The 53,463-nt window shown below is 68.5% G+C and carries 48 protein-coding genes and 7 pseudogenes; 37 read left to right on the top strand and 18 right to left on the bottom strand.

Going from position 1 to position 53,463, the window contains the following annotated elements; translation table 11 throughout:
• Nucleotides 1-35 precede the first annotated feature (35 nt).
• Genes HET64_RS05320 through HET64_RS05300 form a run of 5 tightly spaced genes read left to right on the top strand, consistent with a single transcriptional unit; the run spans nucleotide 36 to nucleotide 5,767 of the window.
• Complete coding sequence (locus tag HET64_RS05320) at nucleotides 36-887, top strand: bifunctional 2-polyprenyl-6-hydroxyphenol methylase/3-demethylubiquinol 3-O-methyltransferase UbiG (protein ID WP_215102830.1); 852 nt, start codon at nucleotides 36-38, stop codon at nucleotides 885-887.
• Nucleotides 884-2,485: an ABC transporter substrate-binding protein gene (locus HET64_RS05315; protein WP_215102828.1), complete on the top strand. Its 1,602-nt coding sequence runs from the start codon at nucleotides 884-886 to the stop codon at nucleotides 2,483-2,485. The genes HET64_RS05320 and HET64_RS05315 overlap by 4 nt, the downstream gene beginning before the upstream one ends.
• A complete protein-coding gene (locus tag HET64_RS05310; protein ID WP_215102826.1) occupies nucleotides 2,482-3,435 on the top strand; it encodes an ABC transporter permease in 954 nt (317 codons plus the stop codon). Before HET64_RS05315 ends, HET64_RS05310 begins: the two co-directional genes overlap by 4 nt.
• Nucleotides 3,432-4,217, top strand: a complete 786-nt coding sequence (locus tag HET64_RS05305) for an ABC transporter permease (RefSeq protein WP_215102824.1) — start codon at nucleotides 3,432-3,434, stop codon at nucleotides 4,215-4,217. Before HET64_RS05310 ends, HET64_RS05305 begins: the two co-directional genes overlap by 4 nt.
• The gene (locus tag HET64_RS05300) at nucleotides 4,214-5,767 is read left to right on the top strand and encodes an ATP-binding cassette domain-containing protein (RefSeq protein WP_308369818.1); all 1,554 of its coding nucleotides are present in this window, start codon (nucleotides 4,214-4,216) and stop codon (nucleotides 5,765-5,767) included. Before HET64_RS05305 ends, HET64_RS05300 begins: the two co-directional genes overlap by 4 nt.
• Before the next feature lie 160 nt (nucleotides 5,768-5,927).
• Here HET64_RS05300 and HET64_RS05295 read toward each other — a convergent pair whose 3' ends face one another.
• Nucleotides 5,928-7,133, bottom strand: coding sequence for a S1 family peptidase (locus HET64_RS05295; RefSeq protein WP_215102822.1), 1,206 nt, complete (start codon nucleotides 7,131-7,133; stop codon nucleotides 5,928-5,930).
• Nucleotides 7,134-8,009: 876 nt separating this feature from the next.
• Here HET64_RS05295 and HET64_RS39795 point away from each other — a divergent pair.
• Both HET64_RS39795 and HET64_RS05285 read left to right on the top strand, forming a co-directional pair.
• Entirely contained in the window at nucleotides 8,010-8,483 is a 474-nt protein-coding gene (locus tag HET64_RS39795; protein ID WP_308369817.1) for a chorismate-binding protein, read from the top strand.
• A gap of 201 nt (nucleotides 8,484-8,684) precedes the next feature.
• Nucleotides 8,685-8,996, top strand: coding sequence for a hypothetical protein (locus tag HET64_RS05285; protein WP_215102820.1), 312 nt, complete (start codon nucleotides 8,685-8,687; stop codon nucleotides 8,994-8,996).
• A 290-nt stretch (nucleotides 8,997-9,286) separates the two neighbouring features.
• On the opposite strand, the gene HET64_RS05280 is transcribed toward HET64_RS05285, so the two are convergent.
• Nucleotides 9,287-10,216, bottom strand: coding sequence for a GTP-binding protein (locus HET64_RS05280; protein WP_251144818.1), 930 nt, complete (start codon nucleotides 10,214-10,216; stop codon nucleotides 9,287-9,289).
• A gap of 19 nt (nucleotides 10,217-10,235) precedes the next feature.
• Between HET64_RS05280 and HET64_RS05275 the strand changes: the two genes are divergently transcribed.
• Together HET64_RS05275 and HET64_RS05270 are read left to right on the top strand one after the other, a co-directional pair.
• Entirely contained in the window at nucleotides 10,236-11,105 is an 870-nt protein-coding gene (locus tag HET64_RS05275; protein WP_374105537.1) for a glycoside hydrolase family 19 protein, read from the top strand.
• Nucleotides 11,106-11,178: 73 nt separating this feature from the next.
• A pseudogene (locus HET64_RS05270) lies at nucleotides 11,179-11,721 on the top strand (transposase); the annotation flags it as partial.
• Between the two features lie 29 nt (nucleotides 11,722-11,750).
• On the opposite strand, the gene HET64_RS05265 reads toward HET64_RS05270, so the two are convergent.
• A complete protein-coding gene (locus tag HET64_RS05265; protein ID WP_215102818.1) occupies nucleotides 11,751-12,761 on the bottom strand; it encodes an IS30 family transposase in 1,011 nt (336 codons plus the stop codon).
• Between the two features lie 200 nt (nucleotides 12,762-12,961).
• Here HET64_RS05265 and HET64_RS05260 point away from each other — a divergent pair.
• Nucleotides 12,962-13,708 (top strand): annotated as a pseudogene (locus HET64_RS05260) (IS256 family transposase); the annotation flags it as partial.
• 126 nt (nucleotides 13,709-13,834) lie between these two features.
• On the opposite strand, the pseudogene HET64_RS05255 reads toward HET64_RS05260, so the two are convergent.
• From HET64_RS05255 to HET64_RS05225, 7 genes and pseudogenes are all read right to left on the bottom strand, one after another.
• Nucleotides 13,835-14,119, bottom strand: a pseudogene (locus HET64_RS05255) (GTP-binding protein); the annotation flags it as partial.
• 6 nt (nucleotides 14,120-14,125) lie between these two features.
• Nucleotides 14,126-14,263 (bottom strand): annotated as a pseudogene (locus HET64_RS05250) (50S ribosomal protein L32); the annotation flags it as partial.
• Nucleotides 14,264-14,566: 303 nt separating this feature from the next.
• The gene (locus tag HET64_RS05245) at nucleotides 14,567-16,042 is read right to left on the bottom strand and encodes an SAVED domain-containing protein (protein ID WP_215102816.1); all 1,476 of its coding nucleotides are present in this window, start codon (nucleotides 16,040-16,042) and stop codon (nucleotides 14,567-14,569) included.
• Nucleotides 16,043-16,102: 60 nt separating this feature from the next.
• Complete coding sequence (locus HET64_RS05240; protein ID WP_251144806.1) at nucleotides 16,103-16,609, bottom strand: Mov34/MPN/PAD-1 family protein; 507 nt, start codon at nucleotides 16,607-16,609, stop codon at nucleotides 16,103-16,105.
• Nucleotides 16,585-17,862: a ThiF family adenylyltransferase gene (locus HET64_RS05235; protein WP_215102814.1), complete on the bottom strand. Its 1,278-nt coding sequence runs from the start codon at nucleotides 17,860-17,862 to the stop codon at nucleotides 16,585-16,587. The genes HET64_RS05240 and HET64_RS05235 overlap by 25 nt, the downstream gene beginning before the upstream one ends.
• On the bottom strand, nucleotides 17,856-18,236 hold the full coding sequence (locus HET64_RS38725) for a hypothetical protein (RefSeq protein WP_251144805.1): 381 nt from the start codon (nucleotides 18,234-18,236) through the stop codon (nucleotides 17,856-17,858). Before HET64_RS38725 ends, HET64_RS05235 begins: the two co-directional genes overlap by 7 nt.
• Nucleotides 18,237-18,457: 221 nt before the next feature.
• Nucleotides 18,458-19,456: a hypothetical protein gene (locus HET64_RS05225; protein ID WP_215102810.1), complete on the bottom strand. Its 999-nt coding sequence runs from the start codon at nucleotides 19,454-19,456 to the stop codon at nucleotides 18,458-18,460.
• A 286-nt stretch (nucleotides 19,457-19,742) separates the two neighbouring features.
• Between HET64_RS05225 and HET64_RS38720 the strand changes: the two are divergent.
• A pseudogene (locus HET64_RS38720) lies at nucleotides 19,743-19,964 on the top strand (IS5/IS1182 family transposase); the annotation flags it as partial.
• A gap of 6 nt (nucleotides 19,965-19,970) precedes the next feature.
• Here the strand turns inward: HET64_RS38720 and HET64_RS05215 are convergent.
• Entirely contained in the window at nucleotides 19,971-21,161 is a 1,191-nt protein-coding gene (locus tag HET64_RS05215) for an IS110 family transposase (protein WP_215102808.1), read from the bottom strand.
• Between the two features lie 232 nt (nucleotides 21,162-21,393).
• On the opposite strand from HET64_RS05215, the pseudogene HET64_RS05210 reads away from it, so the two are divergent.
• Nucleotides 21,394-21,694: pseudogene (locus tag HET64_RS05210) on the top strand (transposase); the annotation flags it as partial.
• 320 nt (nucleotides 21,695-22,014) lie between these two features.
• Here HET64_RS05210 and HET64_RS05205 read toward each other — a convergent pair.
• Nucleotides 22,015-23,201, bottom strand: a pseudogene (locus HET64_RS05205) (dihydrofolate reductase family protein).
• Between the two features lie 29 nt (nucleotides 23,202-23,230).
• Nucleotides 23,231-24,658: a helix-turn-helix transcriptional regulator gene (locus HET64_RS05200; protein ID WP_215102806.1), complete on the bottom strand. Its 1,428-nt coding sequence runs from the start codon at nucleotides 24,656-24,658 to the stop codon at nucleotides 23,231-23,233.
• A gap of 297 nt (nucleotides 24,659-24,955) precedes the next feature.
• Between HET64_RS05200 and HET64_RS05195 the strand changes: the two genes are divergently transcribed.
• Together HET64_RS05195 and HET64_RS38715 are read left to right on the top strand one after the other, a co-directional pair.
• The gene (locus tag HET64_RS05195) at nucleotides 24,956-25,504 is read left to right on the top strand and encodes an ATP-binding protein (RefSeq protein WP_251144803.1); all 549 of its coding nucleotides are present in this window, start codon (nucleotides 24,956-24,958) and stop codon (nucleotides 25,502-25,504) included.
• Nucleotides 25,505-25,819: 315 nt separating this feature from the next.
• Nucleotides 25,820-25,978 (top strand): DUF5999 family protein, encoded by a 159-nt coding sequence (locus HET64_RS38715; protein ID WP_251144802.1) that lies wholly within the window; start codon nucleotides 25,820-25,822, stop codon nucleotides 25,976-25,978.
• A gap of 61 nt (nucleotides 25,979-26,039) precedes the next feature.
• Here the strand turns inward: HET64_RS38715 and HET64_RS05190 are convergent, their stop codons facing one another.
• The 4 genes from HET64_RS05190 to HET64_RS05175 form a co-directional block, all read right to left on the bottom strand.
• Entirely contained in the window at nucleotides 26,040-26,699 is a 660-nt protein-coding gene (locus HET64_RS05190) for an HAD family phosphatase (RefSeq protein ID WP_215102832.1), read from the bottom strand.
• Nucleotides 26,700-26,770: 71 nt separating this feature from the next.
• Complete coding sequence (locus HET64_RS05185; RefSeq protein WP_215102802.1) at nucleotides 26,771-27,187, bottom strand: DUF6262 family protein; 417 nt, start codon at nucleotides 27,185-27,187, stop codon at nucleotides 26,771-26,773.
• Nucleotides 27,174-29,462 carry a tyrosine-type recombinase/integrase gene (locus HET64_RS05180; RefSeq protein ID WP_215102800.1) on the bottom strand — a complete coding sequence of 763 codons (2,289 nt, stop codon included), beginning with the start codon at nucleotides 29,460-29,462 and terminating at the stop codon, nucleotides 27,174-27,176. Before HET64_RS05180 ends, HET64_RS05185 begins: the two co-directional genes overlap by 14 nt.
• On the bottom strand, nucleotides 29,459-30,577 hold the full coding sequence (locus HET64_RS05175; RefSeq protein WP_308369813.1) for a tyrosine-type recombinase/integrase: 1,119 nt from the start codon (nucleotides 30,575-30,577) through the stop codon (nucleotides 29,459-29,461). Before HET64_RS05175 ends, HET64_RS05180 begins: the two co-directional genes overlap by 4 nt.
• A 365-nt stretch (nucleotides 30,578-30,942) precedes the next feature.
• Between HET64_RS05175 and HET64_RS05170 the strand changes: the two genes are divergently transcribed.
• The 15 genes from HET64_RS05170 (at nucleotide 30,943) to HET64_RS05100 (ending at nucleotide 45,713) form a co-directional block, all read left to right on the top strand.
• A complete protein-coding gene (locus HET64_RS05170; RefSeq protein WP_030717153.1) occupies nucleotides 30,943-31,206 on the top strand; it encodes a hypothetical protein in 264 nt (87 codons plus the stop codon).
• Nucleotides 31,203-32,219 carry an MvdC/MvdD family ATP grasp protein gene (locus HET64_RS05165; RefSeq protein ID WP_215102796.1) on the top strand — a complete coding sequence of 339 codons (1,017 nt, stop codon included), beginning with the start codon at nucleotides 31,203-31,205 and terminating at the stop codon, nucleotides 32,217-32,219. The genes HET64_RS05170 and HET64_RS05165 overlap by 4 nt, the downstream gene beginning before the upstream one ends.
• Nucleotides 32,220-32,269: 50 nt before the next feature.
• Nucleotides 32,270-33,187, top strand: a complete 918-nt coding sequence (locus HET64_RS05160) for an endonuclease/exonuclease/phosphatase family protein (RefSeq protein WP_215102794.1) — start codon at nucleotides 32,270-32,272, stop codon at nucleotides 33,185-33,187.
• A gap of 341 nt (nucleotides 33,188-33,528) precedes the next feature.
• Nucleotides 33,529-33,972 (top strand): DUF6082 family protein, encoded by a 444-nt coding sequence (locus HET64_RS05155; RefSeq protein ID WP_215102792.1) that lies wholly within the window; start codon nucleotides 33,529-33,531, stop codon nucleotides 33,970-33,972.
• Between the two features lie 82 nt (nucleotides 33,973-34,054).
• Nucleotides 34,055-34,243: a hypothetical protein gene (locus HET64_RS05150; RefSeq protein WP_056705015.1), complete on the top strand. Its 189-nt coding sequence runs from the start codon at nucleotides 34,055-34,057 to the stop codon at nucleotides 34,241-34,243.
• 215 nt (nucleotides 34,244-34,458) lie between these two features.
• Nucleotides 34,459-35,550 carry an NAD(P)-dependent oxidoreductase gene (locus tag HET64_RS05145; protein WP_215102790.1) on the top strand — a complete coding sequence of 364 codons (1,092 nt, stop codon included), beginning with the start codon at nucleotides 34,459-34,461 and terminating at the stop codon, nucleotides 35,548-35,550.
• A 115-nt stretch (nucleotides 35,551-35,665) separates the two neighbouring features.
• On the top strand, nucleotides 35,666-36,373 hold the full coding sequence (locus HET64_RS05140; RefSeq protein WP_215102788.1) for a transferase: 708 nt from the start codon (nucleotides 35,666-35,668) through the stop codon (nucleotides 36,371-36,373).
• On the top strand, nucleotides 36,370-36,897 hold the full coding sequence (locus HET64_RS05135; protein ID WP_215102786.1) for an RpiB/LacA/LacB family sugar-phosphate isomerase: 528 nt from the start codon (nucleotides 36,370-36,372) through the stop codon (nucleotides 36,895-36,897). Before HET64_RS05140 ends, HET64_RS05135 begins: the two co-directional genes overlap by 4 nt.
• Nucleotides 36,898-36,917: 20 nt before the next feature.
• The gene (locus HET64_RS05130; RefSeq protein ID WP_215102784.1) at nucleotides 36,918-38,144 is read left to right on the top strand and encodes a DegT/DnrJ/EryC1/StrS aminotransferase family protein; all 1,227 of its coding nucleotides are present in this window, start codon (nucleotides 36,918-36,920) and stop codon (nucleotides 38,142-38,144) included.
• Nucleotides 38,144-39,949, top strand: a complete 1,806-nt coding sequence (locus HET64_RS05125) for a radical SAM protein (protein WP_215102782.1) — start codon at nucleotides 38,144-38,146, stop codon at nucleotides 39,947-39,949. Before HET64_RS05130 ends, HET64_RS05125 begins: the two co-directional genes overlap by 1 nt.
• Nucleotides 39,946-40,794 (top strand): nucleoside phosphorylase, encoded by an 849-nt coding sequence (locus HET64_RS05120; RefSeq protein WP_308369810.1) that lies wholly within the window; start codon nucleotides 39,946-39,948, stop codon nucleotides 40,792-40,794. The genes HET64_RS05125 and HET64_RS05120 overlap by 4 nt, the downstream gene beginning before the upstream one ends.
• Nucleotides 40,791-41,669, top strand: coding sequence for a glycosyltransferase family 2 protein (locus HET64_RS05115; RefSeq protein ID WP_215102780.1), 879 nt, complete (start codon nucleotides 40,791-40,793; stop codon nucleotides 41,667-41,669). The genes HET64_RS05120 and HET64_RS05115 overlap by 4 nt, the downstream gene beginning before the upstream one ends.
• Nucleotides 41,670-42,966: 1,297 nt before the next feature.
• Nucleotides 42,967-43,380 carry a hypothetical protein gene (locus HET64_RS05110; RefSeq protein ID WP_251144800.1) on the top strand — a complete coding sequence of 138 codons (414 nt, stop codon included), beginning with the start codon at nucleotides 42,967-42,969 and terminating at the stop codon, nucleotides 43,378-43,380.
• 3 nt (nucleotides 43,381-43,383) lie between these two features.
• Entirely contained in the window at nucleotides 43,384-44,532 is a 1,149-nt protein-coding gene (locus HET64_RS05105; protein ID WP_215102774.1) for an MAB_1171c family putative transporter, read from the top strand.
• Entirely contained in the window at nucleotides 44,526-45,713 is a 1,188-nt protein-coding gene (locus tag HET64_RS05100; protein WP_215102773.1) for an amidohydrolase family protein, read from the top strand. The genes HET64_RS05105 and HET64_RS05100 overlap by 7 nt, the downstream gene beginning before the upstream one ends.
• Nucleotides 45,714-45,769: 56 nt before the next feature.
• Here the strand turns inward: HET64_RS05100 and HET64_RS05095 are convergent, their stop codons facing one another.
• Nucleotides 45,770-46,663 carry a helix-turn-helix transcriptional regulator gene (locus HET64_RS05095; protein ID WP_215102771.1) on the bottom strand — a complete coding sequence of 298 codons (894 nt, stop codon included), beginning with the start codon at nucleotides 46,661-46,663 and terminating at the stop codon, nucleotides 45,770-45,772.
• A 391-nt stretch (nucleotides 46,664-47,054) separates the two neighbouring features.
• On the opposite strand from HET64_RS05095, the gene HET64_RS05090 reads away from it, so the two are divergent.
• From HET64_RS05090 to HET64_RS05055, 8 genes are all read left to right on the top strand, one after another.
• Complete coding sequence (locus HET64_RS05090; RefSeq protein ID WP_215102769.1) at nucleotides 47,055-47,381, top strand: transcriptional regulator; 327 nt, start codon at nucleotides 47,055-47,057, stop codon at nucleotides 47,379-47,381.
• Nucleotide 47,382: 1 nt separating this feature from the next.
• The gene (locus HET64_RS05085) at nucleotides 47,383-48,402 is read left to right on the top strand and encodes a hypothetical protein (protein WP_215102767.1); all 1,020 of its coding nucleotides are present in this window, start codon (nucleotides 47,383-47,385) and stop codon (nucleotides 48,400-48,402) included.
• Nucleotides 48,402-49,106: an ATP-binding protein gene (locus tag HET64_RS05080; RefSeq protein WP_215102765.1), complete on the top strand. Its 705-nt coding sequence runs from the start codon at nucleotides 48,402-48,404 to the stop codon at nucleotides 49,104-49,106. Before HET64_RS05085 ends, HET64_RS05080 begins: the two co-directional genes overlap by 1 nt.
• A gap of 119 nt (nucleotides 49,107-49,225) precedes the next feature.
• Nucleotides 49,226-49,792, top strand: coding sequence for a WhiB family transcriptional regulator (locus HET64_RS05075; protein WP_215102763.1), 567 nt, complete (start codon nucleotides 49,226-49,228; stop codon nucleotides 49,790-49,792).
• Nucleotides 49,789-50,850: a DUF2637 domain-containing protein gene (locus HET64_RS05070; RefSeq protein ID WP_215102761.1), complete on the top strand. Its 1,062-nt coding sequence runs from the start codon at nucleotides 49,789-49,791 to the stop codon at nucleotides 50,848-50,850. Before HET64_RS05075 ends, HET64_RS05070 begins: the two co-directional genes overlap by 4 nt.
• 104 nt (nucleotides 50,851-50,954) lie before the next feature.
• On the top strand, nucleotides 50,955-51,179 hold the full coding sequence (locus HET64_RS05065; RefSeq protein WP_030804596.1) for a hypothetical protein: 225 nt from the start codon (nucleotides 50,955-50,957) through the stop codon (nucleotides 51,177-51,179).
• On the top strand, nucleotides 51,176-51,841 hold the full coding sequence (locus HET64_RS39790; RefSeq protein ID WP_215102759.1) for a MobC family plasmid mobilization relaxosome protein: 666 nt from the start codon (nucleotides 51,176-51,178) through the stop codon (nucleotides 51,839-51,841). The genes HET64_RS05065 and HET64_RS39790 overlap by 4 nt, the downstream gene beginning before the upstream one ends.
• Nucleotides 51,841-53,463: relaxase/mobilization nuclease domain-containing protein (locus HET64_RS05055; RefSeq protein WP_215102757.1), on the top strand; the 1,623-nt coding region annotated here is incomplete at its 3' end. The genes HET64_RS39790 and HET64_RS05055, both read left to right, overlap by 1 nt.

Genomic DNA, 53,463 nt, shown 5'->3' with positions numbered 1-53,463 from the left:
CCCGTACCCGCGGCAGCATGAGGAGACCGCCACCCATGACCTCCCAGACGAACCTCCTCACCGACAACCCCGCGCTGTACGAGGCCCGCTTCCCCGACCCTCGACGAACAGCCGGGCGCTGGACCGAGGACTGCCTCCGCCGGTACGGGGCTCCAGGCCCCCGTGTCCTGGACATCGGCTGCGGCACCGGCCGGGACGCCGCCCACCTGCACCGATCCGGCCGGACCGTCACCGGCGCAGATGTTTCCGACGCGATGCTGGCGTACGCCGGTGCCCATCACCCCGGCCCCCACTACACACGCGCCGACCTGCACGGATTCGACCTGGGGGAGGGTGCCTTCGACGCGGTGGTGTGCCTGGACAGCGCCCTGCTGTACTGCCACACGAACGTCCAACTCGACGGCTTCCTGTCATCCTGCCGCCGGTCTCTGGCGCCTGGCGGCCTGCTCATCGCCGAGATGCGCAACGGCGCCTTCTTCCTGGGCCGTACGGACCTGCTCGACACCCCGACCGTCCACCGATTCACCTGGCAGGGCACCGCCTTCCGCTCCATCACCACCCTGTCCGTGGACAGAGGGGATCAGTTGCTGCGCCGTACACGGGTATGGACCGCCGACGACGGCTCACCTCCGACGGAGCAGCTCTCCGCGTGGCGCCTGCTCTTCCCCCAGGAGCTGCGCCACATCCTCGCGGCCCACGGCTTCGAGGTGCTCGCCCTGCACGACGGGCCGGGCCCCCGCACCGAACCTCGCTGGCAGGAGGGCGTCCAGCCCACCGGGACGTCCGACGGCGACCGGCTGCACATGGTCGCCCGCCTCGCCCCGTCAGTCGCCTCTGCCCACCCCACACGTCCACCGGATCGACCGCAGCAAGGAACACGGCAATGAACGAAGTCCCCTTCAACTTCAACGATTCACGCTTCCCCGGCCTACGCCGACGGGGCTTTCTCGCCGCTGCCAGTGCCGCTGCCGGCCTCGGCGCCCTCACTCTGACAGGCTGCGCGGGCACCGGGCCGACCGCCGACAAGGCCGCCGGGGGCAGTGGCAAGCCCCGGCGCGGCGGACGGCTGCGCGCCGCGTTCGCCGGCGGCGGCGCGAGCGAGACGCTCGACCCGCACCTCGCCAACCTCTTCGCCGACGTGGCCCGCGCCAAGGCCCTCTTCGACAAGCTCGCCGACTACGGCCCCGACCTGTCCGCCCGGCCGCGACTGGCCGCCGCGTGGGAGCCCAACGCCGGCCTGGACCGCTGGAAGGTCAGCCTGCGCGAAGCCCGCTTCCACGACGGCAGGCCGGTCACCGCGAAGGACGTCCTGTACAGCTACCGGCGTATCACCGAGCCGAAGAAGGCGTTCCGCGCCAAGGCGTCCCTGGAACCCATCGACCTCGAAGCCAGCCGCGCACCGGACGACCGGACCGTCGAGTTCGTCCTCAAGCGCCCGACCGCCGAATTCCCCAATGTGCTCGCCGCGTTCGGCGCGTACATCGTGCCGGAGGGCGAGCAGGACTTCGACCGGAGCCCCGTCGGCAGTGGTCCCTTCCGCTTCGTTTCCTTCGCTCCGGGGAAATCCGCCGTCTTCAAGCGCAACGACGACCACTGGGACGGCGCCCCCTACCTGGACGAGCTGGAGTTCGTCGTCGCCAACGAGGAGTCCGCCCGCGTCAACGCCCTCCTCGGCGGCCAGATCGAGTACGCGCACGAACTCAACCCGACGACGGCCCGCGCCCACGAGGGCAAGGGACAGGTCGAGATCATCCGGCTCCGCAACAGCGCCATGCAGTCGTTCGCGATGAAGACCGACCGTCCGCCCTTCGACGACCAGCGGGTACGGGAGGCGTTCTTCCTGATCGCCGACCGCGAAGAACTGGTCGACGGCGCTCTGTCCGGCGCCGGTGAGGTCGGCAACGACCTGTTCGGCAAGGGCTACGAGTACTACGCCGCGAGCCTCCCCCAGCGCGAACAGGACATCGACCGGGCCAAGGTGCTGCTCAAGGAGGCCGGGGCCGAGGGACTCGAAGTCACCCTCGACACCTCACCCGTCGCGGCCGGATTCACCGAGGCCGCGACCATCTTCCGCGACCAGGCCGCAAAGGCGGGCGTCACCATCACCGTCAAAACCGGCAGCAAGGACAGCTACTGGAAGGACGTCCTCGACTCCGGCACCATCTGCTCCTACCGCTCCGGAGCCATGCCCATCGAGGCCCACATCTCCCAGCGCCTGCTCACCGGCTCCACCACCAACGCCACCGCGTGGCACCACAAGGACTTCGACGCCCTGTACCAGCAGGCGCAGTCCACCAGGGACGAGACCGCCCGCGCCGCTGTGTACGCGCGCATGCAGCGCCGCCTGCACGCCGAAGGCGGCTTCCTGATCTGGGGCTTCGCCGACTGGATCCTCGGCACCGCCCCGGGCGTCCGGGGCGTCGAGACCAAGGCCCCGGCCAACTCCCTCGACTGGGCGCGCTTCGACAAGGTATGGCTCGCGTGAGCGGACCACGCACCTGGGTCGCCCGGCGGCTACTGCTCGGCGTGGCCCAGACGGCGGCCGTCGTGCTGCTCGTCTTCGCTCTCACCGAGGCGCTGCCGGGCGACGCGGCCGTCGCCCTCGCCGGCGACCAGCCGGACCCGGAGCGCATCGCCGCGATCCGCGAGGCGATGGAACTCGACCGGCCGGCCCACGAACGGCTGGCCGCGTGGGCCGCCGGGCTGCTGCACGGAGACTTCGGCACCTCCCTGGCTTCGGGGCGGCCCGTCAGCACGTACATCACTGACGGCTTCGGACCGACCTTGCTGCTCGCCGCCCTGACGGTCGTGCTCCTGGTCCCGATCGGCGTCGGCCTCGGGGTCCTCACCGCCCGCCACGAGGGCGGACCCGTGGACCGTCTGGTCAGCTCGGTGACGCTCGGCGTCTACGCCGTGCCCGAGTTCGCCCTCGGCGTGCTGCTGGTGACCGTCTTCGCGCTGCGCCTGGGCTGGCTCCCGCCGACCGCCGTCGGATACGGCACCGATCTCCTCGCGCACCCGGCCGCCCTGGTGCTGCCGGTGCTCGTGCTGCTCTCCCGCCCGGTGTGCTCCCTCGCCCGCCTCGTGCGGGCCGGCATGATCGACGCGCTGGACTCGCCGTACGCCGCACACGCCCGCCGCTACGGAGTCCCCGGCTTCCGGATCCGGTACGGGCACGCCCTGCCCAATGCCATGGCGCCCGCCACCCAGCAACTGGCGCGGACCATCGACTGGCTGTTGTGCGGTGTCATCGTCGTGGAGGCGCTGTACGTGATCCCGGGGCTCGGCACCGTCCTGATGAACGCCGTCGCGGAACGCGACGTGCCCGTGGTCCAGGGCCTCGCCGTCGTCTTCGGCGTGGCCACGGTCGTGCTCAACCTCGGCGCCGACCTGGTCGCCCGCCGCCTCGCCCCCCGCTCGGAGGTGGCCGCGTGAAGTCGCGTTACGTACTCGGCGCCGTCGTCGTCGGGATCCCCCTCGCCCTGGCCCTCCTGGGACCGGTGTTCGCCGGGGGGCCCGGGCCCCGGGCCGCCTCGTTCACCCTCGGCGACGGGCACTGGCTCGGCACCGACTTCGTCGGCCGGGACGTCTGGCGCCAGGTGCTGCTCGGAGGGCGATCGGTGGTGCTCGTGGCGCTGGCCGCGACCGCCCTGGCCTACCTCGTGGCGTTCCCCGTCGGGCTCCTCAGCGCCCTCACCCACCGCACCTGGCTCGAAGAACTGCTGATGCGCCCCCTCGACGTCCTGCTTGCCGTGCCGTCGCTGCTGATGATCCTGCTCGCCGCCGCCGTCTTCGCACCGGGCGCGGTCGGGCTCACCCTGCTGGTGGCCCTCGTCAACATCCCCGACGCCGCCCGCATCGTACGGGCCGGGGCCGTGGAAGTCGCGTCGCGCCCAGCGGTCGAAGCACTGCGCATGCAGGGGGAGACCTGGTGGCGCACGGCAGTCGGCTACGTCGGCAGGTCCCTCATCCGTACGCTCGCCGCCGATGCGGGCGTACGGATGACCGGTGTGCTGTACCTCGTCGCCACCGCGGCGTTCCTCGGCGTCGGCGTCGAGCCGGACGCGGCCGACTGGGCGGTGATGGTGGACCGCAACCGCACCGGACTGTACGTCCAGCCCTGGGCGGTCGTCGTGCCCGCTCTGCTCATCATCGCCCTCACCGTGGGGACCAACCTGCTCGTCGATGCCGGACTGAAGAAGAGGAAACGGACGTGAACCCCGTGAACGCGGTCGCCGAGATCGAGAACCTGCGGGTGAACATCGGCGACCGGGCGATCGTCGACGGAGTGAACCTCCGCGTGCTCCCCGGCCGGATCACCGCCCTCGTGGGCGCGTCCGGCAGCGGCAAGACGACCACGGGTCTCGCCCTCCTCGGGGAGTATCCGGCCGGTGCACGCGTGAGCGGAGACGTACGCGTGCCGGACGGCCTGGTCGGCTACGTCCCGCAGCACCCGGGCGCCGTACTCAACCCCGCGCGCCGCATCGGCGCCCTGCTGCGGGACATCGCCCGCACGCAGGTACGCCACCTGCCGCGGCGGGACCGCCGGGTCGCCGTTCGCGAGCGAGTCCTGCGGGCCTTGGCATCGGCGCAGCTCCCCGACGCGACGGCGATGCTGCGCCGCTTTCCGCACCAGCTGTCGGGCGGCCAGCAGCAACGCGTCGTCCTGGCACAGGCGCTGCTGCTCGGTGCCGAGGTGGTGGTGGCCGACGAGCCGACCACCGGTCAGGATCCTCTGACCAAGAGCAGCATCGTCGACCAGCTCGCCGCCGTCTCCCGGGCAGGCATCGCCGTCGTTCTGCTCAGCCATGATCTGGACGTTGTGCGCGCACTCGCCGACGAGGTCCTGGTCATGCGTGACGGGAAGGTGGTGGAGTCCGGACCGGCCGAGCGCCTGTGGCGTGCACCACGGCACCCCTGGACAGCCGAGCTCCTGGCGTCCGAGGCTTCTACTGCCCGTATCGAGCCGGCCTCCGCAGACACCGAGATTCTCCGCGTCGGCCCCCTGACGGCCCACCACGGTCGCGCGGCCGTGCTCCGCATACCAGAAATGTCCCTCTATGCTGGCCAATGCCTTGCTGTCGTCGGCCGTTCGGGCAGTGGGAAGACCACACTGGCTCGCTGCCTGGCCGGCCTGCACCGTGACCACGACGGCGCGGTCCTCCTGGAGGGCACTCCTCTGCCGCGAAGTCTGCGGGCCCGCACCCGACAACAACTCGCGGCGGTCCAGTACGTCTTCCAGGACGCCAGGGCCGCGTTCGACGAGCACCGCCCGATTCTGGATCAGGTCGCGCGGACGGCGGTGCGTTTGCGGGGGGCGAGCGAGGCGGACGCCCTGGCCGAGGCGCAGGCCACGCTCACCGGCCTCGGCCTGACGGACGGCCTTGTACACCGCCGTCCGGGCCGACTCTCCGGCGGCGAGCTCCAGCGTGCGGCGCTGGCTCGCGCCCTGCTGGCCCGCCCTCGGGTGCTGATCTGCGACGAGATCACCTCCGGTCTCGACATGGTCACCCGCCGGGCGATCCTCGACACGCTCGCCGCTCTGGTACGCGAGCGGCGCGAACTGTCCCTGGTGCTGATCACCCACGATCTCACCACTGCCGCACTGGCCACCCGTATCGCCGTACTCGAAGCCGGCACCCTGGTAGAAGAGGGGCCAGCGGGCCGACTGCTCACCACTCCCCGGCACCCCTTCAGCGTCCGGCTTATGGAGACCACCGTGTCCCTGCCGGGGCGGGGGGCCCGCGTGGCAGCGACACCAGAATAGAAGCCCGGTCGGAGGTCGCCGCGAACGGTGGCTGCGCGACGACAGTACGGCGGAGCCAGACAACCACCTGTGCCCTCGTCCGAGGGGCGGACGAGGGCACAGGAGAGTGTTGATCGAAGGCCCGCTCACGGGGTAGGGCCATCGGCGACGGGGAAGGCGGTCAGTTGGCGTTGAGCGTGAGTCCGTAGTAGGAAAGGGCGTCGTTGAGCGGCTGGAAGTAGGAGGATCCGCGAGAGTTGACTCCGCCGGTGCAGCGCTGGTTGCTGGGGCCACCGGAGGTCATGCCCTGGGCCTGGTTTCCGGAGGTGTACGCGCCGCCGCTGTCCCCGCGCTCGGTGCAGACGGTGGAGCTGGCGAGGCCGCTGACCACCGTGATGGGACCGCCGTTCGGGTCGCTGTAGGTGACGGTGTTGTTGTAGGAGCCGACCGTGCCGCAGGTCCAGCCGGTGGTGGCGCCGGACTTGCAGAGCGCGGCCCCGGAAGCAGCCTGGTTGCTGCCCCGGACGGCGACCGGGCTGGAGTTGCCCCAGGTGGTGACGTTGTTCGTGATGGAGTGACCGGCGTTGATGGCCGCGATGCCCATGTCGACGCTGCGGCTGCCCTGGGCGAAGCGGGTCTGGGTGCCCCGGGCGAAGGCCGTTCCGTTGGAGCGCAGGGTGGGCAGGCCTTCGACGCAGTGCCCCGCGGTGACGAGGTACTGCTTGCCGGCCCGGTCACGGGCCCCGTACCCGACGGAGCAGTAGCCGGACGAGTTGTTGATCGTCATCTTGCTGCCGGGGGCGACCGCCACCTGCGGCTCGAGCTTCTCCTGGCCTCGGACGATCTTGACGGCGGAGCCGTGCTTCGCGGCCTTGGCCAGGAACGCCTTGGCGGCAGCCCCCCGGTCACTGTTGACCTTGACGGTCACCTGGTCGGAGGCCAGGTCCACGGCCCACTCGACCACGCCATCGGGGGTGCTCTTGGCGGCGGCGGCGTCCAGCGTGGCCTTGATCTTGTTGAGGTCGGCCTGTCCGCGTGCGGGGACCCGGGCGTCGAGGCCGGCCTTCTCGATACGCGCCGCTTCGGCGGAGTCGTCGGCGTTGACGGTCAACTTGCCGGAGGCGCTGAAGAAGGCTCCGTCGCCGGATATCCCGCCCTTTCTCAGCTCGGCGAGCTTGGCCTGCTGGATGTCCTGCCGGTCCAGACGGTCGACCGCGGCCTCTTCACTCACACCGAGCGAAGTGGCCAACGCCCGGATCATCTCGGGCTGGTAGCGGGGCGCAGACGCCGTGTCCTGTGCCTGCGCCATGCCCTGGGTCCCCACTACTGCGGAGACCGAGAGCGCGGCGCTCACTGCAGCGACCCAGTACTTACGAGAATTGCGCATGCTGATTCCTTCCAGAGGACAGCCAGAAGCCAGAGGGGGGCAGCGCCGGATAGCATCAAGAGCACACCGGCGTAAGGTAGTTCCTGTCTGACGGAGAGTTCAGAACTCGCCGCGCCCCGAACTATCGGCTAGTGACTGAACGAACCTCAAGCCCCCCGGCGTCAGTCTTTTTCAACAGAGTTGCGCAGTTCTGTGGAATGAAGCCTCGCTGGCAGAGGGCCGATGGCGCCGGGCATGCTCGCTGTATGGCAGACAGACGGGGCAGAAAGGGAGTCGACTGGGGCGTTCGCAGACGCACTGAGGCACCCCTCCGCGGCGCACGGCGCGCACTACAGCGAAGTCACTTCTACGGCTGGGCCGCCTTCGAACTCGCCCATCTCCCCCACGCGGACCCCGCGGCCACCGGTGACGGACCTCTGCTGTACGCACCGTCCGTCGAGGTGAACCTCACCGGGGACCGGACCGCGATCCGCGCGGTGGACGAGGCGTGGCTCCACGTCCTCTCCGACCTGCTGGCCGAGCCGACTACACAACATCTCGCTCTGGACGGGACGACTCCGGAGGAGTCCGATCGGAGCATCGCGGTCGCCACGGACGCTTATGGCAGCGCGGTGTCCCGAATGTCCAGGACATCCGCGCCGGGCTCCTGGAGAAGGCTGTTGTCTCCCGGAAGGTTCCGTTGCCAGATCCATCCGTGGATTTCTGACGACCTACTCAACGGGTGGTAGAACCAGCACTCCGGCCCGCTCCTACCTGCTGGAACTCAAGGGTTACCGGGCGCCCGGGCATAGCGCAGACCGTCCTGGAGATCGGTGTGGACGGCCGCGTCAGCGCTCGGCCCCTCGCGGGCATCTACTGCTCACCGACCCCAAAGAGGTGCACCAGCGCGCCGTATCCGTACGCCTCGCCTGGGACGAGATGGCGGCGGTGTGCCGGCCCGGTTCCCTCACGGTCGAGGGGTTCATGGCGGTCCGGCCGCGCGGTTCGGTGCAGCACCTAGCCTCACGGGTGATAGGCCGACTGGGGTCCGATGCCGGACCGTGGGACGCTTTCGCCTCGATCTTCCCGGCGATCACCGCCACCGGAGTCTCCAATCGCTCCGCCCTCCAGGCGCTGGCCCGCCGCGAGAAGGGGCCACGCGGCCTGTATGGCGACGCGATCTTCTGGGCGAGCACCGACGGTGCCCTCGACGCGGCACTCGTCTCGCGCACCCTCATCGGTGAGGGCGGCGAGACGTGGCTGCGCGCGGGCGCGGGAGCCACCCCTGCATCCATCCTCGAACGGGAGATAGGAGAGACCTGCGAGAAACTCCGCACCGTTGCCCCGCACATGAGGTTCGCCATCCAGTAGATTCCACAGCCAACAGTGCACACCGAAGCCGGCTAAATGCATTCTCAAAATTAGCATCGACAATCGTTACCGATAGTACGCTGGGTGCTGGGCCTGCTTGCCGAGGCGTGTTGTCTGTGGCAGCGTCGGCCGCGAGGGTAGAAAACAGGAGGACGCTGAAAGCTGCCGCCGAGAAAAGGGCGGTGGTCTGAATTTATGGAGATGAGTGAAGTGGCGACATCCCTGCAACATCAGCCGCACCTCGGTCATGACCACGCGCACGCTGCGGGCTGCGGGCACGTAGCAGTCCCTCACGGCGATCATGTCGATTACGTGCACGACGGGCATCTGCACCGTGAGCACGACGGTCACGCGGACGAGTGCGAGGTCGGCGAGCACCGGGAGCACTCCGATCACGCCCACGCGCACGGCGAGGGTTGCGGGCATGTGTCGGTTCCGCACGGTGACCACATGGACTACGTGCACGACGGCCACCGGCACGCGGCTCACGAGGGCCACTGGGACGACCACTGACTGTTTCGCGTGCGCCATCGGCGAACGCAGAATGCACCCCTGATTTCCGGGGTCCATTCTGCGTTCTTCCATATTCCCGCAAAGAGATTCTGTGCAGGGGTGAGTGGTCGCTTCTCACCTGATCGCCTGCGGAACGAGTGCCGCCGCGTGCCCCTTGCTGGGGTGCGGCACGGAACGTCTTGGGCGCCGTCGGCTTCCTCGCTTTCCGTGCCATGAGCGGCTTCTCTCTCAAGCAGGTATGCACCGGGCCGGACGGTGCCGTGGCTGCGACCACCGCCCGGCCCGGAGTTTCAGTGCCCCGCCACGGTGGGGAGGGGGTTGTGCTCGTGCGCGCAGAGCTCGTCGAAGCCGTAGGCGTCCCAGGCCGGGAAGGGGTCAGTCGCTGGCTGGGCTTCGTCTTCCTGCATGAGGCACTCGGTCAGTGCTGCCCGCAGCCGCGCCGCATTGAGCTGGGTTCCGATGAAGACGAGTTCCTGGACGTGGGGGCTGTCGGTGTCGCGAGCGCAGTAGGGCTCGAAGCGCACCACTGAACCCGCTTGAGACCACAGCCCCGTTACGTGGGAGCGACTGGCGAGGGTGAAGAAGCCCTTGGACCTGAGGACCTGTCCGTAAGCGCCGCTGTCCAGTTCCTCCGTCACGAACGACCACAGTCGCCCGGGGTGGAAGGGCGTTGCGGAGCGGAAGACGGTCGAGGAGATGCCGTATTCCTCGGTTTCGGGAACGTGGTCACCGTTGAGTTCCCTCACCCAGCCCGGAGCCTGCTGCGCCCGCTCCAGATCGAACCTCGCGGTGCCCAGAACTTCACCGACCGGTACGCGACCCCGGTCGGCAGACACGACACGGGCCGCAGGGTTGAGTCGCGAGAGGGCGGCTCGGAGCAGGTCTGCGGAGGCTGTGTCGACGAGGTCGAGTTTGTTGACAACGATGACGTCGGCGAACTCGATCTGATCCATCAGCAGATGGCTCACGGTACGTTCGTCGTTCTCGTACTGGTCCAGGCCGCGTTGGGTTAGCTCGTCACCTCTGGCCAGTTCGGGCAGGAAGCTGGCGGCGTCCACGACCGTGACCATGGTGTCCAGACGGGCCAGGTCGCCGAGGGTGGCGCCGTCATCGCGGGCGAAGGCGAAGGTGGCCGCCACCGGCATGGGCTCGGAGATGCCGGAGGACTCGATGAGGAGGTAGTCGAACCGCGAAGCACATGGGTTCCTCAGACATCGCATCGCGAGAACGCTCACGACCCTGCTGCTGGTGACGGGCCTTGCCGCAGCCTTCGCCCCAGCAGCCTCGGCGGCCCCCGCCAGAGCCGCTGCCAGCCTGTGTGACACGGCACCCAACTGGCAGGCGGGCGCCTGGTACACGGCAGGCACCGTCGTCCGCTTCAACGGCGCTTACTACATCGCCGAGCACGACAACCCGGCCTATGACCCGACGATCAGCACCTGGTACTGGGACCCCTACAACTGCGGGGGCGGCGGCAATCCGCCCACCACCGGCTTCCCCGTCAGCGAAGCCCAGTTCAACCAGATGTTCCCGAACAGGAACTCCTTCTACAGCTACAGCGGCCTCGTCTCCGCACTGAGCGCCTACCCGGCATTCGCCAACACCGGCAGCACCGAGGTCAAGCGCCGCGAGGCTGCCGCCTTTCTGGCCAACGTCAGCCACGAGACCGGCGGCCTCGTCCACATCGTGGAGCAGAACACCGCCAACTACCCGCACTACTGCGACTGGAGCCAGCCCTACGGCTGCCCGGCCGGCCAGGCCGCGTACTACGGCAAGGGACCCATCCAGCTCTCCTGGAACTTCAACTACAAAGCCGCGGGCGACGCACTCGGTATCGACCTGCTCAACAACCCCTGGCTCGTCCAGAACAACGCGTCCGTCTCCTGGAAGACCGCCCTCTGGTACTGGAACACCCAGAACGGCCCCGGCTGGATGACCGCGCACAACGCCATCGTCAACAACCAGGGCTTTGGCCACACCATCCGCGCCATCAACGGCAGCATCGAATGCAACGGCGGCAACCCCGCCCAGGTACAGAGCCGCATCAACAAGTTCCAGCAGTTCACCCAGATCCTGGGCACCACACCCGGCCCCAACCTGAGCTGCTGACAACCCCTGAGCGACCGCGGGCCGGGGGACTGTAAAACGTTCGGTGTAACTCCCGATCATGGAAGATGCATCGATGACCAGCAACAACGTGACCAAGGCCGAGCCCGTCGAGCCGTCTGAGACGTTGCCGTCGAAGTCTGTGGACGACCGGCTGATCGACGAGTTGGTGGGCCGGGCTCAGGCGGAGGGCCTGCAGCTGACCGGCGAGGGCGGGCTGCTCCAGCAGCTGACCAAACGACTCCTGGAGTCGGCCCTCGAGGGCGAGATCACCGACCACCTCGGCTATGACAAGCACGATCCGGCGGGGAAGAACGGCGGCAACTCCCGCAACGGCACCCGCGCCAAGACCGTACTGACCGACGTGGGCCCGGTGGAGATAACCGTGCCCCGCGACCGCGAGGGCTCCTTCGAACCGAAGATCGTCAAGAAGCGCCAGAAGCGTTTGTCCGGCGTCGACGAGATGGTCATCTCACTCGCGGCGAAGGGCCTGACCACCGGCGAGGTCCAGGCCCACCTGGCCGAGGTCTATGGCGCCGACGTGTCGCGCCAGACGATCTCCACGATCACCGACAAGGTCCTCGAAGGCATGGCCGAATGGCAGAACCGGCCCCTGGACGCCGGGCGGATTCCATCAATGGTTGCGAATTACCTGGTCAATGGGCTTGCGAGGCATTCTCGCATGGCCTCGACTGGGGTCTTGTCTCCGAGCACGATGCGAGGTCGGCGGTTGAGCTGATGGGCGACGGCGCGAAGGTCTTGTGCGGTGTGGACGGAGAGGTCGGTGCCCTTGGGAAAGTACTGCCGCAGCAGGCCATTCATGTTTTCGTTGGTGCCGCGCTGCCAAGGCGAGTGAGGGTCGCAGAAGTAGATCCGGAAGCCGGTGAGGGCCTCGATGTCCTCGTGGAGTGTGAGTTCGCGCCCCTGGTCCCAGGTGAGGGTCCGCTTCATCTGGGGTGGGATGTGCGCGGTCTGTGTGATCAGCGCGTTGCGGACTTGCGGGGCCTTCCAACCGGCGGGCAAGTGGATCAGATGGACGTAGCGAGTGGTGCGTTCGACCAGGGTGCCGATCGCGGAGCCCTGTCCGCGGCCGATGATCAGGTCGCCTTCCCAGTGCCCGGGAGTTCTGCGGTCGTTGACCTCGACGGGGCGCTGGTGGATCAGCGTCATATTCTTGATCTTGTTCAGGGTCGGCACTCCGCGACGCTGCTTCCTACGTCGGGTTCGGCCGGTACGGAGCTTGGCGACGCGACGGCCGAGGAGGCCGGCGAACAGGGCCCGGTAGATCGTCTCCGGGCATGCCCGCATTGATGTGTCGGGGGCGTGTTCGCGGGTCAGGTGGCGTGAGATCTGCTGAGGTGACCACTTCTCAGTGAGCTTCTCGCGCACGAACGTTCGCAGCGGTTCGCCGGCCCGGATCTTCTCTTCCTTGGGGCGCCTGCGACGCAGGAGTGCCTGGTTGTGGGCCCACCAGGGGTTGTAGCGGCCATCAGGCTTGCTGTTGCGCTTGATCTCCCGGTAGACGCTCTGAAAGCTCTTCCCGATCGACGATGCGATCCGCTTCACGCTCTGGTCAGCGCGCAGGCCGTCGGCGATCGCGATGCGGTCGTCTTGGGTGAGGAAGCGCGGCGATATCGGGCCGCCGTCAGGAACGATCATGCTTCCAGCATCGATGAACCACAACGAGCCGCAGCTCGTGGACACCCCGACTTGGCGGGCGGCAGCCGCGCTTCGGTATCCCTCGTGCAGCAGCTCGAAGTACCTCTTCTTCACAGCAGTCGGCACTCTGTTGGGGGCGTACCTCGGCATGCGAACACTCTCCTTCCGGAGCATTCGCAACCACCGATAGAACTCAAGCCGTCTACCCGGTGGTCTTCATCGACGCCATCCACGTAAAGATCCGCGACGGCGCGGTCGCCAACCGGCCCATCTACGTCGCCCTGGCCGTCACCGTCGAGGGCCGGCGGGACATTCTCGGGCTGTGGGCCGGCGACGGCGGCGAGGGCGCCAAGCACTGGATGCACATCCTCACCGAGATCAAGAACCGCGGCGTGAACGACGTCCTCATGCTCGTATGCGACGGGCTCAAGGGCCTGCCCGACGCGGTCGAGACCGTCTGGCCCCGCACCGTCGTGCAGACCTGCGTGGTCCATCTGCTGCGGAACTCCTTCCGCTATGCCGCCCGCCAGGACTGGGACAAGATCGCCAAGGTCCTCAAGCCCGTCTACACCGCGGCGACCGAGGACGCGGCCCTCGATCGGTTCGCGGAGTTCGCCGACGCATGGGGCAAGAAGTATCCGGCGATCGTCAGGCTCTGGGAGAACGCGTGGGAGGAGTTCACCCCGTTCCTGCGCTTCGACATTGAGATCCGCCGCATCGTCTGCACCACCAACGCGATCGAGTCCGTCAACGCCAGGATCCGCCGGGCGGTGAAAGCCCGGGGGCACTTCCCGAACGAACAGGCCGCCCTGAAGTGCGTCTACATGGCGATCATGTCGCTCGACCCGACCGGCAAGGGCCAGGCCCGCTGGACCATGCGCTGGAAAACCGCTCTCAACGCCTTCGATATCACCTTCGACGGCCGACTCTCCGCAGCACGCCAGTAACCCTCAACAACCCGAGTTACACCGCTCGTTTGACAGTCCCACACGTCGAACACAGGTCCCGGACCTGCCGACATGCAACAAGTCGCGGTCGGAGACCGCCTACGAACCCGCGCGTACTCCAGTTCTCTCGCGCGCCAGCCGGTCCACTTCCTCCAGCAGATCGTCGCGCAGAGTGCAGCAAATGCACCCATTGGTCATCTCGACCAGGCGTTCCTCGGTGCGCGACAGGGCGGACTCACCGCCGCGGACGAGGGCGGCGTCGATGTTCACCTCGCTCATGTCGTTGACGATGACGGCGACGCGCATACCTTCGCGGTTTCCGAGGACATGGTTGAGCAGGGTGGTCTTTCCGGCACCGAGGAACCCCGACAGGACGGTGACGGGGAGGCGCGGCGAGGGTGCGTCGTGCATGTGGGGTCAGCTTTCGGGGCGGAGCAGGCCGCGCTCGTACGCTTTGGCGAGCCGTTGGGGGACAAGGTGGGGAGTGCCGTCCACCGTGACCGTCACCAGCTGAGGTGTTGTGGCCTTCCACTGTGCGCGGCGTAGCCGAGCGGATCGCCAACCAGGGGCTCAAGCACTCGCACCGGCCTTCCCAGAGGCTGCTCCAGGTGGTGGTGCCATCTGGGCGTCTGCCGATGAGGGATGTCTGACCGCGCTGACGCTCGCTCTGCTGAGGCGTCACGGCCGAAAGGGCGGCACCTTCGCTCAACGGGCGGTGCTGTCTTCTGCCTCGGAGGAACAGTAGCTTCTTCAGGTTGCTGAGAAGCTGCCTGGTATCGGATGGCTGCTGGTCCTTGGTAGCCCGCAGGCTTGGCGGCACGGGCGTAGAGAAAGTCACCTTGGTGCCCCGCCGTCCAGTCAGGCTTGAATGAAGAAGGCTGGCTCGTATACCTGTGCCGTGCTCACGTCTTCGTACACCACGGTCGGTCGCAGCCGGTTCCAACGGTGGCCGAGGAGGAGAGCGAGCCCCATGGGACAGGCGAGGAAAAGGTGGAGCCGGGGAGTGGCGCGGCTGGGCCGGCGCAGGGCATCGCGGATGCCGACAGCGAGCGCGTTGGCGGCGGGGCTGTCGAGGACCGAGCGGTCCTTTGGGCCGGCTGGTGGCGTGAAGATGAGGAGTCTGGATGCGGGGATGTTCTGTCCTTCGAGGTATTCGAGGACATCCTGGGTGAAGTCTTGTTCCTTGACCGTGACGTTGATGCCGACGGCGAGGTCGTCACCTTGGCCGATGTCGTACTCCTTGACTGCGGGGTCGCATTCGGTGTCATAGGTGTCACGAGTGGACCACAGGTCTCCACGCTGGAGAACGGCGAGATCGGCACCGGTGACCATACGGAAAGATGTGCCGGTCAGGAACGCGGGGGCGAGGCGGAAGCTTCCTGATACGGAGATGTTGGTGCGGCCGGGCAGGCGGGCGGGGGCTGCCTCGATGTCGTCCTGGAGCTGTTCCCAGGTGGCCGGTGCGAGCGGGCGCCGTTTGGTATATGCGGAGTCGGTTTCGAACCGGTCGATCCAGTTGATGACGTGATCAGCTTCGGCAGCGAGCGGGTCGGGTTTGAGGGTGGCGATCGACAAAATCGCGTGAGCGGGACCCGTCTTGAGGGCGAGGCTGTCGACGGCTGTCTTGACCATGTCGAGGGTAAGGGTGCGGTGGCCGTCGCGGACCTGCTGGGCGACCCAGTTGGCGCCCTCGTCGACCGCGTGGCTGTCGTTGCGGAGGCCGCAGACGGCCATCAGGAGTTGCAACTGCTCCTGCACGTGCCGTAGTTCTCGGGAGAAGTCGAAGCGCAGGCGGGAGAGGAGGTCGTGGAGTTCGCTCTCGTTCAGCTCGGCGTTCTGGGCCCAGCGAGTTCGTGCCTGCCCGGTTTTCGCGCGTGCGGTTCCATGAGCCGCCTTGGGCAGGAGTAGCTGAGTGCGTGAGTCCCGAACGGCGATGAGGGGGTCGTTGGGGTCCGGGGCCCGGTTGGTGATGATCGCAAGGTCGGCATCGATGCCGTCGGCGGTGAGAGTGCGCCATGTCGTGGCGATCTTCCTAAGGATCGATGGGCCGCCGGTGGGGCTCGGCTTGGTGAGGTAATCCTCGTTGACGGGCGTGGTACTGCTGACGGTGTATTTGACCTGGGCATATGTGTGGGGTGGGGTGCGGCGGCGCAGGACGACATCGTCGAGGTTGCCTGCGTCGTCGGCTTCGACGCCGACGGAAATGACGGGGTTGGCGGTGTGGATGGCGTTCTCGCGCAGGAGGGTGAGGCAGCCGGTCCAGGCGATGAGCCACTGGTAGTGGTCGCCGGTGATTCTGACACTGGTGGGGCTCGGCGCGGGCAGCGGTTCCATGGTCACTCTCCGGGGGCGGGGTGTGTGGGCTGCTGTGAAAGTCACGCTGCCGTTAGGCCTTTACCGATGCAGCGGCTGATGCGGCAGGCCGTGCAAGGCGACCTGGGTGATCGTGTTGTCGCGGCAGGACCATGCGGTGACGTCCCACTGCGGTCCCCGCTGGCCGAGGATGACGGCGATGAAGCTGTGGAAGGCGAGTTCGGGGTTGTTGAGGAGCTGGTGGTAGGTAGATGCATCGCGGGAGCTGGGGACGGGGCGGCTGGCGGGGTGGGTGTGCCATTCACCGATCCAGACGCTGTGGTCCTGGGCGTAGGCATCGTCGGCAAGGGCCTGGGCGTGGGCCAGGTCACGAAGGAAGTAAGTAGGAGTTTGAACCGCTTCGGGCCCGGGGGTTCCGGCGTGCTGGACGGTCACCATGTTGTGGACGTGATGTCCCAGCAGGATGCCGCCGGTTTCCCTGCTTCTGTCGGCGGTTCGAAGTTCGTCGGTGATGACGCGCAGGGCCCCCTGGGTGAGGTGTACAGCGGTGACGGGGCGCGGGGTCATGGTGTTTCGCAGGTGGCGCATCCGGGGCGTGGTGGTGTGGCGGGGAGCCACCGGATTTCGCCGGTTCGGCTGAGGTCGAAGGGCGGTGCGCAGTCGGGCTGTCGGCGAAGGCTGATGAGGCCGTGTTCGCCGGGCAATCGCTGGTCGGGGTGCCCGAAGCGTTCCAGCAGAGTGGCGATGGCGGTCTTGGCTGCGAGATGGGCGACGAGGTGGAGGTCGGGGCCGACAGCGGTCATCGGACGGTGTCGTGTGCCGGTGCCGTATCCGGCGTCGAGAGCAGGTTCGGGGTCGATGCCGCCGTGTTCGGCGAGTGTCTGGCGCCTGCAGGTGAGGCATCCGTGCTGGCGCCAGGGCCTCAGCCGCAGGATTTCGCCCAGGGCGCCGTCCTGCAGGACGCAGGCCATGACAGCGGGGATTCCTGCGCGGTGGGCGAGGTGACCGGTGACACGGCGGGCGGCAACGCCGTCGGCCGTGCAAAGGACAAGGTCGCTATGGGGAAGCAGCGTTCTGATCAGGTCGGCGTCATCGATGACGTCGAGGACCAAAGGGGTGACGGTGGTGTCCGGGCGGAGCTCGGTGAGTTCCTCGGCGAGAGCTGTGACTTTAGGGCGGCCGACGTGGCGGCGGCTGGTGGTGTGGCGTACGAGGTTGTGCCAGGAGAGACGGTCGGGGTCGACGAGGGTGAGGTGTCCGATGCCGTAGCCGGCGAGAGCATGTGCGGTGGCGGATCCGATGCTGCCGGCGCCGACGAGCATGACATGTGCTGTCTGGAGGTCCTTGACGGGCCAATGGTCATGGATTTGGCTGATGCCGGTGGTCGACGGCTCGACGAGACAGTTGAGGGGGTACGCGCCGTCGCGCCCGACACGCCAGGCGACGGTGTCGGGCACGTCGTGTTCGGGAAAGGCATCTGTGAGGTTGGGCGCGTAGGTCAGAGCCAGGTACGGGCTGGGACCGGGCTTCTTGTAGCCGCTGGTGAGGTGCTCCTGGAATGCGGGCAGAGGTAGCCCTGTACCGAGTCGGCCGTTCAGCTGGCGCCAGTAGACGTGCAGTACAGGGGCCACGCGGTACCAGTATCCGGAAGCGCGTACGTCGCCGGTGGCCGCGATCAGGTTCTGGCCTGGGGAGGTGTTGACGGGGAGGATCGCGCTGTCGCGGGTGGAAACTCCTCGGATGACGGCCAGGTTCTCGTGGTTGCCGCGCAACGTCATCCCGCCCCAGGGGCCGGCCTGACGGATGGTGGCTGCGGCGTGGTGGGGGACGAGGATCAGCACGACGGTTCGCCCCCGGCGTCTGAGTGGTCCGGTGCCCTGTTGGGCGGTGCCGTCAGGCTTGCGTGGGCGCTCCCGTGGGCGGGTGGCCGGGTGAGATGGTGGTCGAAGCGGTCGTCCTCGACGATGCCGCAGTCGGACATCTGCGTGATGGCCTCGTGCTTCATCAGCGCGTACTCCACTTTCCACCCTGCGGCCTTCAAAAGCAGGTCGACGACAGATTCGCGGCCGGTCCACAGTGCGTCGGCGCGCAGGAGACACAGGGTGCGGTCGCCGTTGACATGCCAGCGTGTCTGCGTCCACTCGGCCGGCTCGGGAAGCGGGTCGAGAGGCCAGATGTGAGGGGGCACCATGGGATAGGCCTGCCGGTAGGCCATCACTACCTGGAGCCCTGTGCTTCCTGTCCACTCGGTGAGGTGTGCGGGCTGGGGTCGGTTGAACGGCCACAGAGGCAGCGTGCCGTGCCAGCTCCCGGCACCATCGTCGTCGTAGATCAGGTCGGGGAAGGCACTGGTGATCTCGCGTTGGTCCCGTTCGAAACGGTGTGGTTCACAAGCCCACCATGTGATGGGGACTGGCTGAGGGCCGGGGGCAGTCGTCATCCCTGGGGGGCGTCTTTGATCGGCCGAGGGGTGATGAGCGCGGGCGTGCCAGTGATCAGGGCCGGGGCTCCGGTCACTGGGTTTGTGGGCTTGGTCGGCGCGGCGGGAGCCGGGAAGGAATCGCCCAGGATCTCCTTCCACAGTCGTAGGGCCTGATCGGTCTCACCAGCTGCGGCGGCCGCGCACGCCCGGTCGGCGAGCTCGGCGGCGTCGGCAAGGGCGGCCTGCAGACCGTCGTAGTCGAGGTCGGGCTGGATCTCACCGCACAGCTCGGCCGGGTCTTTCACGCCCTCGTTGACGCGTGCTGCCGCAGCGGTGAAGAAGGCGCGCAGTCCGCTGGGCCGGTTACCGGATGTTGGCATGCAGTCGAGAGCGAGGACTTCGATGACGAGCGACTTGATCCGTCCCGTGACGGCGACGTCGTGACGCCACTGCTTCAGGACGCGGACCAGTGGACGGAAGTGCTCCCAGTCTTGCTGGCGGTCGGCCACGAGGTCGATCAGGTGCTCGGGGTTGGCGGGCACCCAGTCCTGGGCGAGCTTCTCGGGGATGAGGAGTGTGCCGTCGGTCCGGCGGAGAGCCGGCATCACGTCGACGGTGAAGCCGGTGTCGTCGTCGGGGTCGTCGAGGAAGCACTTGACCGCGTGATTTCGCGGCCGTGCCAGCCGGACTTCGTTGCCGTGGCTGCCGTTGGTCTTGCCCAGCAGTCGGTTGATCTGGCCACGGGCGTGGTCCAGGGCGTCTTCGGCGCTGAGACCGGCAGTACCCCAGTCGGGGTGCTGGGCGGCGTCGTAGACGACGATGATGTCGACGTCGTTGATGGGCTTGAGCTGAGTGCTGCGTTGCAGTGAGCCTGAGCCGAACGCCTCGGTGACATCGGGCTCGCTGATCAGCGCACTCTTGAACAGATCACGCCGCTCCCGGGCGAGCCGGGTCTGGCCCACCTCCTCGTTGACACTTCTCTGGAAGTCGTCGAACGCTTCGTCGATCCGCATGATGCCTCCTCGAGCTTGTGTGTCCAGCCCTGGTTCCACACCGAGTTCGGCCGCCTGGTGGGGCAGGCTTCGTCCGTGTTCGGGAGGCACATCGGGCAGCTGTCTGTCAGGGTAAGCGGTGGCACTGACAACGCCCCCGAACTGGTCATTTCAGAATAAGTTCGACTGCACGGCCCGGCAGTTGGGGCTGGCGGCGGCAGAGGTGCACGGGTGTCGGATGAACTTGTGTCTGATGGCCTGTGGGAACGGGTGGCCCCTTGCTGCCTGCGCGCCTGCCGAGGCGATCGGTTGGAGCGGAGTGACGGCCTGGCGGCCCCTGCGGGACTGGGCCGAAGCTGGTGTGTGGCCTCGCCAGCACGAGATCCTCCTGGCGGAACTGCGAGCGGCGGGTCTGCTGGACATGGACGATGCGGCCGGCGACGGCTCGCACGTCAGAGCTCTCAAGGGGAGGCTCACACCGGACCTTCGCCGGTCGACCGCGCGTCCGGGTAGCAAGCACCTCCTAATGTCGTTGTCAAGCCGCTTCTGTGACGGGAAGTTCATGTTGAAAGCACCGTCCGTCACGAATCAAGGCCCACAGAACGTTCACCCGTCGCCGGGCCAGCGCGAGGACTGCCTGGGTGTGCCGTTTGCCTTCAGCGCGCTTGCGTTCGTAGAAGCGACGGGACGCATCGCAACTGCGGATACTGATCAGCGCGGAGGTATAAAAGACTCGTTGGAGGCCGCGGTGATAGCGCCGAGGCCGGTGCAGATTGCCGCTGACATTGTCGGAGTCCCGTGGTACCGGAGCGACACCCGCGAAGCTGGCAAGGCAGTCGGAGCTGCCGAAACGGCTCATGTCGCCGGCGGTGGCCGCCAGGAACTCGGCGCCCAGCAACGTACCGATCCCGGGCATGCTGGAGATCACCTCGGCGAGCTCGTGCTCGCGGAACCGAGCCGCAATCAGCTTGTCGATCTCCGCGATCTGCTCGTTGAGGCCGATCACCTCCTTCGCCAGGGTATGGATCACTTGCGCGGTGATCTTCTCCCCAGGGACAGCGGTGTGCTGACGCCCAGCTGCCTCCAGGGCTGTCTCGGCGAGGGCATCGGCGCCGCGGACCTTACGGTTCCTGAGCCACGTCTCCAGCCGGGTGCGGCCTGTGCGGCGCAGGGCAGCCGGGGTCTGGTAGCCGCTCAGCAGGATCAGCGGGCCGGCGTTGCCGAGATCGAGTACGCGTTCCAGCGCAGGGAAGATTCCGGTGAGTTGGCCGCGAAGGCGATTAATCCGACGGGTGCGGTCCGCGTTGAGGTCAGAGCGTCGGTCAGTGAGAACCCTGAGCTCGACGACATTCTCTTCGTCAGGCCGCAGGACCGTCAGGTCCCGGCGCATCCGGGCTTGATCGGCGATGACGGTCGCGTCCTTGGCGTCGGTCTTGCCCATGCCCCGATAGCCGGCCGATGCCCGATTGACCGCCAGGCCCGGTATATAGACGAGCCGCTGCCTGTGATTGAGAAGCACGTTGATCCACAGTGCTGCCATGCCGTCGGCGACGTCGACCGCCCAGACCACGTCTTCGGCGAGGGCCAACACATCGCCGAGCAGGGCCAGTAGTTCCGGCTCATCGTTCAGAACCCGCCTCGACATCAACCGCTTGCCCTCGGCGTCCAGAACCACACAATGATGGTGGGTCTTGCCGATGTCCGTACCTGCCCAGATCTGGACCACTAGTTCCTCCGGTCGTAGGCGCCGTGCTCCCGGACGACCTCGCCAGCGTGGTCCTACTCAGCGATCACCCGCAGGGGCCCCGCAGCTCCTAATCATCGGTCGGGTCGTCGTGAGACACCGGGCGGCGAGGTGTTTGGAACCATCGAGGGCAACCACCTGAAAGCCATACCCGGCGTCTCTGGGTCTCTGGACCTTACGACTGGCCCGTCCAACCCACGCAACAACGTAGGACCACCTGAGCACCGATCGGCACCGCGCCCCCTTGGCCGTCTCGCTGACCGGCGGAAACAGGCACGACGTCACCCAGCTGATGCCCCTGCTGGACGCGAATCCCGGCATCTCCGGTGCACGCGGGAGACCGCGTCACCGGCCGGCCCGCCTGTTCGCAGACCGCTGCCACGACTTCGACAAGTGCCGCCGCCTGCTTCGGGCCCGGGGAATCACACCGAGGATCGCTCGCCGCGGCGTCTCGCACGGATCCGGCCTGGGCAAGACCCCGCTGGATCGTCGAACGCACCTTCGCTTGGCTTCAGTAGCTCAGGCGGCTCCGGGCCCGCTACGAGGTACGCACCGACCTCCACAGCATCTGCTCAGCAAGGTCCGGGCGGCCCGGAGCCTGCAGGCACGCGCCACCCACTGGCCCCGGCGGCTGGATTCAGGCAGGGGTTATGGCATGTCAAGGTATGGTCACCCGCTTGAAAAACGCGACTGCACCCGTGATGGCCCGCCACGGCGTCTCCCGCGGCCTCGGACTGGTCAAGTTTCCGTTGGGCGGCGGTTGCGGGGCCTTTGTCACCTGCGAACTTCATTCTGAGGCGAGCAGCGGCCTGATCAGCCATTCCGGTGCAGGGTGTCAGAGCAAGTGCCGGTTGGGTGCCTGTGCGGCGTCCATGAACTCGAGCAGCGCAATGACCGTTACGTCGGCGTCTTCGAGGACCGCGGTGCCGGCGGCATTGGCGACGAAGGTGTCGGGCTCGCTCCAGGCGGTGACGACACGGCGGAGGCCGGAGTCCCGGATGAGCTGGGCACAGGGGAGAGCGCGGGATGCCCGCTGGGAGCAGGGCTCCAGGGAGCTGTAGATCGTGGCGGTGGCGAGTCGAGCATCGGCGGCGGGGAGCTTGGCGAGAGCGCCTTCCTCGGCGTGGTCGTGGGGGTCGCTCTCGCGGGAGTAGCCGCGGGCGAGTTCGGTTCCGTCGGCCGCGACGATGACCGCTCCCACGCTGAAGGCGGTCGTCGAGGGCGGGCAGAGTGCGGCCAGCTCGCAGGCCAGAGCGAGCCAGTCCCGGTCCGCGGTGTTAGGCGTGCGGCCGGTGCCGGGGGCGTCGGCCGCATGGGTGGGGCTCATCTGGGCTCCATCGTGGTGTCCTTGGGTGCGTACCTCAGAAGTACCACGTCACCGATCTGACGAGTCTCCAGGAGCCTGAGCCGAGCGGTGGGGCCGCCGGGGTAGCCCACCGGACCGAGCATGCGTACGGCGTCGGGCTGGCCGACCAGGAGCGGGGCGATGACGAGCTGGAGTTCGTCGGCGAGCGCTGCTTTGAGAAGTTGCGTGTGGATGGTGCCGCCGCCTTCGACCATGAGCCGCTTGACGGCGTACACGTCGCCGAGGGCGTCGAGTGCGGTCGGCCATGTGTCCTCGGCAGGGATGCTCCGAACGGCTGCCAGGTCCCCAAGGTTCGCACGTGCCTTGGCCGCGGACGCGTCGCCGACGGCCAGGACGAGTTTGTCCCCGCCGTGGTGCCAGAACTTCCAGTCGGGATCGAGGTCTCCCGTACCGGTGATGGTGACCTTCAGGGGGTACTCCGGTTGGCCGGCTGCGATTCGGGAGGCCCGGCGGTCTTCCGAGTTGACGAGGAGACGGGGGTTGTCGGCGCGGAGTGTTCCGGCGCCGACGAGGATGGCGTCGACGCTGGCTCGCACGGAGTCGACGCGGTCGAAGTCCTCTTTGTTGGACAGCATGAGCCGGGCCTCGCCCGGGCGGGTGTCGAGGTGGCCGTCGATCGAGACGGCTGCGGACAGCAGGACGTAGGGGCGGGGCACGTTATCTCCAGACGGTGCGAGCAGGTCTGTCAGGCGGGGTGCAGGACGATACGGTCGAGGGAGGCTCGGAACTCGGCCACGCCATCCTCGCCGGATGCGGGGGCCAGCGCCTGGTCGAGATGGTCGAGCTGATGGAAGATCCGCGCGGAGCCGGTCTCGGCGGCGATGCCGACGGCCTGCGCACCGATTCGGGCGGCCAGGGTCATGTTCCCCGTACCCGCGTGGGCACGAGCGGCACGAGCGAGGTAGACACCCCGGTCCCGGCGGTATGCGGGTGGCAGCATCGCTATCGCGTTGTCGAAGTCGGCCGCGGCCTGCTCGTAGGCGCCGAGTGCAGCAAGGGAACGCGCCCGGGCGGTGTTGACGTACGCGGTGTCGAGCCAGGAACCCCAGACGCCGTCGGAGTCCGCGCTACCGAGGAGGGCAAGCGCGGTTTCGTAGGCCCTATGGGCTTCACGGCCTTCTCCGAGCACGGCATGCGCGTGGGCCTCGTGCAGAACGGCGATGACCTCCAGACGGCTTCCGGGCCGGGCGGTGCGTCGGGCAGCGGTGGCGAGTCCGAAGGCGTCTGCGGGATGTCCGGTGTCGAGGGCGAGCTGGGCCTTGCGGGCGAGGATGTACGCCGTGAGATCGGAGTCGCCGGTGATGTGAGAGGCGTCGAGTGCTTTCGCGGTATGACCGTGGGCACTGCGTTCGTCGCCGATGTCTTGGGCGAACCAGCCTGCCAGCTCTTCGTACCGCGTCTCCAATGCGAGGAGCTGCATGGCGTCGATGCCACGGGCGGCTCGGCGTCTCGCGGAAAGAGAGGCCAGATGTTGCTGGAGCGCAGGCAGCACGTGTCGAGGGCCGATGAGGTTGTCAGTCTGGATTATCACTCGGCGGAGCTGCGCGAAATGCTCGAAAGGAGAGCCCATGGTGGCGAGTTCGGTATCGGCCATCGCCGTCGTGGTCGGGACGGTAGTCGCAGCCAGGCCGGCGAGCCCGGAGGCGAGAACGACACGGCGGGGCACGGGCACGAAGAGGATCCTTCCCTGAATTCGGGCGGGGACGACGACTGTGTCCGTGTCGTCTCCGAGCGAGACTGCCTGCCCGAGCCCTCTCGCTGCCAGTGGTCCCATGCTGTTGGCCCCATGGCCCCGCACGTTGGCCCCATGGGTTGCGGTCTCGGCTCTGGACGCGATGCCGGAGCCGTCCTGGGGGGCCTGAAGTGCAGCATCGTCCCAACCTCGAACCAGTGCATCAGCGGCATCGAGCGCCTGGTCAAGGACGACGGCGGCGTGCCGCGGCACGGGACGCTCGGCGCGCTCGAAGCGCCCGAGATGTGAGCGGTCGATCAACGCCTTGTGAGCGAGAGCTCGCTGCGACAGCCGCCGGGCCTCCCGGAACTGGCGCAGCTCGTACCCCCAGCGGTGCCATGGGCCAGCGCCCGGAGTCAGCTCGTTCGGCTGCTGCCCCACGCTTCCTCCTCCACCGCGGACTTCCGTTCGCGCCACTGATGATGCCGATGGCGTCGGCCAGCTCTCGATGGGGCCCGTGGAGCCTGCGTGCGGGGCTCCATCCTGGGACTCCCAACTGAGGCCCCCAGACGCTTTCATCGCTGATATGAGTTGGTCACACGGTAGCCGAACGACGCGTGTGGCAGCTCTGATTCACGTCATGAGCGCGAGAGCCAGCCAATGAAGGACCCCGCGCCTTTCTCTCAACTCGGGAGGCACACCGTGCCCCAGGCACCACACCGGTGTAACACGCTCGAATTGGCCGACACGCCCAACGCCGTGGGCTTGGCGCGGCTGCACACCGTCGATCTCCTCTCCCGGTGGGGCGTGCCCCCCGAAACCGTGGAAACGATACGGCTTCTGGTTTCGGAGCTGGTCACCAACGCTGTGCGGCACCCTAGGGAGCAGGGTCAGTCGACGCAGGTCTCGGCCCTCGCGTCACGGAACACGTCGCAGAGATTCGAGCTGACGCTGGAGAGGCTCTGGGACGCCGTGCGGCTGTCAGTCCGGGACCGTGACGCAAGGCCGCCCGTTCTCAAGCAGGTCGGAGTCGAGGCGGAGGGCGGGCGTGGGATCTTCATCGTCGCGATGATGAGCAGGAACTGGGGCTACCACCCGGCCGTGGGTAAACCCGGCAAGGTGGTCTGGGCCGAGGTCGGCCTCGTTCCCGTTGGCCGAGTCAGTGAGGACGAGAGAGATGCACGCCTTCCCGACCGGCCTCCGTCGGCCGAGCACGGAGTTCCGAGGGCCGCGCCGGCGGACCCGAACTTGCTCGGCCGCGTGCTCGTCGGTGTCAGAGAATTCTGAGCCGTGGCTGCGACAGACGGAGTCGGGCAGGTTCACGTAGGGACGAGGGAGCTGCCCAATGGAAGCGCCACTTGTTAGCCGGAGTGCGGATGGTGAGTCCCGACGAGCAGGCAGTGATAGCCGCGACACCTCGCCACCGGCCGAACCGAGCCGCTTGCCTCCAGGACTCCGCTGTGGCGAGGGAGACGGCTGTCACCTCGTCACCGAAGTGAGATTGCCACATACCCCCTCTCCGGTGTCGGGTGGTGTTCCCCCACGACATCCGGCATCGGAGAGGGTCCAACTACCCGTCGTTCGGAGAGGACGGCGCGTTCGATGTGCCCTCATACCCCGCTGTGTCCCACGGCTGACGCGGCCGACCGCCAGGCCGCCCGCGTCTACACCGCCTGCCACGAGCAGGGGTGGTGCCGACTCTGCAACGGCGTGGTGCAGTTCGAGGTTATGTCGATCTCTCAATCGCAGGGACTGGTCTGACGTGCTGCTTTGCGAGATGGACATGTCGTTTCGGCAGTTCTGGGCGAGAGGCAGTGCGAACTTAGGCGGCGGCGGTCGCCAGCAGTTCGGGCAGGTTGCGCATGTCGTCGAACACGACAGTGCCTGCTCCTTCCAGCCGCGAGGCGGGGGTGAGGCCGCCGCAGTAACCGAAGGCCCGCATGCCGGCGGCCCGAGCTGCCTGCACCCCGTATGCACTGTCCTCGATCACCGCGCACCGCTCGGGTTGCACCCCCATGGAACGTGCGGCGTGCTGGAAGAGGTCCGGTGCAGGCTTGCCTCGACGGACGTCGGTCGCGCTGAAGATGTGGTCCTCGAAGTGGCCCGTCAGATCAGCGATCTCCAGGCTTCGACGAATACCAGCGTGATCACCGTTCGAGGCGACGCAGACGGCAGTGGTGAGACGCCCCAGAACCTCTGCGATGCCGTCGACAGCGGTCAGTTCGGCCTCAAAGGCCGCATCGTAGAGATGCTCGTATTGCTGCTGCCAGCCCTTCTCCAGGCGCCGTCCGAGTCGTTCCTCGACAGCTGCGGTGTAGACCTCGGTGGACGAGCCCACGAACCGCTCGATGATTTCAGCTTCGGTGAACGTGCACCCCAGGTCAGCCATGATCATTGCGTCTACTTTGATGCATATCCTCTCGCTGTCCACCAGCACGCCGTCACAGTCGAAGATCACCAGTTCAACAGGGCTCTGCGTCATGATCGGCAGCGTAGAGGGCGGCCGGTGCAGGCCCTGCGGTGCGTCGGGCAGTCGTCGGTTTTGCCAGAGTTTCACCGTGAGCTCCTCGCACCACCCACCGGCGTGCTCGACAGCGCGCGGAGCCGGCGGATCTCGCCGTGGGCGGTCTCCAGTTTTCGGGTGAGATCGGCGACTTGGCCGCGGAGTTGCCGGTTGCGTTCGAGCGCGGTCTCCAGCCTGCGGTGCAGGGAGGCGTCGCTGGCCGCGTTCCGGGTGCTGCGGTGGAGGGCCGGGACGCGCTGCTGGAGCTGGTTGATCGCGGTGATGAGGTCGGTCTGCGTGTATAGCCAGGACCGGGAGACACCGGCCGCGTTCGCGATGCCGACGACGGTGGGCCGTTCGTTGCGGCGGGCGGCTGCCTTGATGGCTTCTTCGGCGTGCTCGCGTGCTTGTCTGCTGCGGGCCTTCGAGGCTTCGACGAGGAACCGGGCGTTGTCAGCCGGTGGCATCGAGATCGGTCACCTTTCCGCCGGCCACAATCTGTTGCGGTCCAGCCTGTTCGAGGGCGTCGATGATCGTGTCGAGCTTGCCGAGTGTGCGGGTGTTCTTCTCGACGATGCGCGACAGGCCGGCTTGCTCGGCGTCGCCGATGAGCTTGCGGGTCTCTTCCCGCTGACGTCGGTGTTGGTCGAGGAAGTCACCGGTGGTGATGAAGAAGCGGCAGTCCAGGCAGGGGTTCGCGTACTCGCAGTCCGTCTGGATGGGAGCCCCGCAGTAGCCATTGGGGAGGCTGACCTTGGCTCGGACCAGGGACAACCGCATCCAGGTCGCATCGGCGAGCGGATGGTCCACCGGCAGCGCGACGGCTTCGCCTTCGGCGTTGACCTTGAGGGACTTCTCCCAGTGCTCGCGCAGGGTCTTCTGGTGCAGCCGGGCGTAGATGGCCGTCATCTGCGGCGACATGTGGTCGAGCAGCTGCTGGACGATGTGCTGCGGGACGTTGGCGTTGATCAATCGGGTGCCCAGCGTGTGGCGGAACTGGTGGAAGGTTACGCGAGCTGGGCGGCCGTGCTCGTCGATGAGGCGGATGCGCTCCAGCCAGGTCTCCATCTGTTCGCGGCACCAGGTGTCCGAGACGGCCTTGCTGCCGTTGAGGTTGGCCGTCCAGCCGGGGAACAGGAAGCGGCTTCCGGCAGGGAAGCGGGCCTGGACGCGCTTCTGTTGTGCGGCGATCTCGTCGGCGAGGGCCTGGCTGATGGGGAAGAACGCGATGCGGCCGTGGATCTTGTGGTTGACCCAGGTCAGGTATGGGGCGCCAGTGTCGTCGTGGGTGATGCAGTCGAATTTCAGCCGCCGGGCGTCTTTCATGCGCAGGCCGCAGGAGATCAGCAGTGGGACCATGAGGCGGAGGTCGTCGGTGGAGATAAGTGCCAGGCTGGCCGGGTTCTCCATCTGTCGCATCAGGTGCTCGGAGATCCAGCGGGGCTTGGCAGGCGGCGGAGGCGGAGCGTCGTTGTAGATGATGGCGTCTCGCGGCAGGACCGGTTGCCAGTCGTGGGCGCGGGCATCTGCGAGGAATCGGCCGAGCGAGTTGATCGTGGCCCGGCGGGTGAACACATCCGGGTAGTCGACGGCCAGGGCGGCGAGCCACGTCTCGATCCTGGCGCGCGTCAGGTCGGCCGGCGCGGCGTTCGGCGGCAGATGCCCGGCGAGATGGGCCAGGGAGCGCAGGTTCTGCGCGACGGTGTTGACGCTGATGTTCGTGCTGAGGCGCCAACGGCACCATCGTTTGACCAGCTCGCGCAGCCAGGGCTGGGATATGCCACCGAAGCGCAGGTAGCGCGTCTCTCCTTCGGCCAAGGCGAAGTGCCGCAGGTCCCAGATGTCGCGCGGATACTGGTCGGCCCACGGATCATCGGCGATGAGCAGGTGCTCCAGGGCGAAGCGGGTGTCCGCGATGAAGCGGAAGGCCACCACGTTGTGGCCGTGGCGTTTCCCGCCCGGTCCGAGCGGGGCGACGTGGTCGCGCCAGGTGCTCTCGTCCCAGTCCAGGAGGCTGGTGACGGGTGCCTCGCAGGCCCAGGTGACCGCGCGGCGGACGTCGCGGGCGGGGGTGAAGCGCAGCCCCTCGTCGTGCCGGTGTTGCAGACCGAACTGGAACTCCAGGCGCAGGGCGGGGGCCAGCTGTTCCAGGCGGATCTTCGGATCTCCGCGGTGAGCGAGGTCGTCGTACCAGGTGTCGAGGGTCGGTCGGCCGTGCTTGCGCCACCGGTTGTGGTGGGTGTGACACAGCGGAGCGTCGGGGCTGTCGGTCCACCGCGGGCAGTCGGGGAACTCGCAGGTCCGCTCGGCGGACCAGGGCTTGCGCGGCGGTTGATAGAGGGTCCGTCCCAGCCAGGTTCCAAGGGGCGGGCGTTCGGCGTGGGTCCACCGCGAGGCGTGGCGGTGACACAGAGCGTGGGCGGCTCGGGCTCGGTTGCACCCGGCGACCAGGCAGGCCGACACCTGGCGTCGCTGGTGCAGTCGCGCGTCCTCCTGTGCGGACCAGCCATCCAGGTCGACCGGGCGCCCTGCCGCCGCCCAGCGGTGATGGTGGGTGCGACACAGCTTCAGCCTGCCCATCGTCAGCGTCGTCGGGCAGGACGGAATACGGCACTCGCCCGGGAAGAACACCGGGCTGTCCCGCGGCGGACAGAACACCTCGGCCCGGAACTCCGGGCGCACCGTCTCCATCAGCCTGGCCAGCAGGCCGGCGGCGCCTGCACTCGTGCGGGGCGTGTTCACCGGGCCGATGCCCCGTCCTTGATGATCCCGGCCGAGAGGAGTACCCGGCGATGATCCTCGACATCGAGGTGACTGTAAATCTCGGCGGTGGTCTGCGTACTGGCGTGACCGAGGAGCTCGGCCACGACCTCGATCGGCACCTCGGCCCGCAGCAGTCGGGTGGCGTAGGTGTGCCGACAGGCATGCGGCGAGAAGTGCGTGATGCCGGTCCACTTCTGAAGGCGTTTTACCAGTTCATTGACGTTCGCCCGGGTCATTGGCGAGCCGATCGGCGCGCGGAAGAGGTTGGCGAACACGAAGTCGCAGTCCAGCGTGCCGTACTCGCTCTCCATGTAGGCGGCGTAGCGGTCGAACAGCTCCGGCCGCACCGGGACGATCCGTCCCTTCATGCCCTTGACCCTGGCGCGGTTGGCGTTGTTCTCGCGTGGAACGACGTGCACCTCGCCCTTGCGGAGGTTCAGGTCAGCGTGCCGCAGGCCCAGGGCCTCGCTGATCCGCAGCCCCGAGTCGTCCAGGAGCGCGATCAGGAACCGGTCCCGGCGCCGGTTACAGGCGCTCATCAGCCGCTGGAGCTCGTCGTCGGTCAGCGTCCGGGGCGGCTTGCGGTGGGCGTGGATGCGGATCGGGCTGTACTCGACCTCACCTCCTCGCTGGGTGTGCGCCAGCATCGGCGTGTAGGAGCCTGTCGGCCGCCTGGCCAGCAGGTTTCCCAACAGCGCCGGCACGCTCTCATCCCGCCGGGCGTGGAACCGGTAGAAGGACGCGAGCGCGGCCCGCTTCCGCTGCAACGTGGTGTTCTCCAGCGCCTGGCCGACACCCGGCAACACGAACACCTCCGGCGCGCGGGCCGGCTTCGGACGGCGCAGCCAGTCGAAGAACTGCGCGACAACCTCCAACCGCAGACGCCGGAAGTCCAAGCCCATCTGCCCCAGCCAAACGAAGAAATCGCGCAGGTCGTAGGCGTAGCCCTGAACCGTGTTCGGCGATGCACCCCTCGCCGTCAGGTACGCGAGGAAATCCTCCACGTCATCGACGGGCAAGCCGTCGTCCCCCACCACGGTGTACGAGACCGGACCGTCTTCGGACAACCGCAGCCTCTGCACTGCGAACGACACACCACACCCCAGGCCGACATGGACAGGCGAACAGAACCCGTCCATGTAGCACCGAAAGGCCCCGCCATGGCAGCGAGTTGGACATCAAAGACACCCACAAGACTGATGGACATAGTCGAGGACACCGGTGTGCTGCTGCCGGACGGACGACTGATCCCTCCCTGCCGTGACGCTCTCGCCGGTCGGCCCTCGTGACCAACCCGCATCGCCTGGCCAGCAGCCCCGTGCTCCGCCTCCGGGCCCGCGCAATTCTGCGGTGGCTTCTCATCACTCAACACGTTCACGCCCTCAACCTACGAGCCCGTCGGCGACCTGGACCGACTTCTCCGCCCCACTACCCGCTGACCATCCACGAAGGACTTGCCGTGATTCCCGTACCTGATGTTCTCGACGCCGCTCACGTACTGCCGCTGCCGTTGGCCTTGAAGGTGAGCGGGGCGCCCCGGCCGCTGGTCCTGTCCCGTCCGCTGCCGGGCGAGCGCTTCGACGCCGGCCTTCAGGTCCGCGTTGACCGCGACGGAAGCCCGGTGATCCAGAGCGACCAGTGCCGAGCATCCAACACTGGGGTCAGTTTCACGCATCTGCGGCCCGGGGACTGGGTCGTCAGCGATGTGGACGGTGCGGCGTGAGCCCGGTCCGGACCGACGGCGACACCGTCCTGGTCATCACCGACCGGGATTCCGATACCGGGGACGCGGTCACGTTGGCCCTCCAAGACCTCGGTGTCCGCATCGTCCGCTTCGACCTCGCCGATCTGGGCCGCACGGTCAGCGTGAGCGCGCGGTGCGACGGCGGCCGGTGGCAGGGATCGCTCACCGTCAGGTCCCGGGTCACTAAACTGTGCGACGTACGGTCCGTGTTCTGGTGCCACCCGACGCCCCCACGGGTCTGGGTCGACGGTATGCCCCAGGCGCAGACGCAGTGGGCCTCCCAGGAGGCGCTTGCCGGACTGGCCGGAGTGCTCGGCACCTTGGAATGCCTGCACGTCAACCACCCGTCGGACATCCGCCGGGCACAGATCAAGGCCGGTGTGGTCGCTGCCGCTGAACGGGCCGGGCTGACCGTACCGGCCACCTGGATCGGGAGCCTCCCGTCCGGCGCTCGCCGGTTCAACCTCGGCGCCCCGGACGGCATCGTCACCAAGACGCTCACCATCCCGCAGATCACGGAGGACGACCATCACGTCCGCCCGCTCTACACCACGCTGGTGGTGGACAGTGACCTGGACGCCGTCGCGACCGGTATCACCCACCTCCAGCACCGCGTCCTCACCGACTACGCCGTGCGCGCCCACACCATCGGCACCCGGACTATCGCAGTCCGGATCGACGCGCACACCACGGTGGGCCGGACGGACTGGCGAGCCACTCCCGAGTCCCTGACCTATACGCCGATCACCCTCCCCGCCCCGGTCGAGGACGCCCTGAACGCGCTCGTGCAGGGCTACGGACTCTCCTATACGGCCAGCGACCTCCTCGTGGACAACCACGGCAGGTGGTACTTCGTCGACCTCAACCCGGCCGGCCAGTACCGGTGGCTGGAGAACGAACTGCCGGACCTCGGCATCACCCAGGCGCTGGCACAGCTTTTGGCCGGAGAGGCCGAACGTCCCAGGCGGAACGGCCTCACCGCAGCGGCGTAACAGCTCACCTTCAACCGGCCCCATTCCGCACACCGCCTGAAAGGCATTCGATGGCACAGCTGAGGTTCGTCTGCTGGAACCTGGAGAGAAACGGAGCAGGTGATCCGGAAGTTCGGCGGGCCGCCGCTGAGACACTGCGTCGCCTCCAGCCGGACATCGTTCTCCGACAGGAGATGTTCCGTGCCGACGAGCGCGGACACACGATCTTCAACGAGCAGTGCCGCGAGCTGGACATGCAGGGCGTCCTCGGCCCCGGGGCGTGCACCGCCATCCTCTTCAACCCCCGGCGTCTCAACCTCGTACGTGACTGGTCGGGCGACCGAGGCCCGCACTTCGTGCTTCCGCCCACCGCGATCACCCTGAGGTTCCCGGAGGCCGGACCCGACGCGTCGCCCTTTAACGTGGTCAGCTTTCACTTCGCCTACGCCAGCGCCGAGCAGCGCCAGCTGGAGGCCGAGTGGACGACGACTTGGGCCGACAAGGGGTGGCAGGCTCCTGACGACAGCCGCCACGTGCTGCCGGCCATCTACGGCGGCGACGGCAACAGTTACCCGGAGCCGGGCGCACCGGGCGACCTGCCCCTGCCCGACCTCTCCGCCATCCAGGACCGGCCTCACCGTCTCCACCGCTCGCGCCGAGGCCCCGATGGTGTCCGCGTTCCTGACACCGAACCGGACCACACGCTCCGTACCGCGGGCCTCGAAGACGTCGCCCGCCACTGGGCCACGGCCGAGGGCGGAGACCCGGCCGCGCTGGCCCGCACCGTCAACTCCAGTGCGAGTCATGGTCCCGACAGTCGAATCGACCGCGTCTATGTCACCGCCGGCCTCCTCCCCGCCGTGACCGGCGTCGAGGTGCACGAGGTTTCTCTGGGCGTGTCCGACCACCACATCCCTGTCGTGACCATGGACAGCAGCGTTCTCGCCGATGTGCTCACCGGCTACCCGCGCACCTCGGCCCGCACCTGACCTTCTGAACTCCGCCGTACGCGCTTGCCGATGCAGGCCGTACCGCGGTCCGAGCCGGGGTTCCCAGGGAGCTGAGTCCGCATGCTCCACGGTCACGCAGGACCGCGAACTGAGGAAACGGCGCCTCCTCCGCGCCCCGGTCGATACGGGCTTGAACAACCCGGCTCGACCGGCCCGACCGCTCGTCTCCGCCCCAGCTGAGGGTCTGAGGCGGAGACGAGCGGGCCCCGGCAGCGAAACCCGCCGCCCTTCCTCGATCGAGGCTCGGCGGCACCACCCCCCATCGCCCCTGTACTCCGCTCTGCCCGAGCGACCAACCGAGATCGAACGAAGGAGTGCACATGAAGGTCAGTACCGCCGTGCTCGCGGCAGGCGCATCCATCGCCGCCGTGGGCGTCGCTCAGCTCGTCCAGAGGAGCCGGCAGCACAAGCAGCGCAACGACCTGGCGCTCTCGCTCATCCAGATCGAGTGGCTGTCGCGAGCCTCCAGCGATGAGAAGGAGGCCGCGTACTGGGCACCCGAAGGTGTGGAGCCGGAGAAGTACCAGCCGATGTTGTCCGGCAACCGGATGTTCTGCCAGCTCAGTCTCCGTTTCAGGCTCGGCCTGGTCACCGACCGGCAACTGTGCCTGTACGCGGACAAGTTGATGGAGAGCGCTGCTGCCCGCGCCTACTGGGCGCGGTTCGGCGAGCACCGTGCGGCTGAGGCCCTGGGCAACGAGACCGACGAGCGGTTCACCCGGGTCATGAACGAGGCGTTCACCCGGGCCACGATGGTGGCGTAGTGGCCGGCATCATGATCGGCTTAATCGTCGTCGTGGCCTTCGGCTTCCTCGTGATCTTCGGAGCGAAGTGGGGGCGAGGCCGGTGACGACGCCCAGCCTGGGCTTCCTCCTACGTCACGCTGTCCGCCATCCCGTCCGAACGACTCGCCGCAACAACCACAAGACGATCGACGCCACGGGCTGCGGCCTGGGACTTCTGATCGTGGTTCTCGGCTTCAGCGGCCTGGTCGCGACGTGGGTGGCCAGCATGATCCTTCCCCTCCTCATTTGACCCGGTCGTATCTGCCCCGCCCCCCGCCCGGCAGATGCGACCTTCCGAAGGGGCCCCTCCGGCTCCGCAGATGATCCCTGCGGAGCACGAAAACCGGAGGGGCGTGGCACCGCTGCGGATTCAGGCCGCGCGGAGCCCCGGTCGGCCGTCGACTCGGAGTCGGCGGCCGACCGGCCCGACCATCGCGCTCCATCCCGAATCGTTCAGGAGGCATCGTGCAGAACCGCTCCGCCCTGCCCGAACTCAACGGCGCCACAGTCCTGGTGACCGGCGGCGCGGGGCTCATCGGCTCCCGGATCACGGCTCGGCTGCAGCAGCTCGGAGCCCGCCCGATCGCCCTGTGCAACATGAACGCCTACCCCGAGCACGTCTACTCCGACGTGTTCGGCGTCGACACCACCCACCCGGACACGGTGATCGGCGACGTACGGGAGACCGCCCTGGTGCGGAAGCTGGTCGCCGAATCGGACTACGTCATCCACGCCGCCGCCCTCGCGGACGTCGCCGCCTGCACTCGGGAGCCGGCGGACGCGATCGACGTCAACATCGCCGGCACCCAGTCCGTCCTGGACGCCGTCGCCGCGAGCCACCGCGTGCGCCGCATGGCCTTCGTCTCCTCGGCCAGCGTCTACGGAGACGGAGAACCGGAGGAGACGGAGAGCCGCGACCTAATCGCCATGCGGCAGCTCCTGGAGAGCGTCCACGGGCGGATCCCGCGTCAATTCCACGAGTTCGACTCCATGCGCCCGGTATCGGTGTACGGCGCCACGAAGGCGTGGGGCGAGCAGCAGACCGCCATCATGCTGGGCCAGGTCGGCATCTCGTACAGCATCGTGCGGTACTTCTCCGTGTACGGGGAGCCGCAGACGATCAAGCCGAACAGCCACTCCTGGGTCGTCGCCTGGTTCGCCGCCCGCGCCTCGCTCGGCCTGCCACTCCACCTCAACGGAGGCGGTGGCCAGGTCAGGGACCTGACCCACGTCGAGGACATCGCCGAGGGCACGCTGCGCGCGCTGGTCAGCCCCGGGGCCCACAACGAGACGATCAACATCGGCACCGGCATCGCCACCAGCATCCGGGACGTCGCGGAGCTGGTCCGGGCCCACTACCCGGACACCGAACTCCTGGAGACGCCCCTGCCAGCCGGTGACCCGCTCGGCGGCTACGCCTCGGTCCGCCGCATGGAGAACGTCCTGGGCTGGACGCCGAAGGTGCCGCTCGCGGACGGGGTGGAGCGCTACGTGCGGTGGCTGCAGACCACGCCACAGGCCGCCCCGGACTGGCTGTCACAGACAACACCCATCTAGAGGAATTGAGTTCGGCCCCGGCTATGCCGCTTGGGATCGAGCGTCGTCCCGTCTCACGAGGGCGGAACCCTCCAAGACTTCCCACCACGACCAACTCACGGAGAGTCGGACCACCATGAAGCCCCTTCTGCTCGGTAAATTCGTCACCGCGCCCGCCTACGGACAGCTCGCCTCCACCCCGTACGGGCGCCTGCACACCTACGACCTGGCCGACTTCCTCGCCCGGTGGCCGGAGCTGCACGAAGAGGCCCTCGCCCTGCTCGGCGACAAGCGCATCCACCCGACGGCGTACGTGCACCCGCAGGCCATCGTCGGGGACGACGTCATCATCGGCCCGGACGTGAAGGTGCACGAGTTCTCCACCGTACGCAAGGGCAGCGTGCTGTGCGCCGGGGCCTCGGTCGGCTTCAACTGCGAGGTCACCTCCGCGTTCGTCGGCGAGGGGGCGGTCCTGGGCCATCGCATCGGCATCAACCGCACCATCGTCGGCAACCGAGCGCACCTGTCGGCCGGGGTAACGGTGGCCGCCATCGCGGTGAGCGCCGACATGTCCGCGCCGGACCGCGAGATCCGCCTGCGCACCGAAGGCGGTGCATACCGGTGCCGGACCACGCAGTTCGGCGCGGTCATCGGCGACAAGGTGCAAACCGGGAACAACATCAGCCTCGGCCCCGGCATCCTCGTCGGCCGCAGCAGCCAGATCGACAGCGGCGTCACCCTCGCCATCCGCGCCGTCCCCGAGAACTCCGTCGTCACGGCTCCGCACACCGCGCAGACGCGCATCCGCAGCCGCAACGCGGGCGTCGAAGAAATGCTCCCGTGACCTCGCTCCACCGCCTTCCCGGTGCCGGGCCCGACGCTCTGCCGACCCTGCGCTTGGCCATCGGGGCCGATCGTGCGGGCCAGGAGTACAAGGACGCGCTCGCCGAGCACCTGCGGAAGCAGCCCCTCGTCGCGTCCGTACTCGACGTCGGCGTACACCTCCGCCCCGAAGGCGCCTACCCGCAGATCGCCGAGGAGGCTGCCCGGCGCGTCGCCGAGGTCACCGTCGACAGAGCCCTGCTCATCTGCCACACCGGCCTCGGAATGGCCGTCACGGCGAACAAAGTGTCCGGCGTCCGCGCCGTCACCGCCCACGACTCCCTGTCCGTGCGGGCCTCTGTGCTCTCCAACAACGCCCAGGTCCTCACCTTCGGCGCCGGGATCATCGGCCTGGCCCTGGCCAAACAGCTCGCCGAGGAGTGGCTGACCTGGCGCTTCGACCCGACCGCGTCCGCCGCCCGCAAGGTCCAGATGATCCACGACCTGGAGTGCACCGGCCGCGTCATCCCCCCGCCCGTTCCCTGACCCGCACGAGGAGAACGCCGATGCCAACCAATCGCAGCACCGTTCCCCGCACCACCGCAGCGTTGACGATCCCGTTCGAGCCGGCCCAGGGCGGCTGGTATACGGGAGCCGAGCACGACGCCATCCGCATGGTCGTCTCCGGTTCGGAGAGCTGGCGTACGGGCTGGCGCGGCGCCGAGTACGTCACCAGCTTCGAAAACGCCTTCGCCCAGCACACCGGGGCGAGTCACGCCCTGGCGTTCAACTCAGGCGGCACCGCGATGGAGATGGTGCTCCGAGCCCTGGAGCTGAAACCGGGGGACGAGGTGATCTCCTGCGCGATCAACTTCGTCGGACCGCACATCGCCGTCATCGGGCAGGGCGGGCGACTCGTCCTGGCCGAGCCGGACCCGATCACCCTCAACCTCGACCTCGCCGACACCGAGCAGCGGATCGGCCCGCAGACGAGGGCGATCCTGGTCACCCACTGGAACGGCGCGAGCGCCGACATCGGCCGCTTCGTCGAGCTGGCCGCCCGCCACCCGCACCCGGTGCACGGGCCGCCGGTCGTGATCGTGGACGCCGCCCGCGCCTGCGGCGGCCGGACCCCGTCCGGAGCCCGCGTCGGGTCCGAGGGCTGGGCGACGGTGTTCTCCTTCGAGTCGAAGAAGCTGATGACCACCTTCGGCCAGGGCGGCATGGTCACCACCGACGACCACGTCCTGGCCGAGCGGCTGCGCGGGCTGCGGACGTACGGCGGACGCGCGGGCTGGGGCACCAACCAGCTGCTGACCAAGGCCCAGGCCGCGGTCGGGCTGATCCAGCTCGCGCGCCTGGACGAGATGAACGCCGCCCGGATCATCCGGGCTCAGGAGCGTACGGCGGCCCTCGGGGACATTCCCGAGCTGACCCTGCCTCCGACGCTCGACGAGGGCCTGCACCTCTACTACCGGCACAACCTCCTGGTCCCCGAAGCGTGGGCGGGCCGGGGCCGCGACGAGCTGATGGACGTGCTCGCCGACCGGTACGGCGTGGGCAGCATCGTCTCCGACCCGGTCACCTACCTCGGCCACGACCTCATCCGCGCCCACACCGCCGGCCAGCGCTGCCCGCGCGCCGAGCAGTTCGCCGCCCGCCTGCTCTGCCCCTGCCTCCACCCGCAGATGACCGAGGACGAGGAGGCCCAGGTCCGCGACGCCGTCCGCCGGGCCACCTCCGACGTCGCCCAGCTCCAGTCCGCCACCGCCACCGCCAAGGAGAACGGCTGATGTCCCAGCTCCGAGCCGAAATCGACGGCATCCGCGACCGCGAGATCCACCTGGTCGACCCATACGAACCCAAGGACCCCGACGGGCTGCTGCGGATGGTCTTCATGATCCCGTACGGCCACGCCTTCAGCCTGATGGGCAACGGCCCCATGGGCTTGCACGACCTCATCAACCGTACGAAGGACGTCCCCGCCGTCGCCGAGCGTGCCCTGCACTACGAGTGCCTGGTCCGCGAGGGGAACCGCGTGACCACGCCGGACGGGGAGGTCTACCGCAGCATCGAGTCGCCGTTACCCGTCGGCACGGCGGACGTGATCGGTGTCTCGGTCATCAACTCCGGCAGCCTGCACTCCGTGTTCCAGCAGCTCGACCTCGCGGGAGTGCCCCGCCGCAGCGCCGACCGGATCCCCGGCGTGCACCCGCTCGTCGTCGGCGGCAACTCCGGCCTCGCCGACCCCGAGCCCATGGCCGACTACCTCGACGTCATCGCCCTCGGCGAAGCCGAAGAGTCCCTGCTCGAACTGCTGCGCGTCGCCCACGCCCACCGCGAGGAGCCCGGAAGCGGCGTCAGCCTGTACGAGAAGCTGGCCCGCATCACCGGCCTGTACGTACCGTCGCTGTACACCTGCGAGTACCTGCCCGGCGGCGGCGTGGCCGCGGTCACCCCGAAGAAGCTCACCGTCCCCGCGAAGGCCAGCCCTGCCTACCTTCCCGTACGTGAGCTGCACCCCGCCCACTTCGTCTACCCCAAGAGCGACGGCACTGCCGCCGGCATCCACCCCACCCTCGGCTGCCGGCACTCCTGCGACTTCTGCAACCTTGGCGTCCCCCCGTTCCGCCACGCGCCCATCGGCATGCTCAAGGACTACGTCGACCGCCTCGAAGCGCAGAAGGTCCGGCGGATCATCATCAGCTCGCCCACGTTCACCCAGTACCGCCACCGCCGCGAACTCCTGGACCACATCAGCGCTTACGCCCGCCGGGCGGCGGCCGAAGGGGAGACGGTGACCACCATCATCGGCTCCACCCGGGCGGACGAACTCACCGCGGACTACCTGGAGTCGGTCACCGAACTCGAAGAGTTCGGGCACCTGTTCACCGAACTGAACCTGGACCAGGCCCGGGGCATCATCACCATTGCCCCCGAGTGGGCCTCCCCGGACCTCGTCGCGATGTACGGCAAGACCCAGCGCCGCGAACGCGTCGACAACGCCATCGAACTGTGCCGCAAGAGCAGGGACGTCAACACCGTTATGCTCTATTTCATCATCGGCGCACCGGGCGAGCGCGACGCGGACCGCCTCGCCATCGCCGACTACGCCCAGGACGTCCTGGACCGGCTCGGGCACCCCGACGGCACGGTGATCGTCAAGCTCCACCAGTTCATGCCCAAGCCCGGCACCGCCAGCCAGCGCCTGCGGATGAGCGACCCCGACCTCGTCCACACCTACACCGCCCAGATCGAGGGCCGCCTGCGCGACCTCGTCGGCGACGAGAAGTTCGACCAGCACTTCCGGGTCCTCGACCTCGGCGCCAGCCACATGCACCTCGAAGTCATCTGCTCACGCGGCGACCGCCGGATCGGACTGGTCCTGGAAGACCTCTACGACGCGAACATCGACCTGAACACGGTGACCAAGGACCAACTCGTCGCGGCCCTCGCCCGACGCGGCCTGTCGTACGACCGCCACCTGCGGCACATGGACGAGCCCGTCCTGCCCTGGCACACCCTCAATCACGTCAACACCACCGCCGAGCAGCAACTGGCCACCGCCCTCTACGAGCGCGAGAGCACCCTCGGGTGAACGGCTTCCCTCTCCACCCGGGCAAGCACGCCCTGCCCGCCGTACCCGACCCGGCCGAGCACGCCGCGTACGTCCGGACCACCGACCCTGATGCGGACCTCTCCGCGTTCGACGGGGCGGTCCTCCTCTACCAGGGGCGGCTGCTGGAACACGCTCTCCGAACGTACCGCACCAGCCCCCGGCCGGGCTGGGTGCGCGGCGGCCTGCACCTGGTCGAGGGCCAGGGCCACAGATTCGCCCTGTGCGGTGGCTTCGGCCTCGGCGCCCCGGCCGCCGGCCTCGTCGTCGAACAGCTCGCCGCGCTCGGCGCCCGGCGGGTCATCACCGTCGGCACCGCCGCCTCCCTCCAGCACAACCTCGGCCCCGGCGCCCTCGTCGTAGGTGCGACCGCGCTGCGCGACGAAGGGCTCTCCCACCACTACCTCCCGCCCGGCCGTACGGCCTCACCCTCGCCCGCCCTCACCCAGCACCTGACCGAAGCGCTGGCCTCGTACGACCTACCGGTCACGCGCGGGCCGATCTGGACCACGGACGCCCCGTATCGCGAAACGGCGGCAGAAGTCACCCGGTACGGAGCCGAAGGCATCCTCGCCGCCGACATGGAAGCCGCCGCGGTCTTCGCCGTGGGCCACTGCCGTACGGTCGCCGTCGCCACCGTCCTCGCCATCGCGGACTCCCTCGTCGACCGCCGCCCGCGCCAGCACTCGCCGGACACCGAACACGCCCTCCACACGGCGCTGGCGGCAGCGGCGCAAGCGCTCCACGCCTCGACAGCGTCACGCCGACCCTCGGCGAACACTAGGGTTGAACTCCTCGTGAACAGAAGCAGAAGGGCACCCTTGTGAGCACCGGCGCCTCGCGTCCCACGGTCGGCGCGGTCGTCCTGACCATGAACGACCGGCCCGAAGAATTCCCCCGGGCCATGGCCTCGCTCCTCGCGCAGGAAGGCATCGACCTCGACGTCGTCGTGGTCGGCAACGGCTGCGAACCCGAACAGATCCCCGCAGGCGTCCGCACTGTCACGCTGCCCGAGAACGTCGGCATCCCCGAGGGCCGCAACGTAGGGGCCGACAACGTCAAGGGCGATTACCTCTTCTTCTTCGACAACGACGCCCACCTGCCCGACACCGACACCCTCGCCCGGCTCATCGCCGAACTCCACCGCGACCCCCAGCTCGCGTACGTACAGCCGCGCATCAGCGATCCGGTGACCGGTGAGACCCTCCGCCGCTGGGTACCCCGCCTCCGGGCCTCGGACCCCACCCGGCCCGGCATCGTCACCGTCATGGCCGAGGGCGTCGTCATGGTCCGCCGCGACGCCTACGACCGAGCCGGCGGCTGGCCCGGAGACTTCTTCCTCTTCCACGAAGGCGTCGAACTGGCCTGGCGGCTGTGGAACCTGGGCTGCACCGGCCGGTACCTGCCCGACATCGTCGTCCACCACCCCGCCACCAACCCGGCCCGGCACGAGACCTTCTACCGGCTCAACGCCCGCAACCGCGTCTGGGTCGCCCGCCGCAACCTGCCCCGCCTCCTCGTCCCCTTCAACCTCGCGACCTGGAGCCTGATCACCCTGTGGCGCATCCGTGACCGACAAGCCCTCCGCGTCACGCTCGCCGGCTTCCGCGAAGGGCTCGCCGGTGGGCAGGGACCGAGGCAGCCCATGTCCTGGCGAACCGTGCTCCGGCTCACGACGGCCGGGCGACCGCCGGTCTTCTGACGCTCTCGAATCGCCACGGTCGGGTAGTCGCGCTTGCCGCAAAAATCGAACAAATGGCCTAATGGATGTATGGCACCTCCCCCCTTCCCTCGTGACCTGGTACTCCTTCAAGCGGACTGGGAGCGGACGTATGCCGAGCTGATCGACGGGCAACGGGCTCCCCTGGGGTGGGCGGCCAGGTCGAGGCTGCGATACCTCTCGGCCCGCCTGGCGGCACACCCCTACTGGGTGGCGCGATCCGGGCGGATGACCGGCTGGGCTGACCTGCGTCGACAGGCGCGAAGGTTCATAGAGGCGGAAGAAGCGTGAGCCTCCGTGCATCTTCCGCAGTCGAGACCGTGGGACGGCCGCCGCGCACCTTCGCGCTCACGAGCCTCCACTCGGCGAAGTTTGCGACTGATAACGGGCGGGTCGGCGGTGTTCGGCGGAACATCGGGCGGTGGGTCGATCGTCTGACGCTTCCTTCCGGGCCGCCCATCGAGGTCAAGAGGCTGGCTGGATCACGTCCGTTCGAGCGTTTGGCCCGATTAAACCCTTATGTCTGATAGTGAAGCTATCTGCGTGTGATCGCTTGGGAGATTTGCGTTATTTGTAACCGACCGCATGTCGGGTTTTGGTGTGACGTATCTCGGATTGACGACGGGGTGGCCGATCGGCCTCTGGGGGCGCAGCCTTGGCAGCGACAGGGGAAAGTGCACGTCAGGGGGTTGATCAACATGCCCTCGTGGGCTTTTTATGCAGTTTGTCCAGAAGTGCGAGTGCGTTCGCTGAACCGACCGCTGCTGAGTTTTCGGTCAATCTCTGCTTAGCCTTTCGCGTACTGTCCAAGAAGTTCCCGAAGTTTCGGCGAGGCGAGTGGCGAATGCATTGCTCATTCGCTAGAGCGACATGATGCGTCGATGCGGTTTAGGCCCCTGCTGGGCTGCGGCGGTGTCGCGCTGGATGCAGCCGAAGGGCAACTCCGCTCGCCGGGCCAACGCGGAGGGAACTGAGAGTCAGCGGCGCGGTCGCGCCTAGCTCGGGGGGAGCTAAACGGTAGAAGGGATTTGTCATGTGGTCTGGGAAGATCCTTCGCACTGAGCCCACGGGGCCGACCCGGGGCGGAGAGCCCCGAAGAGGACCGGGCCGCCGTCGGGCGGTGGAAAAGGACCTGCATCGCTTCCTACGTCGGGAACTTCGAGACCTCGGTATTCATCCGCCGCTGGACGTGGAGGAGTTGTGCAAGGCGCTCAGCCGTCGGCGTGGTCGGCCCCTCTACCTGCGGGAGGCACCGCTGCCGAAGCCAGGACCGACGGGGATGTGGGTCGAGTACGACGACTACGACGTGATCTTGTACCAGCAGGAGACGACCCGCCTGCATCAAGATCACATCAAGCTCCACGAGATAGGGCACATCCTCGTGGCGGAGGCCGAGGACGCCGAGCAGGCGCCGGCCGAAGCGGCGGAGCAGCCCCCCGCGCTCGATCCCGAAGAAGAGTCGGCCGTCCTCGTGGAGGGCTGGGCCGCCATGCTCCCGGTATTCGACCCCAAGACGATCAAGCGCGTCGCGCTTCGTTGCTCGTACGACGACGGCGAGGAGTGCTCCGTCGAACTCGCGGCGACGATCGTCCTGGAATGGGCGTCAGTGCTGGACGACTCGACGCCCCTCTCGGAGGACCCGTCTCTGCGGCGTGTGCAGTCGGCCCTCGGAGACCGGCGAGGATGGCTGTAACCCGTGGAACTGCTACTCCTGGGGCTCGTGGGCGCCCTTGCCTGGAAGCTCTACAAGCTGTGGCGAACCCCCCACGACGCACCTTTGCGGTCGGTGACTCTCTGCCTCCTCTGCGCCACGCTTTCCTACCCCATCGCTATGCCGGGAGGCGCGACCGGCGTCGACACGGTTGCGGGGCACGGGGCGGCGAAGTTGGTCCAGAACGTGCTGCTGATCGTCTCGATGTACTTCCTGATGTGCTTCTACCTCTACTCTGCGGCTGACGAGGAGGCGAGCCGTCGCAGGGCGAACAAGGAGGCGGTCGCCGTCGTGGCCGTCGTGGTGGTCATCACCCTGGCTGCCGTATCGGTGCCGCACCAGGTCTTCGCCGGCAGTTTCAGCACCGCGGACATGACGGTTCCGCAGATCGCTGTCTTCTACGGCGGAGCCGGGTGTTACCTGACGTACGTCCTGGGCCTCGCCGCCAGGTGGACCCGCACCTACGCCCGAATGTCCCGTCGCCCCCACGCAACAGGACTGTGGATGGCGGCTGTTGGTCTGGGCGCGATGGCCGTGGCCTGCGCGATCAGGGCTGTCATCGTGGCCGTCCGCTGGACGGACATCGAGGTACCCCAGCGTCTGATGGCTGCGGTCGCGTTCCTGTTGGTCGCATCCATCCTTCTGTTCACGGCCGGGATCACCTACTCGGGGGTCCGCGCCCGGATATCTTCTTCGAAACTCTGGCTCCAGCACCGACGTGATTACCGCCGCCTCGCCGCCCTCTGGGAGTTGTTGGCCGAGGCGTTCCCCGACAACGTTCTGCCGCCGGCGTCCTCGTCCGCCCACGACCGACGACGCGCTCGGGGAGTCCACCGCCGCTACCACCGCCGCATCGTGGAGATCCGAGACGGCCTGGTCGCTATCAGCCCGTACCTCCTGGTAGACGGCACCGGCATCACAGCGCCCGATGTCGACTCGGATGAGCTGGCAGCTCGGCTACGGCGGGCTTCTGCCCGGGTCAAGGAAGGGGCCCCCGTGCCCCGCCGGGCGGTCCCCCTCGCCATGACGCTGGGGAGCGATCGAGCGGCAGATGTGAAACAACTGATTGCGGTGTCCGACGCGCTGGTGACAGACCGCGCGACCCCCCTCACGATCAAGGAGGCACCATGCTGATTAGCGGACGACGCGTGCTCGTCGACACGGGCACGTATCTGGACGACGGCGCCGTCCTGATCGAGGGCGACTCGATCGTGGCTGTGGGGCCGCGCAAGGAGATCGAGGAGCAGACCGCCGCCGACGTGCCGCGGTCGGTGTTCGACGGCACCCTTCTGCCCGGCTTGATCGACGCCCACGTACACCTCGTCTTCGACGGGGGCCCCGACCCGGTGTCCGCCCTCCAGGACTCGACTGATGAGGCCCTGCTCGCGGACATGCGCCGCCGCGCGGAGGAACTGCTGCTCAGCGGCGTCACTACGGCCCGTGACCTCGGAGACCGGAACGGACTGGCACTTCGCCTGGATACGGAAATTGCCGACCAGCGCACGCCGGGCCCGAGGATCGTCTCCGCAAGCACGCCCCTGACTACCCCCGGCGGGCACTGCCACTTCCTCGGCGGTGAGGTCTCGGGCGAAGCGGAGATCCGCGCTCTCATCCGCCTCAACCTCGAACGAGGCGCTGGGGTCATCAAATGCATGGTCACTGGCGGCGGGCTCACCCGGGGCGGGCCCGCAAGCCACGAATCCCAGTTCTCCGCAGCGGAACTGCGACTTCTCGTAGATGAGGCTCACGCGGCAGGCGTCCCCGTCGCGGCCCACGCGCACGGAGCCGACGGCATCACCGCAGCCGTGGAGGCCGGAGTGGACACCATCGAGCACTGCACGTGGATGACCGGCGACGGCCTCGACTTTCGCCGGGACGTGGTGCAGCAGGTCATCGACCGTGGCATCACCGTCTGCCCTGCGGTGAGCCCCCACTGGCGAATGCTCCCTGCGATCTTCGGCGAGGAGCGAGCCGCCGGGATGTTCGACCTGGTACGCCAGATGGCAGACGCGGGTGTGAAGCTGATCGCCGGCACGGACGCCGGAGTGCAGCGTGCCACCTTCAACGGCCTGGTGCCGGCCCTGTCGTTCTACGCCCACCTCGGTCTGGCGAACGCCGAGATCATCAACATGGCGACGACCGCAGCAGCCACGGCCCTCGGGCTCGGCTCCACAACCGGCCGCATCGCTCCGGGCTACCGCGCGGATCTCATCGCCGTCGAGGGAGACCCGCTCTCGGATCTCGACGCCCTCAAGAACATCACGGCTGTATTCGCCTCCGGTCGGCGACACGAACTGAACACACCAGCCGAGTAGTCGAGGCCGACCGAGCCCTGCCCTCTGGAGCCTCCAGAGGCCCGGAGGGCAGGGCCCTACTCGTCGTCCGTGGAGCCGACCTGTTTCTCGAACTCGGCCTGCAGGTCCGTCAGGAGCGAGAGAACCTCGGGCGACAGACCCTCCGGGCCGAGGCCACGAGCCCGAACCCGTCCGATCGTCCCGTTCCGGGATGCGAGCAACACACGAATCCCCTGGTACACCTGACGGGCGACGGCCTCGTCCGGCTCGAAGTACATGCGCTCGACGCCGAAGAACTCGGCAAGGCCCTCCAGGACAACGGGGTCCGGGCCGTCGGCGTCACCGGCACGTGCTCGGAGGGCCTCGACCTCCTCGGCCGTGACAACCTCTGCCCCTGCATGCCGGTTCACCGCCGCCGCGATTTCTTCATCCCCTGGAACTGCGCCCGCCGGGTAGGAGTGTTTCAGAAGGAAGCTGATCTTCTCCCCGAGAGCGCGGGGATGCTCCTCGGCCTCGGCGGCTGCGACGCTCTTGTCCCCGGCCTCTTCGGCGACGTTTCCGAACGAGCGCTCCTGAGCTTGCTCCAGCGCCTTCTCCGATACGCCGTACGCCGCTGCCAGCTTCGCCACGTACTTCGGCTTGAGCCGCCGCACGCCGCTCTCGGCCGCCGCCACCGGGCCGTCACTCTTAGTCTCGATGAACCTCGCCACCTCGTACCGGTAGAGGCCCGCGTCGCATCGCAAGTCCGTCAGGTCGGGCGAGCCCTCACGGGGGAACAGCTCATCCAGAGGCTTCCCGAGTACACGTGCGATGCCCGGCAGCTTCTCCTGATCCGGAGTGCTTGATCCCGCCTCCCACCCGGCCACGGTTGACTCCGCAGCGCTGACCGCAGCGCCCACTCCAGCCTGCGGGATCTCGGCAGCCCGCCGTACGGCGCGCACCACTGTTCTGTCGAAGTGGCGAGCTGGCATCGAGACCTCTTTTTCGTGCGAGTCGAAGAACTATCGGCTCGTTGACCTTTCGCGCGAACCGGGATAGCTTCAGACTACCGAAAAACGGGGTGCCGTGCATCCCTCCCGGCCAGGCTGCGTGCCTGCCGAGGGCGTGAGGCTGAGGAGGAGAACACCTCCTTCGGCGTGCCCGGCAAGAGGGGGTGCCGACCGAACGCGGGTCAAGGAGGGGGCGGGGGATGCACGCCGACGGCCCGTAACACGACGAAGCAACGAAGAACCGGCGCCCGGGAGTTACCAGCTCCCAAGCGCCGGGCCGGCACCCCGAAGGGCGCCGATTCACATCTCGCGGGCGGCGGGGCTTTTGCACGAGAACCACCGCACCGCGCTCCTACAAACCACGGAGTATCGCATGCCTGCCATGCCGAGCGGAATCCCGGCCTGCCCGGACACCCGCCGCCGACACCGTCTCGCCGCCCAACTCGCCGACATGATCCCGGGCGCAGCCACTATCCGGGTCAGCCTCACCGACCCGGCGCAGGTGTGGCCCCACCCGCACACGATCGTGCAGGACGAGGCTGGTCGCTCGATGGAGCTGGGCCGGACGACATCCAGGGTCGCAGCCCGCTGGATCCTGGGGGTCTGGCCGGGCGAGGACTGGGCCCGCCCGCACACCTTCCGCCTCGCCGACGCCACCCTCACCCGCAGCGACTCGGTCGCCGCCGAGCGGGGCCGCTGACATGGCCCGGATCCGAACCGTCAAGCCGGAGGCGTTTACCTCCGAGTCGCTCGCCGAAGTGACCGTGGCGGCCGAGAGGACCTTCTTCGGTATGCTCACCCAGGCCGACGACCATGGTCGCCACCGGGACAACGCCGCGATCATCGCGGGGCTCCTCTGGCCTCTGCGCGCCGAGCACACCTCCGTCCACGTCGAGGACGACCTTCACCAGCTCGCGAACGCCGGTCTGATCTGCCGATATACCGGATGCGACGGTCGCCGCTACCTCCACATCGTGACCTGGTCCGAGCACCAGAAGATCGACAAGCCGAGCCAGTCACGCCTGCCCTCGTGCCCGCAGCACCAGGCTGCCGACCGGTGCGCACCGTGCAAGGGCTCGTGCTCCCGGCGGACCGAGGGGTCGGCCACGACTCCGCGAGGGCTCGCCGAGACCTCCGGGAGGTCTCCCCGAGCCCTCGATCTGCCTGCCGTACCCGCCTCGCAGACGTCGGGCCGCGCAGACGAGTCCGTCGCCGACCGGCAGGAGGCTGCCGACGGCGCGATCGGCACAGCGGGGCGAGCTGGTGCCAAGAGTGCAGGCCAGACGGGATTCTCCGAGGGCTCCCCGAACCTTCCCCGAAGCCTCTCCGAAGGCTCGGCGCCTGGATCTAGGATCTTGGATCCTGGATCTCTTGTCCCTACGGGGCGCACAGCGCCCGCAGTCGGCGTCTCCGCCAAGGACCTTGTCGGCGAGTACGTCGCCGGGTGCGACCAGCGCCCCCCGAACGACGTGATCGGACACCTCGGGCGGATCACCAAGAAGCTCCTGGACGAGGGCATCGCTCCGGGGCACATCCGGGCCGGTCTGGCGAACTTCGCGGCCAACCCGAAGCACCCGAGCGTGCTGACCAGCATGGTCAACGAGGCGATGAACGCGCGCCCCGGCGGTTTGGCGCGGCCGGGAATCCGGCCCAACGTGCCCGCCCACCAGGCGTGGACCAACCCGGCCAACGCTTCCGCCGCCTACGCCGAGGAGCTGTGATGCACACCCGTCACCGCGAACCGCAGCTCCTCGGCAACGAAGGCACCCTGGAGCGCATGGCCCTGATCCTGGCCGCCCGCAATATCGCCCCGGCCGCCGCCGCGCTCCCCGACGACCCCGAGCCGTACTCCCCGCTCGACGCCCTCCTGGCCGGGATGCCCCCGCGCTACCAGTCGGCCGTCGCCGACCACCCGATGGTCCTGGGCTGGGTACGGAAGGTCACCGAGGCGGCCGTCGCCCCCAGCCGGGGAGCCCGGCGGCAGGTCACCACCGGGCCCAGTCTCCTGATGGCCGGAGTCGTCGGCGCGGGCAAGACGCACCAGGCGTACGGCGCGGTCCGAGCGCTGGTGGAGAGCGGGGTCGGCGTGCGCTGGCGCGCGACCACCGCCGCCGACCTCTACGCCGATCTCCGCCCCCGGCCCGGGGTCGACAGCGAGCGGGAGCTGGCGGCCGTCAGCCGGTGCCCGCTCCTGATCATCGACGACCTCGGCGCGGCCAAGGCCAGCGAGTGGGTCGAGGAGATCACGTACAGGTTGATAAACCGCCGGTACAACCTCATGCTCCCGACCCTGATCACCACCAACCTGGCGATCAAGGACCTCCGCTCCTACCTCGGTGACCGCGTCGCCTCTCGACTCGCGGAGATGACCACCCGGGTCGAGTTCGAGCCGCTGGACCGCAGACGCTACCGCGCAGCAGCCTGACCTGCCGCAGGTCACCACGTCCGGGCCGCGCCCCTCTGCGCGCCGCTACGAGCAACTTCCCGACCAGCGCACCTCTCCGCCGACGCCCCCGCGGGCGGAGAGCGATCGGAGCAACCCGCATGACCAGCACGACGAACAGCCCTGTCCGCCACCGCCAGCTCGGTGACCAGACCTGGCAGGCCGACGCCGTCTGCCAGAGCACCGAGTACAACCCGGTAGACCCCGAAGTCTTCTTCCCCGAACCCGACGAGACTGCCAAGATCGCCACGGCCAAGGCCCTGTGCGGCCAGTGCCCGGTCCGCCGAACCTGCCTGGACACCGCTCTCGAAGCGGGTGACACAGACGGGATCCGAGGCGGCCTGACGGAGGAGGAGCGCGGGCCGCTGCACGAGAAGCTCCCCAGCCGCCTCGACTACAGCCGCGTCAACGCCACCATCGCCGGGCGCGACGTGCACCTCACCCATACAGAGCGCCGCGCGGTCGAGCACGCTGCCTACCGCCACGGGGTGAGCGAGCAGCGCCTGGCCTGGCTTCTGAAGGTCACCGAGGAGCACGCCAAGAAGCGATACCGCGAGATCCGCCGGGCCGAGCGCAACCGAACCCTGAACCAGCCCAAGGAGACCACCCTGTCACCTGAGGTCGACGGTGAGCACCCGGTCCGCGACGACTTCGGGACGGCGGCATGACCACCACGAGCACGCTGACGGCGGCGCACATATCCGCCTGGGACCGCGCGGTGGTCATCGCCTTGGGCGGCGCGGGGTGCGCGCTGTCGTACGACGCCCTCCAGCAGATGGCGGTCGCCATCCACGTCCGGGGGCTGTTGACCTTCGTCTTCCCGCTGGTGATCGACGGGTTCATCGCTTACGGCGTCCGCGCACTCCTGGTCCTGCGCGACGCCCCGCTGCGCGCCCGGCTCTATGTCTGGACGCTCGTCGGCACGGCCACCGCCGCCAGCATCTGGGCCAACGCGCTCCACGCGGTGCGGATCAACCAGGACGCGGTCGCCGGCACCGGCCTCCGGCTCGGGGACACCGTGGTCGCGGTGCTGTCCACCATCGCCCCGCTGGCCCTGGCCGGAGCCGTCCACCTCTACATCCTCATCGCCCGGGGGCCGGTCAAGGACAGTGACCGCGAGGACCTCGGTCAGGCCGGTCACCTCGGTCAGGCCAACCGGAGCGACGGCGCAGAGGTCACCCGGACCGACCGGGTCGGTCAGCAGCCGGAGGCCGGTCAGCCGGTCACCGCCCGGACCGACCGGCAGCCGCTCTCCCTGGACAAGCCGGTCTCCGCCCCCCGGTCGCTGAGCGGGGGCAGGGCTCCGGCGGACAGCAGCGCCCCGGTCACCGGTGACCGGAGTCAGCCGCACGAGGCCGCTGACCTGCCCGGACAGCCGGACACCGCGCGCCCGGTCACTGACCGCCCCGACGACACCACCTCGGCGACCGGCGACGAGGACAGCCGGGGGTCGGCCACCGCCCTGCCGGTCACTCCGTCGGTCACCGCCCCGTCGGTCACTGACCGGCGGGCCCGGACGGCCGGTGACCGGCGATCCGACCAGGACACCGAGGAGCTACTGAAGATCGCTCGGTCAGCGGTCAGGGCCGAGGGCAAGCTGACCCGCAAGGTGGTCGGCCAGGCAATCCGAGACCAGCAGATGACGCTCTCCAGCGACACCCTGACCACCCTGATGGCCCAGCTCCGCAAGCAGAACGGACAGCCGGTCAGCTCCGCCCGAACCTGATCGGACACCACGGAGCGGGTGACCGAGCTGGTCACCCCGGCCGGTCACCCGCTCCGCACACCCGCCCCACCTTCCCCCCCCAGAGCAAAAGCGGAGTACACCCGATGCGCACTCACCCGGCCACCCCCGCCGAAGTCGACTCCTGGCTGACCGTCCTGCACCAGCGCGGCCACCTCCACCGCGCCCAGTCCGGACCCGACACCACCTGGATCGTGCAACGCGAGCAGCACGACCGCCCTTGGACCCTGCACCACCCGGTCCTGGCCATGGACTGGATCGCGGACCTCGTCCACGAAATCCAGCAGCAGGACCCGGAGACGAGCCGGTGACCTCCGACGACCCGGCGGTGGTCACGGCTGGGCAGCAGCGTGACCCCACCACGGCTCCTGGCGGAGCAAGCTATCGCGTACGACGGTCCTACGGCCCGTCGTACGCACTTGCCCCCGCCCAGAGGGGCGGGGGAAGCCCGGCTGGTCCCCGAGCGAGGGCGCACGGGGACCAGCCGGGCAACCGGCACCAGGGGGCGCCGGTCACGGGGGGAGAAGCCGAGTGCGACGACCAGCGTGCGCTGCCGAGCCCGAGCACGCCCGCCTTCCCCGACCGTAAACCGCGCCGCCGCACCCGCAACGCCAGCGAGCGCACCCGTAAGACGACGACCCGCCTCTCTGACACCGAGAAGGCCGAGATCGCCGACGCTGCCGCGCAGCGCGGCATCACCGTCGCCCGCTTCCTCGCTGGTGCCGGCCTCGCAGCCGCCCGCGGTTCGACCGCCCTGCACACCAACGAACGCTGGGACACGGCCATAGACGAACTCGCGTCCCTACGAACGGCCTTGGCTCGAATCGGCAACAACATCAACCAGATCGCCTACGTCCTCAATGCCGGCGGGCAGCCCCGCCCCGGCGAACTCGACCACGCGCTGAGCACACTCCTCCGACTCCTCGCCCGCGTCGACGACGCGGCGAACAACTTGGTGAACAGGCGGCTGTGATGGTTCCCGACATCGGACGCGGCTCCCGGACCCACGGCCTGCTCGTCTACCTGTACGGCCCCGGACGGCGCGAGGAGCACACCGACGCGCACCTCGTCGGCTCGTGGGACGGCTTCGCCCCCGACCCCGGCCGCGACACCGGCCTCGACCCCGATCCGAAGGTCACCCTCGCCCGGCTCACCGCCGCCCTCGACCTGCGGGTCAAGCAGGCCGGAGACCGAGCGCCCGCCAAGCACGTCTGGCACTGCTCGGTCCGCACCGCCCCCGGGGACCGGCGGTTCTCCGACGAGGAGTGGAACGCCGTCGCCCAGCGCATCGTCCACGCCACCGGCATCGCACCGGCCGGAGACCTCGACGGCTGCCGGTGGATCGCCGTACGCCACGCGGCAGACCACATCCACATCGTCGCCACCCTCGTCCGAGGAGACCTGCGCAACCCACGCCTGAACTACGACTTCAACAAGGCCCAGGCCGAATGCCGCCGCATCGAAAAGGAAATGGGCCTGCGCCGCCTCAACGCCGGAGACGGCACCGCAGCGAAGAACCCCACCAGCGCCGAGAAGTTCAAAGCCGAACGCACCGGCCGCCCCGAAACCCCCCGGGAGGCGCTCCGCGAAGCCGTACGCCGGGCCCTCGCCGGAGCTGAGGATGAGAAGGAGTTCTTCACCCGTCTCCACGAGGCCGGCCTACGGGTGAAGGTCCGTCACGCCCCATCCGGCGACGCGCTCGGCTACAACGTCGCCCTGCCCGGCGACCGCAACCGCAACGCCGAACCGGTCTGGTACCCCGGCTCCAAACTGGCCCCCGACCTTTCCCTCCCCAGGGTTCGTCGTCGGCTGGCCGACGGCACCGTCGAACAGACTGCGGTCCCGGTCTCCGGCGGACGGGCGGACTCGTCCCCGCCTGCCCGAGAACGACGCAGCGCCACCGGCATCGCCGAACGTGCCACCGTCCTCCTCGACCACGGTGACGACGGAGAAGCCGCCGCCCAGCTCGTCGGCGTCGGAGAACTCCTCGACGCCGTCGCTCAGACCTCCCCGGCCGCGACCCGCACCGAGCTGGCTGCCGCCGCCCGAACCTTCGAACGGGCGACCCGCAGCCACGTCCAAGCGGAACGCGCCGACACCCGAGCGCTCCGCTCCGCCGCCCGAGGAATCATCCGGGCCGGCGGTGCGCTCGGCCGGGGCGAGGACGGCGGCACCACCGCCATGCTCCTCTCCACCCTGGTCCTGGTCACCCTCGCCGCCGCCCACTGGCACTCCGCCCGGGGAAACGCCCAGCAGGCCCACGCCTCCCGGCAGACCGCCGAGCACCTGCGCACCGCCTACCGACAGGCCGCCGCCACCCCGATGCGAACGCTGCACGAGCAAGGCCGCGCCCTTCCCGATGCCCAACGCCGGACGTACGAGACCACCATCCGCGCCGCTCTACCGAACCACGGCGTACGAGAAGACGGTGTACCGGTGAAGACCGACGCCCTGGCCGCCACCCTCGCCCAGGCCGAGCAGGCAGGCCACGACCCCGAGGCTCTCCTGCGACAGGCCATCGACATGCGCGAACTCGGCACCGCCGCAGACGTGACTCACGTCCTGGTCTGGCGCCTGCGCCGCATCGCCCAGCTC

Origin of the sequence: Streptomyces sp. McG3, from assembly GCF_018619185.1 — a bacterium.
Taxonomy (GTDB): domain Bacteria; phylum Actinomycetota; class Actinomycetes; order Streptomycetales; family Streptomycetaceae; genus Streptomyces.
The sequence above is the reverse complement of the archived record's forward strand: the minus strand, read 5'-3'. Positions and strand labels throughout refer to the sequence as shown.

Excerpts from the sequence above, each read along its gene's own strand:
- HET64_RS05095 (WP_215102771.1), bottom strand. The coding sequence starts at position 46,663 with ATGCCAGCTCGCCACTTCGACAGAACAGTGGTGCGCGCCGTACGGCGG.
- HET64_RS05320 (WP_215102830.1), top strand. The coding sequence starts at position 36 with ATGACCTCCCAGACGAACCTCCTCACCGACAACCCCGCGCTGTACGAG.
- HET64_RS05070 (WP_215102761.1), top strand. The coding sequence starts at position 49,789 with ATGACCACCACGAGCACGCTGACGGCGGCGCACATATCCGCCTGGGAC.
- HET64_RS05065 (WP_030804596.1), top strand. The coding sequence starts at position 50,955 with ATGCGCACTCACCCGGCCACCCCCGCCGAAGTCGACTCCTGGCTGACC.
- HET64_RS05100 (WP_215102773.1), top strand. The coding sequence starts at position 44,526 with ATGCTGATTAGCGGACGACGCGTGCTCGTCGACACGGGCACGTATCTG.
- HET64_RS05315 (WP_215102828.1), top strand. The coding sequence starts at position 884 with ATGAACGAAGTCCCCTTCAACTTCAACGATTCACGCTTCCCCGGCCTA.
- HET64_RS05240 (WP_251144806.1), bottom strand. The coding sequence starts at position 16,609 with ATGCGCCACCTGCGAAACACCATGACCCCGCGCCCCGTCACCGCTGTA.
- HET64_RS05265 (WP_215102818.1), bottom strand. The coding sequence starts at position 12,761 with ATGATCGTTCCTGACGGCGGCCCGATATCGCCGCGCTTCCTCACCCAA.
- HET64_RS05125 (WP_215102782.1), top strand. The coding sequence starts at position 38,144 with ATGTCCCAGCTCCGAGCCGAAATCGACGGCATCCGCGACCGCGAGATC.
- HET64_RS05285 (WP_215102820.1), top strand. The coding sequence starts at position 8,685 with ATGAGTGAAGTGGCGACATCCCTGCAACATCAGCCGCACCTCGGTCAT.
- HET64_RS05130 (WP_215102784.1), top strand. The coding sequence starts at position 36,918 with ATGCCAACCAATCGCAGCACCGTTCCCCGCACCACCGCAGCGTTGACG.
- HET64_RS05185 (WP_215102802.1), bottom strand. The coding sequence starts at position 27,187 with ATGCCACCGGCTGACAACGCCCGGTTCCTCGTCGAAGCCTCGAAGGCC.
- HET64_RS05245 (WP_215102816.1), bottom strand. The coding sequence starts at position 16,042 with ATGGAACCGCTGCCCGCGCCGAGCCCCACCAGTGTCAGAATCACCGGC.
- HET64_RS05075 (WP_215102763.1), top strand. The coding sequence starts at position 49,226 with ATGACCAGCACGACGAACAGCCCTGTCCGCCACCGCCAGCTCGGTGAC.
- HET64_RS05190 (WP_215102832.1), bottom strand. The coding sequence starts at position 26,699 with ATGACGCAGAGCCCTGTTGAACTGGTGATCTTCGACTGTGACGGCGTG.
- HET64_RS05160 (WP_215102794.1), top strand. The coding sequence starts at position 32,270 with ATGGCACAGCTGAGGTTCGTCTGCTGGAACCTGGAGAGAAACGGAGCA.
- HET64_RS05295 (WP_215102822.1), bottom strand. The coding sequence starts at position 7,133 with ATGCGCAATTCTCGTAAGTACTGGGTCGCTGCAGTGAGCGCCGCGCTC.
- HET64_RS05090 (WP_215102769.1), top strand. The coding sequence starts at position 47,055 with ATGCCTGCCATGCCGAGCGGAATCCCGGCCTGCCCGGACACCCGCCGC.
- HET64_RS05080 (WP_215102765.1), top strand. The coding sequence starts at position 48,402 with ATGCACACCCGTCACCGCGAACCGCAGCTCCTCGGCAACGAAGGCACC.
- HET64_RS05085 (WP_215102767.1), top strand. The coding sequence starts at position 47,383 with ATGGCCCGGATCCGAACCGTCAAGCCGGAGGCGTTTACCTCCGAGTCG.
- HET64_RS38725 (WP_251144805.1), bottom strand. The coding sequence starts at position 18,236 with ATGGCCTACCGGCAGGCCTATCCCATGGTGCCCCCTCACATCTGGCCT.
- HET64_RS05140 (WP_215102788.1), top strand. The coding sequence starts at position 35,666 with ATGAAGCCCCTTCTGCTCGGTAAATTCGTCACCGCGCCCGCCTACGGA.
- HET64_RS38715 (WP_251144802.1), top strand. The coding sequence starts at position 25,820 with ATGTGCCCTCATACCCCGCTGTGTCCCACGGCTGACGCGGCCGACCGC.
- HET64_RS05280 (WP_251144818.1), bottom strand. The coding sequence starts at position 10,216 with ATGCGATGTCTGAGGAACCCATGTGCTTCGCGGTTCGACTACCTCCTC.
- HET64_RS05225 (WP_215102810.1), bottom strand. The coding sequence starts at position 19,456 with ATGCGGATCGACGAAGCGTTCGACGACTTCCAGAGAAGTGTCAACGAG.
- HET64_RS05110 (WP_251144800.1), top strand. The coding sequence starts at position 42,967 with ATGTGGGTCGAGTACGACGACTACGACGTGATCTTGTACCAGCAGGAG.
- HET64_RS05155 (WP_215102792.1), top strand. The coding sequence starts at position 33,529 with ATGAAGGTCAGTACCGCCGTGCTCGCGGCAGGCGCATCCATCGCCGCC.